This window comes from Bradyrhizobium sp. SRL28 (assembly GCF_018596315.1).
Lineage (GTDB): Bacteria > Pseudomonadota > Alphaproteobacteria > Rhizobiales > Xanthobacteraceae > Bradyrhizobium.
On record NZ_JAHEAG010000028.1, the window covers coordinates 1 to 57,158 of the forward strand.

The 57,158-nt window shown below is 62.6% G+C and carries 50 protein-coding genes, 1 tRNA gene and 2 pseudogenes (1 of these 53 running past the window's edge); 22 read left to right on the forward strand and 31 right to left on the reverse strand.

Annotated elements, in window-relative coordinates:
- Positions 1 to 181: 181 nt before the first annotated feature.
- Positions 182 to 448, reverse strand: a complete 267-nt coding sequence (locus KIP88_RS33785) for a hypothetical protein (RefSeq protein WP_214492471.1) — start codon at positions 446 to 448, stop codon at positions 182 to 184.
- A gap of 480 nt (positions 449 to 928) precedes the next feature.
- Between KIP88_RS33785 and KIP88_RS33790 the strand changes: the two genes are divergently transcribed.
- The 3 genes from KIP88_RS33790 to KIP88_RS33800 all read left to right on the forward strand — a co-directional run bounded on the left by KIP88_RS33790 (position 929) and on the right by KIP88_RS33800 (position 3,816).
- The gene (locus tag KIP88_RS33790; protein WP_249791213.1) at positions 929 to 2,665 is read left to right on the forward strand and encodes a PAS domain S-box protein; all 1,737 of its coding nucleotides are present in this window, start codon (positions 929 to 931) and stop codon (positions 2,663 to 2,665) included.
- A complete protein-coding gene (locus KIP88_RS33795; protein ID WP_214492472.1) occupies positions 2,662 to 3,333 on the forward strand; it encodes a response regulator transcription factor in 672 nt (223 codons plus the stop codon). Before KIP88_RS33790 ends, KIP88_RS33795 begins: the two co-directional genes overlap by 4 nt.
- A 93-nt stretch (positions 3,334 to 3,426) precedes the next feature.
- Positions 3,427 to 3,816, forward strand: coding sequence for a response regulator transcription factor (locus KIP88_RS33800; protein WP_214492546.1), 390 nt, complete (start codon positions 3,427 to 3,429; stop codon positions 3,814 to 3,816).
- Between the two features lie 676 nt (positions 3,817 to 4,492).
- On the opposite strand, the gene KIP88_RS33805 is transcribed toward KIP88_RS33800, so the two are convergent.
- Positions 4,493 to 5,059 (reverse strand): methylated-DNA--[protein]-cysteine S-methyltransferase, encoded by a 567-nt coding sequence (locus tag KIP88_RS33805; protein ID WP_374226542.1) that lies wholly within the window; start codon positions 5,057 to 5,059, stop codon positions 4,493 to 4,495.
- Between the two features lie 97 nt (positions 5,060 to 5,156).
- Here KIP88_RS33805 and KIP88_RS33810 point away from each other — a divergent pair, with 97 nt between their 5' ends.
- The 3 genes from KIP88_RS33810 to KIP88_RS33820 all read left to right on the forward strand — a co-directional run bounded on the left by KIP88_RS33810 (position 5,157) and on the right by KIP88_RS33820 (position 8,386).
- Positions 5,157 to 5,519, forward strand: coding sequence for a DUF1304 domain-containing protein (locus KIP88_RS33810; protein WP_214492474.1), 363 nt, complete (start codon positions 5,157 to 5,159; stop codon positions 5,517 to 5,519).
- 130 nt (positions 5,520 to 5,649) lie between these two features.
- The gene (locus tag KIP88_RS33815) at positions 5,650 to 6,876 is read left to right on the forward strand and encodes an ABC transporter substrate-binding protein (RefSeq protein ID WP_214492475.1); all 1,227 of its coding nucleotides are present in this window, start codon (positions 5,650 to 5,652) and stop codon (positions 6,874 to 6,876) included.
- A 283-nt stretch (positions 6,877 to 7,159) separates the two neighbouring features.
- Complete coding sequence (locus KIP88_RS33820) at positions 7,160 to 8,386, forward strand: ABC transporter substrate-binding protein (protein WP_214492476.1); 1,227 nt, start codon at positions 7,160 to 7,162, stop codon at positions 8,384 to 8,386.
- A gap of 162 nt (positions 8,387 to 8,548) precedes the next feature.
- On the opposite strand, the gene KIP88_RS33825 is transcribed toward KIP88_RS33820, so the two are convergent.
- Entirely contained in the window at positions 8,549 to 8,980 is a 432-nt protein-coding gene (locus KIP88_RS33825) for a DUF1330 domain-containing protein (RefSeq protein ID WP_214492477.1), read from the reverse strand.
- Positions 8,981 to 9,125: 145 nt separating this feature from the next.
- Here KIP88_RS33825 and KIP88_RS33830 point away from each other — a divergent pair, with 145 nt between their 5' ends.
- Positions 9,126 to 11,348 (forward strand): transglycosylase domain-containing protein, encoded by a 2,223-nt coding sequence (locus KIP88_RS33830; RefSeq protein WP_214492478.1) that lies wholly within the window; start codon positions 9,126 to 9,128, stop codon positions 11,346 to 11,348.
- A gap of 113 nt (positions 11,349 to 11,461) precedes the next feature.
- Here the strand turns inward: KIP88_RS33830 and KIP88_RS33835 are convergent, their stop codons facing one another.
- The 6 genes and pseudogenes from KIP88_RS33835 to KIP88_RS33860 all read right to left on the reverse strand — a co-directional run bounded on the left by KIP88_RS33835 (position 11,462) and on the right by KIP88_RS33860 (position 17,919).
- Positions 11,462 to 12,352 carry a L,D-transpeptidase gene (locus KIP88_RS33835; protein WP_214492479.1) on the reverse strand — a complete coding sequence of 297 codons (891 nt, stop codon included), beginning with the start codon at positions 12,350 to 12,352 and terminating at the stop codon, positions 11,462 to 11,464.
- An 18-nt stretch (positions 12,353 to 12,370) separates the two neighbouring features.
- Entirely contained in the window at positions 12,371 to 13,405 is a 1,035-nt protein-coding gene (locus tag KIP88_RS33840) for an amino acid ABC transporter substrate-binding protein (RefSeq protein WP_214492480.1), read from the reverse strand.
- Positions 13,406 to 13,760: 355 nt separating this feature from the next.
- Positions 13,761 to 14,611, reverse strand: a pseudogene (locus tag KIP88_RS33845) (M48 family metallopeptidase).
- Between the two features lie 197 nt (positions 14,612 to 14,808).
- Entirely contained in the window at positions 14,809 to 16,179 is a 1,371-nt protein-coding gene (locus KIP88_RS33850) for a polyhydroxyalkanoate depolymerase (protein WP_214492482.1), read from the reverse strand.
- A gap of 127 nt (positions 16,180 to 16,306) precedes the next feature.
- Positions 16,307 to 17,074 (reverse strand): ABC transporter permease, encoded by a 768-nt coding sequence (locus KIP88_RS33855; protein WP_249791216.1) that lies wholly within the window; start codon positions 17,072 to 17,074, stop codon positions 16,307 to 16,309.
- Between the two features lie 47 nt (positions 17,075 to 17,121).
- Entirely contained in the window at positions 17,122 to 17,919 is a 798-nt protein-coding gene (locus KIP88_RS33860; protein WP_214492484.1) for an ABC transporter ATP-binding protein, read from the reverse strand.
- Positions 17,920 to 18,182: 263 nt separating this feature from the next.
- Between KIP88_RS33860 and KIP88_RS33865 the strand changes: the two genes are divergently transcribed.
- Both KIP88_RS33865 and KIP88_RS33870 read left to right on the forward strand, forming a co-directional pair.
- Positions 18,183 to 19,508, forward strand: a complete 1,326-nt coding sequence (locus KIP88_RS33865) for an ActS/PrrB/RegB family redox-sensitive histidine kinase (protein WP_214492485.1) — start codon at positions 18,183 to 18,185, stop codon at positions 19,506 to 19,508.
- Between the two features lie 104 nt (positions 19,509 to 19,612).
- Positions 19,613 to 20,167 carry an ActR/PrrA/RegA family redox response regulator transcription factor gene (locus tag KIP88_RS33870; protein ID WP_214492486.1) on the forward strand — a complete coding sequence of 185 codons (555 nt, stop codon included), beginning with the start codon at positions 19,613 to 19,615 and terminating at the stop codon, positions 20,165 to 20,167.
- Positions 20,168 to 20,276: 109 nt separating this feature from the next.
- Here KIP88_RS33870 and KIP88_RS33875 read toward each other — a convergent pair whose 3' ends face one another.
- On the reverse strand, positions 20,277 to 20,765 hold the full coding sequence (locus KIP88_RS33875) for an MmcB family DNA repair protein (RefSeq protein ID WP_214492487.1): 489 nt from the start codon (positions 20,763 to 20,765) through the stop codon (positions 20,277 to 20,279).
- A 157-nt stretch (positions 20,766 to 20,922) separates the two neighbouring features.
- On the opposite strand from KIP88_RS33875, the gene KIP88_RS33880 reads away from it, so the two are divergent.
- Positions 20,923 to 22,044 carry a VWA domain-containing protein gene (locus tag KIP88_RS33880; RefSeq protein WP_214492488.1) on the forward strand — a complete coding sequence of 374 codons (1,122 nt, stop codon included), beginning with the start codon at positions 20,923 to 20,925 and terminating at the stop codon, positions 22,042 to 22,044.
- A gap of 174 nt (positions 22,045 to 22,218) precedes the next feature.
- Here the strand turns inward: KIP88_RS33880 and KIP88_RS33885 are convergent, their stop codons facing one another.
- The gene (locus KIP88_RS33885) at positions 22,219 to 23,034 is read right to left on the reverse strand and encodes an RMD1 family protein (RefSeq protein WP_214492489.1); all 816 of its coding nucleotides are present in this window, start codon (positions 23,032 to 23,034) and stop codon (positions 22,219 to 22,221) included.
- Between the two features lie 159 nt (positions 23,035 to 23,193).
- Here KIP88_RS33885 and KIP88_RS33890 point away from each other — a divergent pair, with 159 nt between their 5' ends.
- Positions 23,194 to 23,868, forward strand: coding sequence for an MBL fold metallo-hydrolase (locus tag KIP88_RS33890; RefSeq protein WP_214492490.1), 675 nt, complete (start codon positions 23,194 to 23,196; stop codon positions 23,866 to 23,868).
- 26 nt (positions 23,869 to 23,894) lie between these two features.
- Here the strand turns inward: KIP88_RS33890 and KIP88_RS33895 are convergent, their stop codons facing one another.
- Both KIP88_RS33895 and KIP88_RS33900 read right to left on the reverse strand, forming a co-directional pair.
- Positions 23,895 to 25,112: a PHB depolymerase family esterase gene (locus KIP88_RS33895; RefSeq protein ID WP_214492491.1), complete on the reverse strand. Its 1,218-nt coding sequence runs from the start codon at positions 25,110 to 25,112 to the stop codon at positions 23,895 to 23,897.
- Positions 25,113 to 25,250: 138 nt separating this feature from the next.
- Positions 25,251 to 26,656 (reverse strand): annotated as a pseudogene (locus KIP88_RS33900) (MFS transporter).
- Between the two features lie 283 nt (positions 26,657 to 26,939).
- On the opposite strand from KIP88_RS33900, the gene KIP88_RS33905 reads away from it, so the two are divergent.
- Together KIP88_RS33905 and KIP88_RS33910 are read left to right on the forward strand one after the other, a co-directional pair.
- Positions 26,940 to 28,181 (forward strand): LLM class flavin-dependent oxidoreductase, encoded by a 1,242-nt coding sequence (locus KIP88_RS33905; RefSeq protein ID WP_214492492.1) that lies wholly within the window; start codon positions 26,940 to 26,942, stop codon positions 28,179 to 28,181.
- A 376-nt stretch (positions 28,182 to 28,557) separates the two neighbouring features.
- On the forward strand, positions 28,558 to 29,934 hold the full coding sequence (locus KIP88_RS33910; protein ID WP_214492493.1) for a cytochrome P450: 1,377 nt from the start codon (positions 28,558 to 28,560) through the stop codon (positions 29,932 to 29,934).
- A gap of 129 nt (positions 29,935 to 30,063) precedes the next feature.
- Here the strand turns inward: KIP88_RS33910 and KIP88_RS33915 are convergent, their stop codons facing one another.
- A complete protein-coding gene (locus KIP88_RS33915; RefSeq protein ID WP_214492494.1) occupies positions 30,064 to 30,558 on the reverse strand; it encodes a cupin domain-containing protein in 495 nt (164 codons plus the stop codon).
- Positions 30,559 to 30,663: 105 nt separating this feature from the next.
- The gene (locus tag KIP88_RS33920) at positions 30,664 to 31,506 is read right to left on the reverse strand and encodes an SDR family NAD(P)-dependent oxidoreductase (protein ID WP_214492495.1); all 843 of its coding nucleotides are present in this window, start codon (positions 31,504 to 31,506) and stop codon (positions 30,664 to 30,666) included.
- Between the two features lie 191 nt (positions 31,507 to 31,697).
- Here KIP88_RS33920 and KIP88_RS33925 point away from each other — a divergent pair, with 191 nt between their 5' ends.
- From KIP88_RS33925 to KIP88_RS33935, 3 genes are all read left to right on the forward strand, one after another.
- Positions 31,698 to 32,660, forward strand: a complete 963-nt coding sequence (locus tag KIP88_RS33925) for a sensor histidine kinase (protein WP_214492496.1) — start codon at positions 31,698 to 31,700, stop codon at positions 32,658 to 32,660.
- 203 nt (positions 32,661 to 32,863) lie between these two features.
- Positions 32,864 to 34,639: a bifunctional diguanylate cyclase/phosphodiesterase gene (locus KIP88_RS33930; protein WP_214492497.1), complete on the forward strand. Its 1,776-nt coding sequence runs from the start codon at positions 32,864 to 32,866 to the stop codon at positions 34,637 to 34,639.
- Between the two features lie 180 nt (positions 34,640 to 34,819).
- A complete protein-coding gene (locus tag KIP88_RS33935; protein ID WP_374226543.1) occupies positions 34,820 to 37,927 on the forward strand; it encodes an EAL domain-containing protein in 3,108 nt (1,035 codons plus the stop codon).
- On the opposite strand, the gene KIP88_RS33940 is transcribed toward KIP88_RS33935, so the two are convergent.
- Both KIP88_RS33940 and KIP88_RS33945 read right to left on the reverse strand, forming a co-directional pair.
- Positions 37,843 to 39,777 carry a cyclic nucleotide-binding and patatin-like phospholipase domain-containing protein gene (locus KIP88_RS33940; protein WP_214492498.1) on the reverse strand — a complete coding sequence of 645 codons (1,935 nt, stop codon included), beginning with the start codon at positions 39,775 to 39,777 and terminating at the stop codon, positions 37,843 to 37,845. The genes KIP88_RS33935 and KIP88_RS33940 overlap by 85 nt on opposite strands.
- 150 nt (positions 39,778 to 39,927) lie before the next feature.
- Positions 39,928 to 41,007 (reverse strand): LLM class flavin-dependent oxidoreductase, encoded by a 1,080-nt coding sequence (locus KIP88_RS33945; protein WP_214492499.1) that lies wholly within the window; start codon positions 41,005 to 41,007, stop codon positions 39,928 to 39,930.
- Between the two features lie 140 nt (positions 41,008 to 41,147).
- Between KIP88_RS33945 and KIP88_RS33950 the strand changes: the two genes are divergently transcribed.
- Positions 41,148 to 41,555, forward strand: a complete 408-nt coding sequence (locus KIP88_RS33950) for a YccF domain-containing protein (protein WP_214492548.1) — start codon at positions 41,148 to 41,150, stop codon at positions 41,553 to 41,555.
- Positions 41,556 to 41,573: 18 nt separating this feature from the next.
- On the opposite strand, the gene KIP88_RS33955 is transcribed toward KIP88_RS33950, so the two are convergent.
- Complete coding sequence (locus KIP88_RS33955) at positions 41,574 to 42,050, reverse strand: universal stress protein (RefSeq protein ID WP_214492500.1); 477 nt, start codon at positions 42,048 to 42,050, stop codon at positions 41,574 to 41,576.
- A 173-nt stretch (positions 42,051 to 42,223) separates the two neighbouring features.
- Between KIP88_RS33955 and KIP88_RS33960 the strand changes: the two genes are divergently transcribed.
- Positions 42,224 to 42,300, forward strand: a tRNA-Arg gene (locus tag KIP88_RS33960).
- Between the two features lie 148 nt (positions 42,301 to 42,448).
- Here the strand turns inward: KIP88_RS33960 and KIP88_RS33965 are convergent.
- The 3 genes from KIP88_RS33965 to KIP88_RS33975 all read right to left on the reverse strand — a co-directional run bounded on the left by KIP88_RS33965 (position 42,449) and on the right by KIP88_RS33975 (position 44,947).
- Positions 42,449 to 43,381: a creatininase family protein gene (locus KIP88_RS33965; protein WP_308163696.1), complete on the reverse strand. Its 933-nt coding sequence runs from the start codon at positions 43,379 to 43,381 to the stop codon at positions 42,449 to 42,451.
- A gap of 206 nt (positions 43,382 to 43,587) precedes the next feature.
- Positions 43,588 to 43,809 (reverse strand): hypothetical protein, encoded by a 222-nt coding sequence (locus KIP88_RS33970; protein ID WP_214492501.1) that lies wholly within the window; start codon positions 43,807 to 43,809, stop codon positions 43,588 to 43,590.
- Positions 43,810 to 44,431: 622 nt separating this feature from the next.
- Positions 44,432 to 44,947 carry a copper chaperone PCu(A)C gene (locus KIP88_RS33975; protein ID WP_214492502.1) on the reverse strand — a complete coding sequence of 172 codons (516 nt, stop codon included), beginning with the start codon at positions 44,945 to 44,947 and terminating at the stop codon, positions 44,432 to 44,434.
- A gap of 387 nt (positions 44,948 to 45,334) precedes the next feature.
- Between KIP88_RS33975 and KIP88_RS33980 the strand changes: the two genes are divergently transcribed.
- Entirely contained in the window at positions 45,335 to 46,438 is a 1,104-nt protein-coding gene (locus KIP88_RS33980) for a transporter (RefSeq protein WP_214492503.1), read from the forward strand.
- Between the two features lie 106 nt (positions 46,439 to 46,544).
- On the opposite strand, the gene KIP88_RS33985 is transcribed toward KIP88_RS33980, so the two are convergent.
- Positions 46,545 to 48,242 carry a methyl-accepting chemotaxis protein gene (locus KIP88_RS33985; RefSeq protein WP_214492504.1) on the reverse strand — a complete coding sequence of 566 codons (1,698 nt, stop codon included), beginning with the start codon at positions 48,240 to 48,242 and terminating at the stop codon, positions 46,545 to 46,547.
- Positions 48,243 to 48,454: 212 nt separating this feature from the next.
- Between KIP88_RS33985 and KIP88_RS33990 the strand changes: the two genes are divergently transcribed.
- Complete coding sequence (locus KIP88_RS33990) at positions 48,455 to 48,766, forward strand: hypothetical protein (protein ID WP_214492505.1); 312 nt, start codon at positions 48,455 to 48,457, stop codon at positions 48,764 to 48,766.
- Positions 48,767 to 48,780: 14 nt separating this feature from the next.
- On the opposite strand, the gene KIP88_RS33995 is transcribed toward KIP88_RS33990, so the two are convergent.
- From KIP88_RS33995 to KIP88_RS34035, 9 genes are all read right to left on the reverse strand, one after another.
- A complete protein-coding gene (locus tag KIP88_RS33995; RefSeq protein ID WP_308163699.1) occupies positions 48,781 to 49,986 on the reverse strand; it encodes a serine hydrolase domain-containing protein in 1,206 nt (401 codons plus the stop codon).
- Positions 49,987 to 50,074: 88 nt separating this feature from the next.
- Positions 50,075 to 50,716 carry an arylsulfatase gene (locus KIP88_RS34000; RefSeq protein WP_214492507.1) on the reverse strand — a complete coding sequence of 214 codons (642 nt, stop codon included), beginning with the start codon at positions 50,714 to 50,716 and terminating at the stop codon, positions 50,075 to 50,077.
- A 32-nt stretch (positions 50,717 to 50,748) separates the two neighbouring features.
- Complete coding sequence (locus KIP88_RS34005) at positions 50,749 to 51,051, reverse strand: aminoacyl-tRNA deacylase (RefSeq protein ID WP_214492508.1); 303 nt, start codon at positions 51,049 to 51,051, stop codon at positions 50,749 to 50,751.
- Positions 51,052 to 51,384: 333 nt separating this feature from the next.
- Positions 51,385 to 51,747, reverse strand: coding sequence for a DUF1428 domain-containing protein (locus KIP88_RS34010; protein WP_214492509.1), 363 nt, complete (start codon positions 51,745 to 51,747; stop codon positions 51,385 to 51,387).
- A 108-nt stretch (positions 51,748 to 51,855) separates the two neighbouring features.
- Positions 51,856 to 52,590 (reverse strand): thioredoxin family protein, encoded by a 735-nt coding sequence (locus KIP88_RS34015; protein ID WP_214492510.1) that lies wholly within the window; start codon positions 52,588 to 52,590, stop codon positions 51,856 to 51,858.
- A gap of 15 nt (positions 52,591 to 52,605) precedes the next feature.
- On the reverse strand, positions 52,606 to 52,947 hold the full coding sequence (locus KIP88_RS34020; RefSeq protein ID WP_308163697.1) for an SRPBCC domain-containing protein: 342 nt from the start codon (positions 52,945 to 52,947) through the stop codon (positions 52,606 to 52,608).
- Entirely contained in the window at positions 52,947 to 53,414 is a 468-nt protein-coding gene (locus tag KIP88_RS34025) for a helix-turn-helix transcriptional regulator (protein ID WP_214492511.1), read from the reverse strand. The genes KIP88_RS34020 and KIP88_RS34025 overlap by 1 nt, the downstream gene beginning before the upstream one ends.
- A 157-nt stretch (positions 53,415 to 53,571) precedes the next feature.
- On the reverse strand, positions 53,572 to 53,826 hold the full coding sequence (locus KIP88_RS34030) for a DUF3551 domain-containing protein (protein ID WP_214492512.1): 255 nt from the start codon (positions 53,824 to 53,826) through the stop codon (positions 53,572 to 53,574).
- Positions 53,827 to 53,908: 82 nt separating this feature from the next.
- Positions 53,909 to 54,886, reverse strand: coding sequence for a tripartite tricarboxylate transporter substrate binding protein (locus KIP88_RS34035; RefSeq protein ID WP_214492513.1), 978 nt, complete (start codon positions 54,884 to 54,886; stop codon positions 53,909 to 53,911).
- Positions 54,887 to 55,037: 151 nt separating this feature from the next.
- Here KIP88_RS34035 and KIP88_RS34040 point away from each other — a divergent pair, with 151 nt between their 5' ends.
- Together KIP88_RS34040 and KIP88_RS34045 are read left to right on the forward strand one after the other, a co-directional pair.
- Positions 55,038 to 55,457 carry a VOC family protein gene (locus tag KIP88_RS34040; protein WP_214492514.1) on the forward strand — a complete coding sequence of 140 codons (420 nt, stop codon included), beginning with the start codon at positions 55,038 to 55,040 and terminating at the stop codon, positions 55,455 to 55,457.
- A gap of 235 nt (positions 55,458 to 55,692) precedes the next feature.
- On the forward strand, positions 55,693 to 57,158 hold the 5' portion of the coding sequence (locus tag KIP88_RS34045; protein ID WP_214492515.1) for an AMP-binding protein. Its footprint extends 115 nt past the window's final position; only the first 1,466 of its 1,581 coding nucleotides appear in the window; the start codon lies at positions 55,693 to 55,695; its stop codon lies off the right edge, out of view.

Sequence of the window (57,158 nt, forward strand, 5' to 3'; positions counted from 1 at the left end):
TGGAGTTAGCGACGCAACACACCATCGTCATCCCCGCGGATGCGGGGATCCAGTACACCGCGGCTTATCGGTTCGATCACTGCTGTCTCTGGAATACTGGATCACCCGCCCCAGTGTGCAATTGCGCACAAGGCGGGTGATGACAGCTGAATATGACTTCGCGATCCCGCGAAAGGCGCCGCTATTCTGATCGTTCTGCAGCCCAACGATGATGCTCGAGAGCCGCCAAGCTTGCCGCCGTGAAGGCGAGATAATTTGTCTGGGAAACCAGAAGACCCAGATCGAACAGTTCAAGCAACGCTTGCCACGGGTCCCCTGCCGGCACGGCGGTTGCCCGCTTGCCCCCATCGATCACGGAAGGCCGGAAGCTGCGGTCGGATCGCCGGCGCCTTGCTTCGGGTTCGACGTTATCGGAGCAAACGATCAAGTGCAGGCGTGCTTTCGGCATATCAATCCCCAAATTTGCGGTCGATGAGCGCCAGGTTACGGGTTTGACAACTGCAACGAGATGTTTGCGTTCGGCGAGACGTCCGGTTGAAGGCATCGCGTAAAGGCCGTTCCCGCAGGGCAATTCCAGAGAAACGCTGGTGCCATCGGGTTACCCGATAAGCTTCATCATTGAAACGAAACGGGCCATTAAACGGAGGTTGATCCACACGTTACATTCGGTTGGCACGATCATACCTAGGTTTGGGATCGCTATCCGGGCCGCGGCGGGCGATCGGCACTCCCGAGAGGTGCATCGGTGCACGGAAGGACCGCGCCGGATGTTTATGTCCTCCGGAATATCCTTCCGGACAAAAGCTGCTAGTATGCGGCCTGTTAGGAGGGCGACGTTGTCGCCGCTGATGATGGTGATCACCTAGCGACGCAGCGCCCCGCCCGCGATGGCCGAGCTTTTGTGCTGCCAATGATGCGTAATCAGACGATGAAATCCTGGCGCTCGGCCGAGCAATGGCTGCTGGGCGGCATGGTGCTGGCATTGGCTGCAGCGGCTTTCATCTGGCTTGTTCTCGGCCCCGCACCGGCGGCCCCGGCCTATTTGACCGCCGTCGTATTGCTCATCGCCTCGCTTCTCGCCTCCCTGATCATGATGCGCCGGGTGGGTACCACCCGCAGGCAGATGGAAGCCGTGCTCCACGGCCGGACGAGAGCCGAGCAACACGCGATAGAGGCGTTGCGTCACAGCGAAGCGCAATGGAAGGAGGTATTCGAGCACAACCCGGTAATGTATTTCATGGTCGACGCGGCCGGCACCGTGCTGTCCGTCAACACGTTCGGCGCCGCACAACTCGGCTACTCCGTCGGCGAATTGCTCGGGCAATCCGTGCTGAAAGTTTTTCCTGCCGAAGAGCAACGTGTGGCACAGAGCAATGTTGCCATATGCCTGGAAAATATCGGCCAAACCCACAGTTGGGAGATCTGCAAGGTTCGCAAGGACGGTTCGACGCTCTGGGTTCGCGAAAACGCCAAGGCCGTGCGGCGGCTGGATAATCAGCTGATCGTGCTGATCGCATGCGAGGACATCACCGAACGCAAGGAGGCTGAAAATGCCTTGCGGCAGAGTGAAATGTATCTGGCCGAAGCCCAGCGATTGAGCCGCACCGGCAGCTTCGGCTGGCGCGTGGACAGCGGCGAAATCATCTGGTCCGAAGAGACATTCCGAATGTTTGGCTACGACAAGGCCCCCTCCATCAAGCACGCCACGGTCTTTCAGCGCGTTCATCCGGACGATCGTGCGCGCGTGGAACAGACCATCGACCGCGCGTCCCACGACGGAAAGGACTTCGCGCACGGATATCGATTGCTGATGCCCGACGGCTCGGTCAAACATGTTCATGCCACCGCGCATGCCGTAACAGATGCGTCGGGCGAGATCGAATTTGTCGGAGCGGTGACTGATATCACCTCCCGCAAGCGAGCCGAGGCGGAATTGCATGAAGCGCTGGCGAACCTCGCGCATGTCACGCGCGTGACTGCGCTAGGCGAGCTCGCTGCGTCGATCGCCCATGAAGTGAATCAGCCGCTCGCCGCCGTCGTCACCAATGCCGCCGCATGCCTGCGCTGGCTCGACCGCGAACCTGCCAACCTGAAGGAAGCGCGCAGCACCCTGCAATCGATCGTCGCGGACGGTAATCGGGCGGGTGAAGTGATCCAGCGCGTCCGTGCGCTCGTGGACAAGACTGCCGATCAGAAGGCGCCGCTCCAGATCAATGACGTCGTCAACGAGGTCATCAGCCTCGTGCAGCATCAGCTGTTCAGCCACCGGGTGACGCTGCGGCTGGAACTTGCCCCCGCCCTCCCCCTGGTCCTCGCCGACCGGATCCAGCTGCAGCAAGTCATCCTCAACCTCGTCATGAACGGGATTGAAGCGATGCAGCCCGTCAAGAACCGGCCGCGCGAGCTGGTGATCAGGACGCGACAGGATGAGACTCGCCAAATTCTGGTTACGGTGAGCGACTGTGGTGTCGGAGTGGCCGCCGAGAATGCCGATCGGCTGTTCGATGCCTTCTTCACCACGAAATCCAGCGGCATGGGCATGGGCCTCTCGATCTGCCGCTCGATCGTCAGCGCACACGAAGGACGGTTATCGGTCTCCGACAATGCCGGCCCCGGCGCGACGTTTCAGTTCACCTTGCCATTGCACCAGGAGGACAGTACGTGACCGGCCGCCCAGCATCCCCTCAAACCCTCGCAGGCGCCGAGGAACCGGTCGTCTTCGTTATCGACGACGACGCATCGATGCGTGAAGCACTGAGCAACCTTTTCCGGTCGGTGGGCTTGCGGGTCGAAGTGTTCGGTTCGGCTCACGAGTTTCTGCAGAGCACGCTTCCGAACGTTGCCGGTTGCCTGATCCTCGATATCAGGCTGCCCCGGTTGAGCGGCCTCGACTTTCAAGCCGAGTTAGCGAAGGCCGACATCCGCATTCCGATCATCTTCATGACGGGTCACGGCGATATCCCGATGACGGTCAGGGCGATGAAGGCCGGAGCCGTCGACTTCCTGACCAAGCCATTCCGCGACCAGGACATGCTGGATGCCGTAACGACGGCAATCGAACGCGACCGGGTAAGCCGCGATGAAGCCAGGATGCTCTCGGGCTTGCATGCTCGTTTCGCGACCCTGACCCCGCGGGAACGGGAGGTGATGGCTCTGGTCACGTCCGGCCTCATGAATAAGCAGATTGCCGCCGAAATCGGCATTGCCGAGATCACCGTGAAGATACACCGCGGGCACATCATGCGAAAAATGACCGCGAAATCGCTGCCCGATCTGGTGAGAATGGCCGAGATGCTCGGGATCGGGCCCGCATCCGGCGGGCCGCAAACCTAAGTATGATTCTCCGACCGTGATTTGCGGCGCACTCTGCCGTTTCGCGGCGGCACGGCAACGGACAGCCTCTGGTCGTCTCCAGGAAAAACCTCCTTGTCCAACCCATCAGTCATATCGATCATCGATGACGATGACTCGGTTCGCGCCGCCACCCGGAATCTCGTCAGGTCGCTCGGCTACGTCGTCCATACATTTGCCTCGGCCGAGGATTTCCTGCGATCGCCCCACTTCAACGACACATCGTGCGTGATAACCGATGTCAGGATGCCGGCCATGAGCGGCCTCGACCTGCAAGCCCACTTGCTGGCCAAGGGCCGGACCTTTCCCTTCATCTTCGTCACGGCCTTTTCCGTCGAAAGCGATCGCGACCGGGCCCTGAGGGCGGGAGCAACCTGCTTCCTGAGCAAACCATTCGACGGGGAGACCCTGATCGAATGCCTCGAAACCGCGCTGGCTCAGAACGGCGCGGCAGCGAGCAAATGAGCCGATCCGGCGCTGCGCGAGCCGTCTATACGCATGGATGATCTCGCCAAACATCTAGACAAGTTGAAGAAAGACGGTGGCGGCGCGAGACTTCGCATCGTCGTTCCTCGAGAGAACGAGGCGACAGCAAAGCATCACATTTTGATCGGCAAGCGGCAATTCCTCGGGAGGAGGTCGCCATGCGTTTAGAACCGCGCTGCTCTCATTGCGACAGTGAAGACGCGAAAATCATCTGTCTGCGAAATCCTGCGTTTGAACGCTACTGCGGACGCTTCTGTCTCGATAAGGGTCACGAGAATTTCATTCGCTGGATACGGCGTACGAATGCGGAGGTCGCGTCATGACCAATTGTTGCGGAAATTCGGAATGCAGGCGCCCCTTCGGGCTGGTTCGGCGCAGCTGGTATTTCGAGCAGTTTTGCTCGATGAAGTGCCGCGAGATCTACAAGCGGCAGCAGGAGCGCAACCGGGCCTATTGGAAATGGCTCTATAAATGTCCCGAACCGTCGGTCGCGGAAAGAAACTGATCCAGACACGGGGTGGAGCGGACACCCAAGGAGCCATCATGACGACAGTGTATGCGATGCTTGTGGGAGCGATATTGGCCTGGGCACCCACGGTTCTTGTGTTCATCTATATCGTGCGGGACATGCGAAACACACGAGGCCTCGATTAAACTATGACGGGTCCTCAAGCGCAGCAGCTCCCAGCCGCTTGATTGACCCGTCTCCTTTTTTTATCCGAGCGCCCTCGTGCATCAACAGCCAGCGTTTGCGCTCCAGGCCGCCGCCGTACTTCACCAGTGAACCGTTGGCGCCGATCAGGCGGTGGCAGGGCAGCACCACGCTGAGCGGATTTGAGCCGTTGGCGTGGCCGACGGCGCGGACAGCTTTAGGCATCTTGAGCTTCGTCGCCAGCGCACCATAGCTCAGCGTCGTACCTGCGGGAATTTTGGGCAGCGCATTCCAGACCTTTTGCTGGAACGGCGTGCCGGCGACGCGCCATTCGATCGCAGCGAGGCGGTCGAGGTCGCCCTTGAAATAGCCGGTCAATGCGGCGCGCAGCTCGCGCGGCGCCCGCGCATCCTTCAAATCCACCGCGCCATAATGCAGGCGCAGTAGCTGCTTCATGCGCAGCTCATAATCTTCCCAGTCCAGCGCGCGGAGCAGGCCGTCCGCATCGCTGACCAACAGCGCCGTCCCGATGGGCGTTGGCAGGCGGTCGAGGTTGAAGCTCTCTGGCATCGTCATTCCCTGAAAAATACCGACAGGCGCCCCGCACTTTTCACCCGCCGCGTGTTAGCGTCCACCCGAATTCCGCTGCCGGTTGGGGGACCGCGACATGATCTTCATCGCCAATTTTCTGGTCGCGGTGGTTGCCGCGCTGCATGTTTTCTTTCTCGTGCTGGAGATGTTTCTCTGGGACAAGCCGCTGGGCCTGAAGATCTTCCGCAACCCCATCGAGAAGGCAAGGGACTCGAAGGTGCTGGCCGCCAACCAGGGCCTGTATAACGGCTTCCTGGCGGCGGGCCTCGTCTGGGGACTGTTCCATCCCAATCCAGCCTTCGCCTTCCAGATCAAGGTGTTCTTTCTGCTCTGCGTGATCGTGGCCGGCGCCTATGGCGCGGCGACCGTCAGCCGCCGGATCCTCTACGTGCAGGCCGCGCCCGCGGCGCTCGCCCTGGTCCTGCTCTGGCTGGCTTGAGAGGCTCACCTTTTCGTCACTGCCTTGCGTTGCCAAATCCGTTCCGCCACACTCCCCGGCAACGATGACGGCTGGCCATCCGAACCGATGACCGGACACGATCATCGGTCAACACAACGGAGGCAGCGACATGAGAAGTGGCATTCTTCACCTGCTTGCAGGCGCGGCGGCTGCGATCGCGCTATCGGCGACATCTGCAAGTGCGCAGAAGAAATACGATACCGGCGCGAGCGATACCGAAATCAAGATCGGTCAGACCGTTCCGTTCTCGGGACCGGCGTCGGCCTATGCCGGCATCGGCAAGACGCAAGCCGCCTATATGCGGATGATTAACGAACAAGGCGGCATCAACGGCCGCAAGATCAACCTCATTCAGTATGACGATGCCTACTCACCGCCGAAAGCCGTGGAGCAGGTGCGCAAGCTGGTCGAGAGCGACGAGGTTCTGCTCACCTTCCAGATCATCGGCACGCCGTCGAACGCCGCCGTCCAGAAATATCTCAACTCCAAGAAGGTGCCGCAGCTCCTCGCCGCCACCGGAGCCTCGAAATTCACCGATCCCAAGAACTTCCCGTGGACGATGGGTTTCAATCCCAATTACCAGTCCGAGGGGCGCATCTACGCAAAATACATTCTGCAAAATCATCCCAACGCCAAGATCGGCATTCTCTACCAGAACGACGACCTCGGCCGCGATTACATTACCGGCCTGAAGGAAGGCCTGGGCGCCAAGGCCGCGTCGATGATCGTCGCCGAAACCTCCTATGAGCTGACCGATCCGACCATCGACTCGCAGATCGTCAAATTGAAAGCAGCCGGCGCCGACCTGCTCTACGACGCCTCGACGCCGAAATTTGCGGCTCAAGCGATCAAGAAGGTCGCCGACCTCGGCTGGAAGCCGGTCCACATCCTCGACATCAATGCGAGCCCAGTGTCGGCGACGCTGAAGCCGGCAGGCCTCGATATTTCCAAGGACATCATCTCGACCAACTACGGCAAGGACCCGGGCGATCCGCAGTGGAAGGACGATGCCGGCATCAAGGCCTATTTCGCCTTCATGGATAAATATTACCCGGAGGGCGACAAGCTCAACACCGTCAACACATATGGTTATTCAACCGCGGAACTGCTGGTGAAGATCCTGCAGCAATGCGGCGACGATCTCACCCGCGAAAACATCATGAAGCAGGCGGCCAATCTGAAGAATGTCACCGGCAGCCTGTCGTTGCCCGGCATGGTCACCAACACCTCGCCGACCGACTACCGCATCAACAAGCAGATGCAGATGATGAAGTTCAACGGCGAACGCTGGGAACTGTTCGGCCCGATCATCGAGGATACCGGCCCGACCGGTTAATGCCTGCCTGAATCAAGACAGAGCCGTCGGCGTCACCCATGACGCCGGCGGTGTTGTTTTGAGACCCGTAACAATGCGCCTCGCGCGCTGCATCATTTTGCGGCTGACAGCAGGGATGGATTCATTTTGAGCAGACGGAACCCGATACCGAATCATCCACTTTTGGATGCCTTGCGTTGCAACATGCCTTCCGCCACTATTGTGGCAGCGACGACATGCACACGGCCGGACCGGCCCGCGGCACGATCAACGCCAATCAAAAACACATGAGGAACGCAGCATAATGAAGAAGAGTATTTTCCATTTGGTCACCGGGACGACGCTTGCACTTGCGCTGTCCGTCTCGACCGCGTCAGCGCAGAAAAAATACGATACCGGCGCGACCGACACCGAGATCAAGATCGGCCAGACCAATCCATTCTCGGGACCGGCCTCCGCCTATGCCACCATCGGCAAGACCCAGGCCGCCTATATGAAGATGATCAACGATCAGGGCGGCGTGAACGGCCGTAAGATCAATTTGATCCAGTATGACGATGCCTACTCGCCGCCCAAGGCCGTCGAGCAGGTGCGTAAGCTGGTCGAGAGCGATGAGGTGCTGCTCACCTTCCAGCTCCTCGGCACGCCCTCGAACGCCGCGGTGCAGAAATACCTCAACTCGAAGAAGGTGCCACAACTGTTCGCGGCGACCGGCGCATCGAAGTTCACCGATCCGAAGAACTTCCCCTGGACGATGGGTTTCAATCCCAACTATTTCGTCGAGGGACGCATCTACGGTCAGTACATCATCAAGGAATATCCGAACGCCAAGATCGGAATCCTCTATCAGAACGACGACCTCGGTAAGGACTATCTGAACGGCATCAAGGCCGGCCTCGGCGACAAGGCCGCGAAGATGGTCGTGGCGGAAGCTTCCTACGAAGTCGCCGATCCGACCATCGATTCGCAGATACTCAAGATCAAGGACGCCGGCGCGGACCTGTTCTTCTCGGCAACGACACCCAAGCAGGCGGCGCAGGCGATCAAGAAGATCCACGAGCTCAACTGGAAGCCGGTGCACATCCTCGACATCAACGCGACCTCCGTCGGCGCCGTGATGAAGCCGGCGGGCCTTGAAGCCTCCAAGGGCGTTATCAGCGTCAACTACGGCAAGGATCCGCTCGATCCGACCTGGAAGGACGATGCTGGCATGAAGAAGTATTTCGAGTTCATGGCGAAGTACTATCCCGACGGCGACAAGGACTCGAGCTTCAACTCCTATGCCTATTCGACCTCGCAGTTGATGATCTACGTGCTGGAAAAGTGTGGCGACAACCTCACCCGCGAGAACGTCATGAAGGTGGCAACCAGCCTGAAGGACGTGCCGCTCGATCTGAACCTGCCGGGCATCGTCGCCAACACCACGCCGACCGATTATCGCGTCAACAAGCAGCTGCAGATGATGCGGTTCAACGGCGAGCGCTGGGAACTGTTCGGCCCGATCCTCGAGGACGCAGGTCCTGCGGGCTAGGCCCGGCGACCCAATCGAAACGATCGGCGGAAAGAAGCGATCGGCGGCCCTTCGGGGCCGCCGATTTTTTTGAGGCGCCGTAGGGTGGGCAAAGCGCAGCGTGCCCACCATTCAGAATGATGCTCTTCGAGAGATGGTGGGCACGCTTTCGCTTTGCCCACCCTACAAATCGACCGGTATCTCGCCAAACGTCTTGCCGACGGGCAGCACCGCGTGCCGGATCAGGCGGGAATCCTCGACCGCAGCCTGGCGGTGCTTAACCGCTTCGCGATAGACCGGATCGCGGATCATCTCGGCGAACGCCGCGACACTTGGGTACTCGGCGATGAAGCAGTGATCCCAGCGTTCGTCCTGCGGCCCGATCAGCATCAGTTCGAACCTGCCCTGCCAGACGATGCGGCCGCCGAGACGTTCGAACACCGGGCCGCTTTCGCGCCCATAGGCCGCGTAGGCTTCGGCGCCCGTCGCCTTGCGGCCGTCGGGATAGGCGGCCAGCGCGCGTAAGCGGACCAGGTTGAGCATGTGGATGGGTCCCGGCCGGTCATTGGCCCTGAATTGCGCGAACACTTCTTTGGTTGGATCGATGTGGCCCATGCCAATTTCCCTCGAGATCGCTGCGGTTTGCAGCCATCCTAATATGGGCCCGCCGCACCTCCTAATCCCGCGTTAACCTTTCCGTAACCGAGCCTTAAACAGCCCCCGCTAGCGTAGCGCGGGACGGGTGTGAACGGCGTTTGTCATGGCGTGGGGACGGAAAAAGAGCGGCGGACGCAAGGAGCCGCTGTTCGGGCTTCCGGCAGCGCTCGCCGACTTGCGGCTTTCACCTGAGGATCGCATTCCAGCCGCCGTCGACGACGACAAACCGAAGAAATCAGTGGCCAAACGCAAGCCCGAAGAGGACGATGACGAGCCGCCGCCGCGCGAGCGCAAGCCGCGCGCGGCAAGAGGCGGCGCCAAGCGGCGCGCGAAATCGCGCGGCCGGTTCCGGTTCGGCCGGCTGATCTATTGGGGCGCGGTGCTCGGCCTGTGGGCGACGATCGCGATCATCGGCGTCGTGATCTGGGTCGGTGCGCACCTGCCGGCGATTCAGTCGTTGGAAATTCCAAAGCGCCCGCCGACCATCCAGATTACAGGCGTCGACGGCAGCGTGCTGGCATCGCGCGGCGAAATGGCCGGCACCAATGTCGCGCTGAAGGATCTGCCGCCTTACCTGCCGAAGGCGTTCATCGCGATCGAGGACCGCCGCTTCTATTCGCATTACGGCATCGACCCCGTCGGCATCGCGCGCGCGGCGGTCGCCAACGTCATGCATCGCGGCGTGTCGCAGGGCGGCTCGACGCTGACGCAGCAGCTCGCGAAAAACCTGTTCCTGACCCAGGAACGCACGATGGCGCGCAAGCTGCAGGAGGTCGAGCTCGCGCTGTGGCTGGAGCGCAAGCACTCCAAGAACGAAATTCTCGAGCTCTACCTCAACCGCGTCTATTTCGGTTCCGGCGCCTATGGCGTCGAGGCGGCTTCGCAGCGCTATTTCGGCAAGTCGGCGAAGAACGTCACGGTAGCGGAAGCCGCGATGCTGGCGGGCCTTGTCAAGTCGCCGTCGCGGCTGGCGCCGAACCGCAACCCCGAAGGCGCGGAAGCGCGCGCTCAAATCGTGCTCGCGGCGATGGCGGAGGGCAAATTCATCAGCGACGCACAGGCCAAGGCCTCGATCGGACATCCCTCGTACAAGGTGAAGCCGGCCGGCGCCGGCACGGTCAATTACGTCGCCGACTGGATCGGCGAGGTGCTCGACGATCTCGTCGGCCAGATCGACCAGAGCATCGTGGTCGAGACCACGATCGATCCGAAGCTGCAGAGTGTCGCGGAAGCCGCCATCATCGACGAGCTCGCCGCAAAGAGCGTGAAATTCAACGTCACGCAGGGCGCGCTGGTGGCAATGACGCCCGAGGGCGCGGTGCGCGCCTTGGTCGGCGGGCGGAACTATGCCGATAGCCAGTATAACCGCGCGGTGACGGCCAAGCGCCAGCCCGGCTCGGCGTTCAAGCCCTTCATCTATCTGACGGCGATCGAAGGCGGCCTGACGCCGGAAACGATCCGGCAGGATGCGCCGCTCGATCTCAAGGGCTGGCGGCCGGAGAACTACACCCATGAATATTTCGGCGCGGTGACGCTGACGCAGGCGCTGGCGATGTCGCTCAACACGGTCGCGGTACGGGTCGGCCTCGAAGTCGGGCCGAAGAACGTGGTGCGAACCGCGCACCGGCTCGGGATTTCATCAAAACTCGAAGCCAATCCCTCGATCGCGCTCGGCACGTCGGAAGTGTCCGTCATCGAACTGGTCGGCGCCTATGCGCCGTTCGCCAATGGCGGGCTCGGCGTCTCCCCGTATGTCGTGACCAAGATCCGCACCAATGAAGGCAAGCTGCTGTACATGCGGCAGCCTGATCAACTCGGCCAGGTGATCGAGCCGCGCCATGTCGCGATGATGAATACGATGATGCAGGAGACGCTGCTCTCCGGCACCGCGCGCAAGGCGGAGATTCCGGGCTGGATGGCCGCCGGCAAGACCGGCACCAGCCAGGATTTCCGCGACGCCTGGTTCATCGGCTATACGGCCAACCTCGTCACCGGCGTCTGGCTCGGCAACGACGACAATTCGCCGACCAAGAAGGCGACCGGCGGCGGTCTGCCGGTGGAAGTCTGGACCCGCTTCATGCGATCAGCGCATCAGGGCGTGGCGGTGGCGGGTTTGCCGAACTCGCAGCGCGGCGGCTTTATTTCGAACCTGTTCCAGACCGCGTCGCAGGTCAGCGCCGCGCCACAACCGGCGCCGGCCCCACAGGGCGGCGGATATCGGCCTCCGCCGGCAAGAACCTCGGCGCCGCCACCCAATCCATCGGCGCGTCCGGAAGCGGCGGCGGGACTCGATGGCTGGCTGGTGGACCGGCTGTTCGGAAGATAATCGAACGGTGCGTAGCCCGGGTGAAGCGCAGCGTAACCCGGGGGCAGTGAATCCGCATTCGACACCGTCCCGGGTTTCGCTTCGCTGCACCCGGGCTACAGTTGTGCGTCTAGCTAGCTGGCAAAGACGACGCGGGTTTCCACCGAAACGCGCCGGTACAAATCCTCGACGTCGTCGTTCACGAGCCGGATGCATCCGGAAGCGACCAGATGGCCGATGGTCTTGGGTGAGTTGGTGCCGTGGATGAGCAGCCCGGGCTTGTCCAGCAACAGCGCACGTGCGCCGAGGAGACTGCCGGGACGGCCGGTCGCCGCGAGTAACGCGTCAGCGTCCTTCGTGCTCGTGCCCGAAGGCCGCCAGTCAGGCCATTCAAGCTTGTTCATGACGCGAGAGAGGCTGCCTCCCTTCAGGCACTCCTGCGCGATACCGATCCCGTAACGGCGCGCGGAATTGTTGGCGTCGATCAGATAGAGAAAGCGGTTTTCCCGATCGACCACGATCGAACCGGGAACGACGGTGGTGCGGTAGAACACCACTTGCCGCTGCAGCGCAAACGGCAGGACCTCGCCCGAAGAGCCGCCATCAACGCCGGGCTTCAAATCCGCCATGACGACATCTTCGCGCCCGCTTTGCGCTTTCGGCGATGACGTCTTCACGCTGGCTGCGACGATAGCGGGGCCCTTGGTTGCGACAAAGCCGTAGACCAAAGCCGACAGGGCGATGACGGCAGCGACCGCGCCGGCGCCAAAGACGTACGGCTTCCAGTTCCTGCCTGTCGACAACACTTCGTTGATCGCCGCCGCGGAGTTCGCCTCCTCGGCGGCGATATCATCCTCGATCCGCCGGATGGCGTCTTCGAGCGCGGCAGCGTGCGATGAGGCGGCCTCGCGCGGGAGGTGGGATCGCGTGATGACGCTAAACGCGTCCTTGTAAATCTGGTCGCGGGCGACGGCGTCCTTGCCAGCAACCGCTTTCAGCAGCAGCGAGTAATAATCCACGGTCATGATCTGACCCCTGAAGATCTACCTCACGGGAGGCGCGTATTGAATTCCACCCTGGGTCCAGAGCGCATTCAATCCGCGCGGGATACTGAGCCTGGACTGCGTTCCAACGTTCCTTTCATAGATCTCTCCGTAGTTGCCGACCGCACGGACGGCGCGCGCGGCCCAGTCCTTGGCAAGACCCAACTGCTCGCCAAATTCACCTTCGGTTCCGACCAGCCGCCTTATATTGGGGTTGGGAGATTTCACCGCATCGTCGATCGTCGTCGACTTGACGCCCAGTTCCTCGGCATTGATCAATGAATAGAGCGTCCACTTGATCAGGTTGAACCACTGGTCGTCGCCTTGCCGCACCGCCGGCCCGAGCGGCTCCTTTGAAATGACTTCCGGCAGGATGATATGGCTGTCGGGTGCGGACAGCTTGAGACGCTCGGCGTAGAGCTGCGAAACGTCGCTTGTCAGCACGTCGCATTTGCGTTCGTCATAGGCCTTCAGGCTCTCTTCCGCCGTGCCGAGCGCCAGAACCTTCAACGCCATGTCGTTGGCGAGGAAATAATCCGACAAATTCAGTGCGCTGGTGGTGCCGGTCTGGGTGCAAACCGTCTTGCCGCCAAGCTGCAAGGCGGTGTCGATCCCGGCATCCCGGCGCAACAAAAAGCCCTGGCCGTCGTAATAGGCAATGCCGGTGAACATCAGGCCGAGCGAACTTTCCCGTGACATCGTCCATGTCGAGTTGCGCGACAATACATCGATCTGGTTCGACTTCAGCGCCGCGAAGCGCGCGGCCGCATCGAGCGGCATGAATGTCACCTTGGCGGGATCGCCGAAAATCGCCGCTGCCACGGCGCGGCAAATGTCGACGTCAAAGCCGGTCCAAATGTTCTTGTCGTCTACACTGGAAAAGCCCAGCAATCCCTGGCTGACGCCGCAATTGAGCGTGCCGCGCTCCTTGACAGCTTTCAGGGTCTGGGCGCCGGCTGGAAGGCCGCCCACAAGAACGAAGGCCAACAATGCGAGGAGCGGGAGGATCACGGGCCGTTTCTTGAAGTCAGGCATTTGGATCTCGCGATCGGTGGCGACGACGGCGTTCCTCAGTAGAAAGGACGTCCGCAGGCTAACACAACCGGGAGAGTTCCCAATGCATTCCTGAGTGGGCCGGTATGACTTCACCCATTTCGGAAGCTTTGCAGCTGCCTATCGGCGTCAGTTCGGTGAACTGCTTTCGGTCACTCTTCGCGCGGGCGCGCGGTGGATCAGGGCGGGCCAGATGGCGCCAGCCGAGTTCGCCGCGCGGCGGCTTCCTCGGAGCCAGTAGCCCGGATGGAGCGAAGCGCAATCCGGGAACAGAGTAGCTGCATTCGAGGCCGTTCCCGGGTTTCGCTTCGCTCCACCCGGGCTACAGTTGAATGCCCTAACCCTCGACCCCGTAACGATGCAAATCGTTGCCGTAGGTGTCGAGCCAGCGCTTGGCGCGCTCGACATGGTCGCAGATGCGGCCGACGACGCGCCAGAACCTGGGTGAGTGGTTCATCTCGACGAGATGCGCCACTTCATGGGCGGCGAGATAGTCCAGCACATAGGGTGGCGCGAGGATCAATCGCCAGGAATACGACAATGAGCCGGCCGAAGTGCACGAACCCCAGCGGCTCGACTGGTCGCGGATCGACACCCGCCTGACCCGTACACCCAGATCCGCCGCGTAAGCCAGCGATGCCTTGTGCAGATCTTTGCGCGCTTCGCGCTTGAGAAAGTCGTGGACGCGCCGGTCCATGTGGTCGACATCGCCGGCCACGCACAAGATCTTCTCGCCGCTGTCGCGGGTTTCGGTCCACACCGTGCCGCGCGCGCCTGCGCGATGCACGATCCGGTGCGGCACACCGCGCAGCGGTATGACAGTGCCGGCCTGAAACGGTGCGGCCTTCGGCAAACGGCCGAGACGAGCGGCGATCCACCCACCGTGAAGCTGCGCAAAGTCCTTGGCTTCCACCAAAGTGCCGCGCGGCGGCATGGTCAGGATCGCTTCGCGATCGGTTGGATGAATGCGCAACGTATATCGGCGCGCGCGGCGATGCCGGCGCAGTCGAATTGCGAAGAATTGCGAGCCGTGTTTGACGACGAGAGTCGCGGGTTCGGCGGGCCGCCGATAAAGGAGGGCGCGAGTAGCCATGTCTTGGAGTCCGGGGAGCAAGAGTTCGCCCGGATTCTGCCATATCCGCCGCCAAGGGAATCTCATCTAAATCGCTCGGCGCAAAAACAAATCATTTGCCCAATATACAGGGGCTTGAGGCCAATTGACCTCTACCGGCAGGGGCTGGAACCCAAAATTTTGGCTGGAACCGGGGTTCAAAAACGGCCTCAAGGAGTGAGTCTGAACTCACCCCTTGATTCGACCGAAAACTGGAATGTTTGAATCTATTCAGCAACTTATCGGCGACCTGGAATCGATGCCGCCATCGCTTCTATTCGGCTGCACGGACCAATGTTGGCTTGGTTTTGGCCGCTGACATCTTGGTATTGGCCGGTGACACCATGTTAGTGGCCGCCGACATCATGAAATCGGAGATGCGGGGCACGATTTCGGAACGGAATCGCGATCCGTTGAACACTCCGTAGTGTCCAACGCCCTTTTGCACGTAATGCACACGGCGATGATCGGGAATAGCGGGGCACAGCGCGTGCGTCGCTTCGGTCTGGCCGAGCCCGGAGATGTCGTCGTTCTCGCCTTCCACCGTCATCAGCGCCACGCGCCGGATTTGCGACGGATCGACCGGCTTGCCGCGATGGGTCATCTCGCCCTTGGGCAGCGCATGCTTGACGAAGACGACGTCGACGGTCTGCAGGTAATACTCCGCCGTCAGATCCATCACCGCGAGATACTCGTCATAGAATTCGCGGTGCTTGTCGACCATGTCGCCGTCGCCCTTCACCAGATTATTGAACAGGCGTTTGTGCGCGTCGGTATGGCGATCGAGGTTCATGGTGATGAAGCCCGAGAGCTGCAAAAAGCCCGGATAGACGTCGCGCATCACGCCGGGATGCGGGAACGGCACCTTGGTGATGACATGGTTGCGGAACCATTCGATGCCGCGCTCGGCGGCGAGGTTGTTGACCGAGGTCGGGTTGCGGCGGGTATCGATCGGGCCGCCCATCAGCGTCATCGACAGCGGCACGAAGGGATCGCGCGCGGCTTCCATCACGGACACCGCCGCCACCACCGGCACCGAAGGCTGGCACACCGCGATCACATGCATGTTGCCGCCGAGCACGTGCAGCATCTCGATGATGTAGTCGACATAGTCGTCGAGATCGAAACGGCCCTCAGTAAGAGGAACCATGCGCGCGTCGGACCAGTCGGTGATGTAGACTTCATGCGTCGGCAGGAACGCCTCGACCGTGCCGCGCAGCAGCGTAGCGTAATGGCCGGACATCGGCGCCACGATCAGCACGCGCGGATGGGGGCTGCGCAGCGGCCGGGTCAGCTTGCGATCGAAATGCAGCAGACGGCAGAACGGCTTTTCCCAGATCGAGCGGACTTCGACCGGCGTGCGGACGCCGTTAACTTCAGTGGTGTCGAGACCCCATTCGGGCTTGCCGTAACGGCGGGTGGTGCGTTCGAACAATTCGCAGGCCGCGGCGATCGATTTGCCGAACTGCGTGTGCGACCAGGGGTTAAGCGGGTTTTGAAACAGGATCTTGGTGGCGTCGGTCACGGCGCGTGCCGGGTTGAGCGACGCGTGGCCCAATTCGTACATCCAGTACATCGGCGTCGTAAGCGCCGGACTGCCTTCGGCCACTAGGGGCGGTGCGCCGCCAAACTCACCAATCGGCATTTTATTTCTGACCTCTGTTTGCGCCGCAGCATAGTGCAGAATGCGTAATATTGCGTCAATGGACCGGTTAGTTATGTCCACCTGCCAAAAAGCCTAAAACCCCCGGGAAACCACGGGAAACTGTGACTTATTCGCCACCCCCGAGCAAAGATCCGTGGTGTTTGGCGCTGCGCAAGAGGGCAAGGAAGATCGCAAAGGAGGCAACGAACAGCACCGCGTTGATGCCAAGCGACCAGACCATCAGGTCGGCCCTGAAGACGTGATCGATCAGGAGCGCGCGCATCCCCTCGAACACATAGGTCGGCGGCAGCGTCCAGGCGATATATTGCAGCCAGCCGGGTAGCACCGCGACCGGATAATAGATGCAGGCGAGCGGCATCAGGCCGAACATCAAGGTCCAGACGATGCTCTCCGCGCCGAGGCCGTTGCGCAGCACCAGGCCGGATACGAAAATTCCGACCGACCAGCTCGTGAAGATCAGATTGCAGAAGAACGCGATCAGCGGCAGGCCGATCGCGAAGAAATTGAAATCGAAGAAGAACAGCGCCAGCAGCGTCATCGGGATCACGCCGATCGCAAGCCGGATCAGGCTCATGATCATCAGCGAGATCAGAAATTCGATCGGCTTCAGCGGGCTCATCATCAGGTTGCCGAGGTTGCGCGCCCACATCTCCTCCAGGAACGAGATCGAGAAGCCGAGCTGGCCGCGGAACAGGATGTCCCACAGGATCACCGCACCGATCAGCGTGCCGCCGGCACGCGCAAAGAAACTGTCGTTCTGCGAAATGTAGTTCTGCAGAAAGCCCCAGGTGATGATCTGCAGCGCCGGCCAGTAGATCAGCTCCAGCAGCCGCGGCCAGGACGACATCAGCAGATACCAATAGCGCAGCACCATCGCCTGGATACGGTGCCAGGAAATGGCACGATGGACTGTGATCTCGCTCACGACGACGTCCCTTCCGCCACCCGGCCGCGTGCGACGTCGAGGAATACGTCTTCCAGCGTGGTGCGGTTGTAGCGCGCCATGATCTGGTCGGGACTGTCGTCATCCTCGATACGGCCGCGCTTCATGATGATGACGCGGTCGCACAGCCGCTCCACTTCCAGCATGTTGTGCGACGCCAGCAGGATGGTGGCGTCATGGGTCCTGCAGTAGTCCAGCAAATGCCGCCGCACCCAGTCGGCGGTATCGGGATCGAGCGAGGCCGTCGGCTCGTCGAGCAGCAACAGCTCCGGCTGGTTGATCAGCGCCTTCGCCAGTGCGACGCGGGTCTTCTGTCCGGCCGAGAGCTTGCCATTGGCGCGATCGAGAAAATCCTTCAGGTCGAGATCGGATGCGAGCTGGTCGATGCGCTCGGCGAGATCCTTCACCGCATAGAGCCGGCCGAAGATGGTGAGGTTCTGCCGCACTGTGAGCCGCATCGGCATGTCGACATAGGGGCTCTCGAAATTCATCCGGCCGAGCACCTCGGCGCTTTGCTCCGGCATCGCATGCCCGAGCACCTGAACGCGCCCCGAGGTCGGCAGCACCAGCCCCATGATCATCGCGATCGTCGTGGTCTTGCCGGCGCCATTGCCGCCGAGCAGGCCGGTGATGCTGCCGCGCTTGATCCGGAACGACACGTCATCCACCGCGCGGGTAGTCTTGTAGAGTTTTATGAGATGCGCGACGTCGATCGCGGCGGGACCTTGCGGCCCGGCCGCGGGCGACTGTGCTGGCGTGGCGTCGCTGTTGACCATTTCGGCCTGTTCATTGGGCCATCAGGGCTGATAGCGCAAGGGAAGCCGTCATGCCCGGGGAAAAGCGCGAAGCGCGTCTTCGCGCTGGACGTCCCCGGGCATCCACGCCTTGTCGGTGTCGCGGCAAGAAAGACGGATGGCAGGGCATAGGCGAGCGGTAGCGACGCCGTCCTTCCGGACGGCCATGCCCGGCCATGACGGAGAAAGCAGCGTTCAGACCACGCGAATTTGTGATCGCACGCCCGCGCGGCTAAACTCCCGAAATGTCCGACGTCGCCGCCTCTGATTTCCGCCTTCCGCACCGCTATGTCCGTCTCGATACGATCCTCCGGCTGCGCTGGCTGGCTGCGCTCGGCCAGCTCACCGCGATCTTCATCGTGGCGCATGGGCTGGAATTCGCCTTTCCCGTCATTGCCTGCGTCGCCGTTGTCGGCGTCTCGGCGCTGCTTAATCTCGCGCTGCAGGTTGCCTTCAACCCGATGCAGCGGCTGGAACCTGGCTATGCGACGGCGCTGCTCGCGCTCAACATCGTCGAATTGGCCGCGTTACTGTTCCTGACCGGGGGCTTGCAGAATCCGTTTTCGTTTCTGTTCCTCGCCCCGGTCCTGATCTCGGCGACGGTGCTGCCGATCGGCATGACGGCCGGGCTCGGCCTGCTCGCGGTCGCCTGCGCTTCGGCGCTGGTGTTCTTCCATCTGCCGCTGCCGTGGGACAGCGAAGATCCGCTGGTGCTGCCGCCGATCTACCTGTTCGGGGTCTGGCTCTCGATCGTGCTCGCGATCGGCGTCACCAGCCTCTATGCGTTCCAGGCGACCGAGGAAGCGCGGAAGCTTTCCGATGCGCTGGCCGCGACCGAGCTGGTGCTGACGCGCGAGCAGCATTTGACCCAGATCGATGGCCTCGCCGCCGCTGCCGCGCATGAACTGGGCACGCCGCTCTCGACGATCTTCCTGATTTCGCGGGAGATGGAAAAGACGGTCGACGGCAACGACCCATTGGCGTCCGATTTGAAAACCCTGCGCGAGCAGGCGCAGCGCTGCCGCGACATCCTGGCCAAGATCACCCAGCTTTCCTCCTCCGGCGCGCCATTCGACCTCATGCCGCTGTCGACGCTGATTGAGGAAGCAGTGGCGCCGCATCGAGATTTCGACGTCGCGATCAAGGTGCGGCTAGCTGTCGCAGCCACCCGGGAGCCGGTCGTCGCGCGGAACCCGGCCATCCTGTACGGCGTCGGCAACATCCTGGAAAATGCCGTCGATTTCGCACGGACGACGGTGGAGGTGAACGCCTGGTGGAACGCCGATACGGTCGTAATCGTCATTTCGGATGACGGCCCCGGCATCGCGCCCGATATGCTGAACCGGATCGGGGAACCCTATTTATCAAGGCGCCGCAGCGCCGATGAGGCCCACCGCGAACGCGCCGGCCTCGGTCTTGGCGTGTTTATCGCCCGCACGCTGCTGGAACGCACCGGCGCCAAGGTTTCCTTCTCCAACCGGACCTTTCCCGACCACGGTGCCGTGGTGCAGATCGCCTGGCCCCGCGCCCGCTTCGAAGCCGAGGAAAGTCCTGCCGGGCCAGCGGATTAGGAGAAAACGAACCGATCAACTTTGTGGGGCCTTGGCAGTGCAAAACTGCCGCGCCATATGCTCTATATATTGCTCTACACCCGCAACCCCGGGGGAACCCGACCTTGAACGCCATCGCCGAACTGAACGATCTCTCCGACCGCTCGCTGCTGATCGTCGAAGACGACAAGCCGTTTCTTGAGCGCTTGTCGCGCGCGATGGAAACCCGCGGCTTCGCGGTAACATCCTGCGACACCGTGTCCGACGGGCTGGCCCAGATCAACAAGTCCGCGCCGGCCTTCGCGGTGGTGGACCTGCGGCTCGGCGACGGCAACGGCCTCGACGTGGTGTCGGCGCTGAAGCGCAAGCGCCCCGACGCGCGCACCATCGTGCTGACCGGCTACGGCAACATCGCGACCGCCGTCACGGCGGTGAAGATGGGCGCGGTGGATTATCTCTCGAAACCTGCCGACGCCGACGACGTCGTCGCGGCGCTGCTCGCCAGCGGCACCGAGAAATCCGAGCTGCCGTCAAATCCGATGTCGGCGGATCGCGTGCGCTGGGAACACATCCAGCGCATCTACGAGATGTGCAACCGCAACGTCTCCGAAACCGCCCGCCGGCTGAACATGCACCGCCGCACCCTGCAGCGGATTCTGGCCAAGCGCGCGCCGCGGTAGCATCCCGTCGTAGCCCGGATGGAGCGGAGCGCAATCCGGGAATCTCTCAAGCGGATCGGCCGACCCGGATTTCGCTTCGCTGCATCCGGGCTACGAATCGAACTCTTTTCTAAAACTCCGCGTGGCCCTGCGGGTCGACCAGGCGGTTGATCCGCTGCGCCGCAGCCATCGCAAAACGCACCGTCATCGATTTGCGCGTGGCCGCCGGCAGGCGATGTTCGGGGGCCTCGCAATGCAGGTGCGCGCCATAGGCATCGGCGATGATCAGGCCGGTATCTTGCGGAAAAATCTCGCAAGGCAAATCCTGCGTGAAGGCGAAGAACAGCCGGTCGCAATGCATCCGGTAATCCTGCCACTTCTGGTCGGCGCGCAGGTCTTCCACCGATGATTTGATCTCGACGATCCAGATTTCGCCCTTTTCGTTCAGCGCCACCAGATCGGCACGCCGCCCGGACGGCAGCGGCAGCTCGCTGATGCATGAAAAACCCAGCGATCGTAACAGCCGCGCGGTGCCGCGCGCGATTGCGAGCGCCTTCTCCGACTGGCGACGGTCCGGCGCAGGCACGAGGCCGATCTGACGGGCGGGTGATGATTCCATGGCGTTCGAACCATAACCGATTTCGGACCGTCCAACAGGCGGACCAGCGCAACGTCAGCCGCAATTTCGGCCCCAACCCGCCTTGTTTTCGGCCATAGCCCACCGCGCAGCCGGTGAAACATGGGTTCCGAGGGGACGAAACATCTGGAGGAGATCCATGAAGTCACGCAACACGATTCGCTCGCTCGCATTCGCTCTCGCCGCTCTTCCCCTGTCCGCCGGACTGTCGCAGGCAAACGCAAAACCCGCCGTCGAAGTGGCGTTCGTGCTCGACACCACGGGCTCGATGGGCGGCCTGCTCGAAGGCGCCAAGCGCAAGATCTGGTCGATCGCGACCGCAATCGTCGACTCCAATCCCGACGCCGACATCCGCATGGGCCTCGTCGCCTATCGCGACATCGGCGACGACTACGTCACCAAGAAGGTCGAACTCACCACCGACATCCAGGATCTCTACGCCCACCTCTTGGAACTGAAGGCCCGCGGCGGCGGCGACTGGCCGGAGAGCGTCAACGAGGCGCTCGATGTGGCCGTCAATAAGCTGCAATGGACCAGCGGCGGCGAGACGAGAAGGATCGTGTTCCTGGTCGGCGACGCGCCGCCGCATATGGACTACGCGCAGGACACCAAATATCCGGTCACGCTGTCGGTCGCGAAGCAGAAGGACATCATCGTCAACGCGGTGCTGGCCGGCGATGCCCGCGATACCGAGCGGGTGTGGCGCGACATCGCCCAGAACGGCAACGGCCGCTTCATCCCGATCCCGCAGGACGGCGGCCAGGTCGTCCTCATCGAGACGCCGTTCGACGAGGAGATCATCATCCTGCAGCGGGAGATCAACGGCACCGTGATCCCCTACGGGCCGAAACACTTGCAGAAGCGCACCGAGGGCAAGACCAAGCAATTGTCCGAGGTCGCCGCCGCCGCGCCCGCGCAGGCCTCGGAGATGGCGAGCTATCTCAACAAGCGCTCCAAGGCGACATCTGAAGCCGTGACCGGTGATGGCGATCTCGTCTCCGATGTGACCGCTGGCCGCAAGAGCTTCTCCGGCATCAAGGAGGAAGAGCTGCCCGACAATCTGCGCGCGATGAAGCCCGAACAGCGCGTGGACGAGGTCAACAAGCAGATGGGCCAGCGCAAGGCGCTCAACGAAAAACTCGCAGCCCTGGTGGCGAAACGCGACAAATATGTCGCCGACCAGCGCGCCAAGGCGCCGCCGAAAGCGTCGTCGTTCGACCGTGTGGTCGAGGATACGCTGAAGGCGCAGATCAAGCGGTGAGTTGTTGACGTAGCGAGCTCCCTCAACGAGTCGTCCCCGCGAACGCGGGGACCCATAACCACGAATAAGAGTTGTTGCGACAGCTGTGGCTCCAGCCCGCCTCAACATCGGGCATTTGTGGTTATGGGTCCCGGCTCAGCGCTCGCTTTGCTCGCTTGGCCGGGACGACAGAGATCAGGGGTGCTTGCCGATGGCGAGCTGATAGATCGTCACAATCACCTCGAACAGGATCAGCAGCACGATAATCACTTCGAGCCGCAGCGAGCGCCGCGTGTCGATGATATCGGTCAACACCTGCGCGCTCTCGGCGATCACGGCGAGTTTGCGGTTCAGCGATTCCGCGCGCTCCTTGAGTTCGTACTCGTCCTCCAGCCGGGCATACAGCCGCTCCAGATGCGGCTTGTCCCAGAGCACGTCGGGTTTCTCTTCCACTTCGACCGGCCCCGACACCCGGTGCCGGACCAACAGCGCGTTGCCGATATTTTTCAGGATCGAGCGACGGCTGCCGCGCATACGCCCGCTCTGCGCCAGTTCCCGCGCGAACGGTTCGGTCGTGTCAAAGACGCTGGCAACCTCGCGTTCATGCCGCGCCAGAACGACGCTTTTCGCCAGCGCCTCGCCGATCAGGATCAGTCGCTCCGACGAAAGGCTTTGCATGCAGATCGGACCGCCGGGGGGAATCTGGTCCTCCCTTTCGGGGGCCAGCTCGATGATTGCGATTTCCTCGTCGCGCCGCGCAAACTTCCCCGTCATGCGGTGGTCCAGGCCGCGAAGGAATTCCTCCTCTTCCAGCGCATTCAGTCCGATCAGGACCACCACGCCATAACGGAAGAGTATAGCGACGCCGTTTTCATTGACGCGAAACGCCAGCGGCGTCGTTCCCAGCACGTCACCGCGCTCGAGGCCCGACGTATTGAGGCGATCGCTGACAAAAAACGCCCGCGCCGTCGTTCGGGTCCCGCCGAGCGGCGATTTGGAGGCCTGGTTCATGAACTGCACGTCCCGGCCGAAACCGCGACCTGACCGATGCGATTTCCGGCATTCGCCACTAAATATCCTGACGTGCAAACCCTATCACGGACTGGAACGGACCACATATCGGTTCCCGCCCGTGTTGACCCCTTTTCAAGGTAGAATATGGTGCCTGCCATGGATGACAAAACCGAGACACAGGCGAAGGCCGGCGCGATGATCGTGCCGGTGACGCTGTTCGAGCAGAACTGCACCATCATCTGGCACGAGCCTTCCAAGAAGGCCGTGGTGATCGATCCCGGCGGGGACGTTCCCAAGATTCTGGAGGCAATCAAGCAGACCGGAGTCACGGTCGAGAAGATCTGGCTCACGCACGGCCATATCGACCATGTAGGCGGCGCCGCCGATTTGCGCGACGCGCTGCAGGTGAAGATCGAAGGCCCGCATATCGCCGACAAATACCTGCTCGACAATGTCGTCTCGAGTGGCGAGCGCTTCGGCATGACCGGCGTGCGCAATTTCGGGCCCGACCGCTGGCTCGACGAAGGCGATCAGGTCTCGATCGGTGATCTCACCTTCGACATCCTGCACTGCCCCGGCCATTCACCTGGCAGCGTGGTATTCTTCAACAAGGAATTGCGCTTCGCCCACGTCGGTGACGTCCTGTTCAACGGCTCGGTCGGGCGCACGGATTTGCCCGGCGGCAGTCACGCCACGCTGATCAACTCGATCAAGGAAAAGCTGTTGCCGCTCGGCGACGATGTCGGCTTCATCTGCGGCCATGGCGCAGGCTCCAGCATCGGCCAGGAACGCCTGACCAATCCGTTCATCACCGGCGAGATCGGAATTTAGTTCCGCAGGTCTGAAGGCCGGCGCGGTTATTTCATCAGTCCCGCAGCCGTCAGGGCGCGGGTGATGACCGCGCCGACATCGATGCCGCGGCGCTTCGGTTCACGCGGCACCGGCTTGGTTTGGCGAACCGGCTTGTTGGCCCGAGACCAGAGCGTAGCGGCGACATCGGACGACTGCAGGGAAGCCGTGGCGGCAGAAGGAGCGATTGGCGCCGCGCGCTTCGCGCTATTGGCTGCGGCTTCATTCGGCTGGCTGACGCGCTCGGTCAGGCCGAAGAAGTTCGCGATGTGATAGGACGAGGAAATTCCCGCCTCGATCAGGAATGCGCCTTCCGCGCCATAGGGCTCGTCATTGCCGGCTAAGCCCAGCGGCGTGCCATGGGCCATGTCTGATATGGTGTAGGACTCGACGACGGTCTCGCCGTCGGCGCTCCACCAGACCTCGCGCGGATGGCCGTCGACATCTCCCGTCGACATCGGCGCTGACGGCAGGCCGTGAACGTCGAGCCATTGCTTTACGATTTCGTCGGCGTTGCCGGGGTTCACCGTGCGGTCGGCGCTGCCGTGCCACACCGACACTTTCGGCCACGGGCCCTTGTGCTTGGAGGCCTTGCGGACGAGATCGCCCAACTTGCCGGCGGGGCGCGACGTCGACTGCATCATGCCGCCGAGCGCTTCCCGGACATTGCTGGCGATGCCATAGGGGAGACCGGCGATGACGGCGCCGCCCGCGAACACTTCCGGGTAGGTCGAAAGCATCACCGACGTCATCGCGCCGCCGGCGGAAAGGCCGGTCACATAGATGCGGTGGGAATCGATTTTGTGATCGGTGACCATCCGCGCGACCATCTGCCGGATCGAAGCGGCTTCGCCGCGGCCGCGCGCGATGTCGCCCGGATTGAACCAGTTGAAACAGGTGTTGGCGTTGTTGGAGCCCTGCTGCTCGGGCATCAGCAATACAAAGCCGTAGCGCTTGGCGAGCGTCGACCAGCCGGTGCCGAAGTCGTAAGCGGCCGCGGTCTGGCCGCAGCCGTGCAGGACGACGACGAGCGCGGGCGCGCGCGGCAATTGCTCCGGCACATAGGCGAACATCTTGAGCGCGCCGGGATTGGTGCCAAATTCTGAGATTTCAACGAGCGGGCTCTGCCCCGCCGGCGAAGCGGTTCGGCCATAGATTCCCAAGCCATTGAACCCGTTCAGCTTCGGGAAATGGCGGAAGAATTCGACGTTCTTCGCGAGCGACAAGGTGGCTCCTGGGGCGATTGTGTTTGGGCGATTGTTCTTAACAACGGTACTTGGAACAGATAGTTGCTGCACTGCGAAATAAAAAGGCCGTGCACTGTCATTCCCCACAATCAAATTTTGGCAGATGACGTTAATTTGTCATCCCGTGACCCGACGCATCCATGTCAAGAATGCGGCGCAGGCGAGAATCGATAACGCAAACAGCGCGCACGCGGCAAGCAGCGCCAACCGACTCGACTGATTCGATTCGATCGCGAAGAACACCGCGCCGATCGCCGCGACGCCCGCGGCGTTCGCAATCTGCGCCGTCGTGCCGTAGATGCCGGAGGCTGCGCCGGCGCTCGCGGGCTTCACGGTCGAGAGCACGGCGCTCGACAATGGCGCCATGACCAGCCCCTGGCCATAGCCGAAGATCGTCAGCACCAGGGCAAGAATCATCGCGGACGGCGTATCGATCCATTCGACCGCTATCACCAGCGCCGCAAGGCCGGCAATCTGCACGGCGCAGCCCTCGATCAACACCAGCGTCCCGCGATGTTTGGCGCGCGCTCCACTATGGCGCGAAGCGATCACGAAGGTCAGCGCCAGCGGCAGAAAGACGAGCCCGGCCTGCAGCGGCGGAATCTGCAGCCCCTTCTGCATGTACATCGTCATGACGAGATAGAACGACAGATTGGCAAAGAAGAAAAAGAACACGGCGGCAAGGCCGCGCATGAACGCTTTGTCCGTCAGCAGCGAAAGATCGATCAACGGCTACCGCCGCGGCGGGCAATCGCGCGTTCGAGCCGCAGGAGGGCGGCGACGATGCCGACGCCTGCGGCCATCACCAGCCACGTCAGGGGCGACCAGTGCAGGTCGTGGCCGAACAGCAGCGGGCCGATCAGGCACAGCAGGCCGAGAAACAGCACGATCGCACCCGGAATATCCAGCCGCGTGCCGGCCCGGCGCTGAAAGCTCGGCATGATTTTCCAGGCCGCAGCAATGATGGCAACTCCGAAGGGCACATTGACGAAGAACACCGCACGCCAGCCAATCCCCGCCAGATCAAGCGTGACCAGAATGCCGCCGAGCAGGAAGCCTGCCGCACCGGCAAGGCCGAGCACGATGCCGTAGATGCCGAAGGCGCGCGCCCGCGAGGCATCCGCAAACAGCAAATGAAGGGTTGCAAGCACCTGCGGCACCATCAGCGCCGCCGTCGCACCCTGCGCCAGCCGCGCGGCGATCAGTTCAGGGCCGGATTGCGCCAGTCCGCACCACAGCGAGGTGACGGTGAAGCCCGCCACGCCCGCGATGAACACGTTTCGCGCGCCATAGATATCGCCGAGCCGGCCGCCGGTGACGACCAGCGTGGCATAAGCGATCAGGTAGATCGCGATGACAGCCTCGATCTGCGCCGCGCTCGCGTGCAGCTCAGTCGCGATGGTCGGGATCGCAACGTTGACGATGAAAGCGTCGACCCCGAACATGAATTGCGCCGCGACGACGGTCGCAAGCACCCACCAGCGGCGCGATGTATCGACGGGGGCTGAGACGATCTGATGCATGAGAAAGGGCCTTGTCCGCGACTCTTTGCCCGGGATGATCTCAAGCTTCGATCATGTCTGCGATTACCCCGGAGGTAAGCGGTCCTTCGCTGCGCCGCTCCGGCCGGATGGCGACCACGACATCGATTCCGCCCCGGCGGGGAATTCCGGGCAACGGTAAGTCGACGAACTTCGCGCGACCACCATGCGCTGGCCGCGGGGTACGAGGATTGCCTTGCCTCTGCCCACCCCGTAACTTGGTCCTGAGCATACAGAAGAACAATGAATCCGGAGAGAAAACCCCATGGCGCGTCTCAAGTTCGGAGCCTTTCTCGCCCCGCATCATCCGATCGGCGAAAATCCGCTGCTGCAGTTCCGCCGCGATCTCGATTTCGTCGAACAGATCGACACGCTCGGCTTCGACGAATTCTGGTGCGGCGAGCACCATTCCTCGGGCTGGGAAATGATCGCCTCGCCGGAAATGTTTTTGGCGGCCGCCGGCGAGCGCACCAAGCGCATCAAGCTCGGCACCGGCGTGATTTCGCTACCCTATCATCACCCCTACAACGTCGCGCAGCGCATGGTGCAGCTCGACTGGATGACCGGCGGCCGCGCGATCTTCGGCTCCGGCCCGGGCGCGCTGGCCTCCGATGCGCACACGCTCGGCATCGACCCGATGACGCAGCGCGACCGCCAGGACGAGGCGATCGCGATCATCCGCCGCCTGTTCAAAGGCGAGCGCGTCACCGCCAAGAGCGACTGGTTCACGATGAACGATGCCGCGCTGCAATTGCTGCCGTTGCAGGAAGACATGCCGTTCGTGGTCGCCTCGCAGATCTCGCCCTCAGGCATGACGCTCGCCGGCAAATACGGCATCGGAATCATCTCGCTCGGCTCGATGTCGACGCAGGGCCTGATGGCGCTGCCTACGCAATGGGGCTTTGCCGAAGACGCCGCCAAGAAGGCCGGCACCACCGTGAGCCGTTCCGACTGGCGTGTGCTCCTGAGCTGGCACATCGCCGAGACGCGCGAACAGGCGCAGCGCGAGGCCGGCCCGGGCCTGATGCGCTGGCACAATGAATATAATGTCCGCACGCTGCAGCGGCCGGGCCTGGAGCCGTTCACCTCGCCCGAAGACGCGCTCGAGAAGACCGCCGGCGGCGAGAATGCCGCCTCCACCATCGGCACGCCGGATGACCTGGTCAAAACCATCAAGAACCTGATGCAGGTCTCGGGCGGCGTCGGCACCATCATCGGCTTCGTGCACGACTGGGCCAACCCGGAAAATACCCGCCGAAGCTGGGACATGGTCGCGCGCTACGTGATTCCGGAAATCAACGGCTACGTTAAAGGACTCCGCGAGTCGCAAAAATTCCTGATCGAGAACCGCGCGGTGTTCGAGCGGGCGGGTCAGGCCGTGATGGCGAAAATCATGGAGAACGAAAAGGCCGCCGCCGCGCTGGCCCATACCGGCCCCGGCCGGGTCGCGATCCCGACCATCAACGCGCCCGATCTGCAGAAGGAAGCGGCGAAGCGCAAGGCGTGACCGCGCCTCTCACGTGAGGGTCGAAGCCTGTCACCCGTCATTGCGAGCGTCAGCGAAGCAATCCATTAACCCGCACTGGCGCCGAGTCGCTTGGGCTCCCTTGCGCAAACGCTTCGCGGTTGCGCAAGGGAATGACGGGGCTTGCAGGCTTGCCCGGTTATTGCGCCAATACGCCATACTTCGCGTAATATTTCCTGTATGGCCTCCTGCGCTGCGAATTCGATCGCGGCATTGTGAGCCATCGCACTTGTGGCGACGAAACAAAGGGGTATTTACCTAGGTGCATCACCGCCGCGCGCCAATATTCAGGCCGCGACAAAGCCGCCAAGAGGGTGGATAATATTTGCGATTCCGAGGCTCAACCGGAGCAACTGCCATGTCGATGCAGAGTGTGGCTTCCCCCGTCAATATCCCGGTGCCCCCGAATCCCAAGGCGTTACGGCACATTCCTGGTCACGAAGGTTGGCCGTTCATCGGCAACACGCTGGCGGTGCTGGCCGACCCCAAAGGACAGATTGAGAAGTCGGCCGCCAAATACGGTCTGATCTACCGCACCCATCTGTTCGGCGAGACCAGCGTGACGATGCTCGGGCCCGAGGCCAACGAGCTCGTGCTGTTCGACCAGGCGCGCCTGTTCTCCTCGACCCATGGCTGGGGACCGATCCTGGGCCTGTTGTTTCCGCGCGGGCTGATGCTGCTGGATTTTGAAGAGCACCGCCTGCACCGCCGCGCGCTGTCGGTCGCGTTCAAGTCAGGGCCGATGAGGTCCTATCTCGTCGATCTCGACCGCGGCATTGCCGCGCGGGTCAAGCAGTGGAAGGCGCGGCCGGGCGAGATGCTGGTGTATCCGGCGATGAAGCAGCTCACGCTCGATCTGGCTGCGAAGTCGTTCCTCGGCGCCGACATCGGACCTGAGGTCGACGAGATCACCCGCGCCTTCATCGACATGGTGGCCGCGGCCGTGGCGCCGATCCGGCGGCCGCTGCCATTCACGCAGATGGGCCGCGGCGTTGCAGGCCGCAAGCGGATCGTTGCCTACTTCTCCGAACAGATTCCGCTGCGCCGCGCGAAAGGCGGCGGCGACGATCTGTTCTCGCAATTGTGCCAGGCGACGCACGAGGACGGCGCGCTGCTGTCGACCCAAGACATCATCGACCACATGAGTTTTCTGATGATGGCGGCGCATGACACGCTGACATCGTCGCTGACCTCCTTTGTCGGCGAGCTTGCCGCCCACCCCGAATGGCAGCAACAGTTGCGCGAGGAAGTCAAAGGCCTCGGCATCGAGGCCAACGATCCTTCCAGCATCGACAATTTCGAAAAGATGCCGCTGTCGGAAATGGCGTTCAAGGAAGCGCTGCGACTGAAGCCGCCGGTGCCATCGATGCCGCGCCGCGCGGTTCGCAACTTTTCGTTCAGGGGGTACGACGTTCCCGCCGGCACGCTGGTCGGCGTCAACCCGCTGTTCACGCACCATATGCCGGAGTTCTGGCCCGAACCGGATAAGTTCGATCCAATGCGTTTCTCTGACGAAGCGCAGCGCAACCGCCACCGTTTTGCGTGGGTGCCGTATGGCGGCGGCGCGCATATGTGCCTCGGCCTGCACTTCGCCTACATGCAGGCGAAATGTTTTGCGCGGCATTTCCTGCAGAATCTCGAAGTCTCGCTGGATCCCGGCTACAAACCGGACTGGCAGATGTGGCCGATCCCGAAACCGCGGGATGGCTTGCGGGTGGTGTTGAAGCCGTTGTGAGATCCGTAGGGTGGGCAAAGCGCAGCGTGCCCACCATCTCTTAACACCACCGATGTGCATGGTGGGCACCCGGAGCCTGTCATCGGGCGCGCATTCGCGCGACCCGGTGGCTTTGCCCACCCTACGATCCTACTTCACGAGCGTCGTGAGTTGCGCACCCTCGTCGGCCACGAACACCGCGATCAATTCGGCGGGCTCGGTCATGCTGGCATTGGCCGAGACCAGATGCACGGCGCCCGGAGGCTCGAAGAAGGATTGCCCGACCCCAAACGTCTCGACCGGGCCGCCCGCCAACTGCGAGCGGATTTCGCCCTTGGTGACATAGGCGGTGACCGAACCGGAATGCCTGTGCGCGGGCGTGAACCCGCCGGGGCCGTAGAACACGCGCACGGTGGTCACGCGCTTGCCCGGCACGTTCGGTAACGCGTGCGATGAGATCGGCTCGACGACGTCCTGTGCAGACGAAACGCTGTTGGCGCAAAGCGGCTCGATGATCGCCGAGACAGCATCCATGGTCGACGGCAGCGCCTTGCCGATGACAAAGGCGCAGGCGAGGCCGGCGATGACGGCGAGGTAGAACGGACGGCCTTCTGATGTCGGTGACAGTCGGAATGTTGCAGACATTTGCGTCTCCCTTTCAGTATATCGCCGTCATTGCGAGCGAAGCGAAGCAATCCATAGTGCCGGACACCGCGTAGTGGATTGCTTCGCTTCGCTCGCAATGACGGGTTATCCCGCGCCCTGATCGAACGCCTTCTTCAGCGTGACATAGCCCTGCTGCTGCTGGCTCCAGTTGCGGCCGCCGGTCATGGCGCCGTCGACCACCAGGTCGTGGCCGTTGATGAAGGAGGATTCGTCGCTCGCCAGAAACACCGCGGCATGCGCGATATCCTCAGACAGGCCGGCGCGCGGTATAGGCTGGACCGATTTGTAGATCTCGCGCATGACAGAAGTGGTCTTTTCGGCGGCCTCCACCGGCAGGCCCAGCGCCTTGCCGATAATGCCCGTCGCGATCGCGCCGGGCGAGATCGAGTTCACGCGGACGTTGGCCTCGCCGAGTTCCATTGCCACGCATTTGGTGAGATGGATGACGGCGGCCTTCGCCGCGCTATAGACCATCGACGACGAAAAGCCGGCCAGGCGGCCGGCGATGCTGCCATTGTTGATGATGCTGCCGGCACCCTGCTTCCGCATATGGGGGGCCGCATGTTTCATGCCGAGCATCACGCTGCGCACCAGCGTCGCCATCGCGGCGTCGAAACGCTCGACCTCGAGCCCTTCGATGCCGCCGGTTTGCGCCGGGCCGCCGGCATTGTTGAACAGGCAATCGATGCGGCCGAATTTCTCCACCGAAAGCGCGATCAGCGCCTTCATCTGCTCTTCCACCGTGACATCGGTCTGGCGAAAGATGCAGTTGGCGCCGAGCTTCCTGGCCAGCGCCTCACCCTCCGGTGCGCGGCGCCCGGCGATCACGATTTTTGCGCCTTCGGCGACGAATATCTCGGCGGTGTGCAGTCCGATGCCGCTGGTCGCACCGGTGATCACCGCAACCTTGCCATCCAACCGTCCCATGTCGTCGCCCCCCTGTCGCCGCCGGTTACGCCAATATTCCCGCCTCTTGCCGACAAGGCAAGCGAGCTTTGTTCCACTGTGATCACCCGCACTGAGCCGGCTTTTGCAGCCGTCGGCGGCCCCGAAATCCCCTATTTTCGGTATGCTCGGCCATATTTTGGATTCGCTGATCACGTGAAGTGACAACTCCGATGAAGAAATTGATCGACGAATTCAGGCGCGGCTGGCAGGGAATTTCCCAGCCCTCGCTGCTTTTCAGCACGGCCTTCGCGGCTGGCTGCCTGGTCCTGTCGACGATCGCCCGGTGGGGCATAGCCCAGCTCCGTCCCGACGTATTCTTCACACCCTATTTCCCGGCCGTGTTCCTGGCCGCCGCCGTCGGCGGCGCCCGGATCGGAATCGCGACGGCAATCGCGGGAGGCGTGCTCGGCCTCACCGTCAATTTCGATAGCAGCGTTGCCGATTCCGCGCGGCTTGCGCTGCTCGTGATGTTCTGGGCGGTTTGCGGCTTCGCCATCTGGGGCGTCGAGCATTACCGAACGATCGTCGCGCAACAGCGGGAAGATTCGAAACGCCTGATCAGGGAAGAGGAATACCGCAAGCTCCTGGTCGAGGAATTGCAGCACCGGCTCAAGAACAAGACGTCGACGATCCACGCCGTGCTGCATCAGGTGCTGCAGAACCAGCCGCAGATCTGGGGTAGCATCGATAGCCGCCTCCGCGCGCTGTCGGCGACCGACGATTTGATCGCGCGGCTGGACGGCCGCGGCTGCGACATCAAGGATATGCTGCATTCCGAACTCGGTCCGTACGGTCACGTCCGATTCAATCTAAACGGCGATCCACTGTTCCTGCCGGCCAAGCTGGCGGTCAGCCTGGCGCTGATCTTTCATGAGCTGGCCACCAATGCGGGCAAGTACGGCGCGTTTTCTTCGGCCCGCGGGCTGTTGCAGGTGTCGTGGACGGTGTCGGAGAGCCGCCTCAACGTCACCTGGGATGAAACGGAAGGTCCCGCGGTCGAAAACGTCGGCCCGGCCGGCTTCGGCACCAAGCTGTTGCAATCGGCGCTTCGCGCGTTCGACGGCAAGACCGAGATCCGCTTCCTCAAGACCGGCGTGCATTGCACGATGCAATGCCGGCTTCCCGCGAATTAGCCCGTTTTCCAGCGAAGCGGGGATCGCCGGCGAAGCGCGCTAACCGACATTCGCTTCGCATGCGATCCTCTGCTTCGGCGTTGACACTCTGTTAATGACGATCGAGTCCAACGCCGTTGGAAATCGCTGACTTCTACGGTTGTTACGGTTTTTCGCAGTTCCGCTTAACCAATGCTACAAGGGACTTTGCCAAGCTCCTTGGCATGCATAGTCCCAACAAGCACGACTTTCAGACGGCGGCGACGCAAGCCAGTGATGAAAGCATATTTGAATCCGAACTGAACTTCCTGCGGGATGTCGTCAGGTTGCTTCCGGCCGGTGTGACGGTTCAGGATGAGCACGGCGAGTTCGTGCTGATGAACGATGCCGCGACCGCCCTGCTGGAGGCGGGCGCCGCGGCGCCGTCGGCCTCGCACCTGAGCGACCGCCGCGACACCTGCCTCGAATTGCTGCGCACCGGCCGCCCCGCCGTGCTGGAAGAAGCCATTGCCGGCGGTCCGGCCAAAAAGGTGTTTCTCACCTCGCATCGGCCCATCCAGGTCGCCGGGCGCAATTTGTTGATCTCGAGCTCGACCGACATCAGCGAACAGAAGGCGTTCGAGGATCACCTGTTCCGCTCCGCCTATTACGACGAGCTGACCGGCCTGCCGACGCGGCGCGTGATCGAGCATCGCGTCAACAGTCTGCTGAAGTACGACAACGGACAGGGCCGTTTCGCGCTGGCGTTTCTCGACATCGACAATTTCAAGCACATCAACGACTACTACGGACATCCGGTCGGCGACAAACTGCTGGTGGAGATGGCCAAGCGGCTGGGGCTGGACCTGCGCGACTCCGACATCCTGTCGCGGATCAGCGGCGACGAGTTCGTGCTGCTGCTCAACCCGATCCAGAACGACGCCGAGGTCGAAGAGTACATCGACTTCATCCTGCAGCGGCTGAAGGCGCCGTTCTTCATCGACCAGTCCGAGATATTCGCCTCGACCTCGATCGGCGTCAGCCTCTATCCCGAACACGGGCGCAGCTACGAGGTGCTGCGCCAGAACGCCGACATCGCGATGTACCGCGTCAAGAACGGCAGCAAAGGCGCCGCGGCGTTCTTCGATGCCAGCATGGAGCGCGAGGCGCTGGCGCGGATGAAGATCGAGCAATCGCTGCGGCTGGCTATCCTGGAAAAGCGCTTTTGCTGCGCCTTCCAGCCAAAGGTCGATATCCGGACCCAGGAGATCATCGGCGTCGAGGCGCTGGTGCGCCTGCGCGACGACGAGGGGGTGATTCAGGCCCCCAGCACCTTCATCAACCTTGCCACCGAACTGGGCCTGATCGACGAACTGACCCATCTGGTGCTGGCGGAGATCGTCAAGTCGATCGACCTGATCAACGAGACCTTCGGCCCCGACACCACGATCAGCATGAACGTAGCGGCCAAGCAGGCCGGCAATCCCGAATTCATGCGGCCGTTCGCCGAGGCGATCGAGGCCACCGGATTTCCAGCGCGCTTCATGATCGAGGTGACCGAGGACGCCTTCGTCACCAAGACGCATTTTCAGGACGAGATCCTGCCGATCTTCCGCAAGCTCGGCGTCAAGATCTCGATCGACGATTTCGGCATCGGCTATTCGTCGCTGTCGGCGTTGGCCGACATTACCGCCGACGAAATCAAGATCGACCGCTCCTTCATCACCGACATCCATAAGCGTCCCCGCAGCCAGGGCATCTTGCGGGCGATCGAGTCCCTGAGCGAAGCACTCGGCATGACCGTGATCGCCGAAGGGCTCGAAAGCTTCGAGGAACTGGCCTATCTGCAGGCCGCAACCAAGATCCGCTACGCCCAGGGCTTTTACTTCTCGAGGCCGACTTTCCTGGAAGACCTCAAGCTGGTAACGCCGCGCGCCAGCGAGGCGCGCGCCAGCCTGGCTAGCCGGCCGGCACAGGAAAACCGTCCCACCTATTCGCGCGCCGGCGGTTATCGCCGCTGAGGGGTGGGCCGCTTGCCGCGGACGGGCGCCTCGTCTCGCCGACAGAACAGCAGAAGCAGCAGAATACCGCTTCGGCGCGCGATCGCGCCGAAGGACACGCGATTAAGCCTTAGGTAACCGGATTTCCTAACGGCTTATGTCATCCGCCCATCGTATGCATGTTCCCGGGGAGAAGGGAGAATGCGCGGCCTGTTTCACCACCTGCACGGCATGAAGGCCCTAACCGCAGCCACGGGGCGGCACCTTGCCGCGACCATCCGGGGCCCGGTGTTGTGGCTGACCCTTTGCGGCGGTTTGCTGGTCGCGGCGATTTTCGTCGGCACCATCATGATGACCGGTGAGTTCCGCGAACGCGCGCTTCTCAACAGCGAACGCGAACTGGAGAACACCGTACTCCTGCTTGCCCGTCACTTCGACCAGCAGTTCGAAGACTCCGATACGCTCGCCGACGACGTGATCTCCCGGCTGCAAATTTCCGGCATCGCCTCGGAGAAGGAATTCCGGACACATGTCGGAAGCTCCGAAGCGCACGAGATCCTGAGATCCAAGGCGGGCGTCCTGTCCTATCTCGGCGACATCTCCATCTTCGACGCCAATGGCGACATGGTCAACTGGTCGCGGCCGCTGCCGACGCCGGGGCTCAACATTTCCGAGCGGGCCTACTTCAAGAGCTTCAAATTCGATTCGCGATCGCCATCCATTCTGACCGAGTCGGTTCGCAGCTATCTCACCGGCAATCTGAATTCCGTTATCGCCCATCGATTGCGAGGCGAAGACGGCGTCTTCCTCGGCGTGATGACGCGGCGCATCAACCCCGTCAACTACGAAAAATTCTTCGCTTCCGTAGCCCTCGGAACCGGCGCCGCCATCTCGATGTTTCATGCCGACGGCACCCTGCTGGCGCGCTATCCGCGGGTCGACGAACTGATCGGCCAGAATTTCGCGAAGGCGCCGCTGCTGCAGCGGGTCCGGGAGCGGGGAACCCAGCAGACGCTGCGCGTACAAAGCCCGATCGACCAGACGGACAGGCTGGGATCTGCAGCCCCGCTCGGGCATTACTCGGGCGTGGTGGTCGCGACCAACACGGTTACAGCCGCGCTCGCCGACTGGCGCGAACAAACCCGGTTCCTGGTCATCGCGGCAACACTGGCTGCGGCAGTAATCGCGCTGATTCTGCTCCTGATCATCAGGCAGATGACCCGGCAAAGCCGTGAAGCGCAGCAACGGCTGGAAGCGGAACGCAGCCGACTCGACACCGCGCTGAACAACATGATCCAGGGACTGGTGACGTTCGACGCCTCGGCGCGCCTCGTCACCTTCAACCGGCGCTATATCGAAATGCACGACCTGTCGACCGACATCGTGAAGCCAGGCTGCCGCTTCCGCGACCTGATGCAGCATCGCAAGGACAACGGATCGTTCGACGGCGACGTCGATGCGTTCTGCTCCCTTGTCATGCGAAACGTCGCGCGCGGTCAGGTCACCCACAGCGTCATGCAGTGCCAGGACGGACGCGCCTTCCTGGCCGTCAGCAGGCCGCTCGCGGACGGCGGCTGGGTCGCCACCATGGAAGACATCACCGAGCGGCTCAATCTCGAGCAGGAGCGCGACCGCAACTACGCCTTCCTGAGCCAGATCATCGATCACATCCCCTCGCAGATCACCGTGAAGGACGTGCACGACCGGCGCTATTTGCTGGTCAACCGCGTGGCGGAAGCCCAGTTCGGCATTTCGCGCGACCTGATCGTCGGCAAGACGGCCTTTGACCTTTTTCCAAAGGCCGCCGCCGAGCTCATCGCGGCCGACGAAGAGAAAACGCTGCAATCTCCCGACGGCCTGTTCAAGGACGAGCACGTCTGGGAAACCCAGGGGATGGGCCCGCGCTACATCACCTCCAAGCGACTAGGAATCCGCAATCCGGCGGGTCAGGCGCGCTACATCATCAACGTCGTCGACGACGTTACCGAGCGCCGGCTTGCCAACGAGAAGATCGCGCATCTGGCGCATTACGACGCGCTGACCGACCTTCCGAACCGCGTGCTGTTCCGCGACCAGATCGAGCGCGAGCTTCGCAAGGCCGTTCGCGGCCGGCAATTCGCGCTGCTCTATATCGACATCGATGAATTCAAGGGCATCAACGACTCGCTTGGGCACCATGTCGGCGATGAGCTTTTGAAGGCGGTCGCGACCAGCCTCAAGGATTGCACCAAGCCGGGCGATCTCATCGCCCGTCTCGGCGGCGACGAATTTGCGGTGATTCAGACCTCGGTCAGCGGCCGCGCCGACGTCGAGGAATTCGTGACCCGCATTTACGAGGCGATACGCCAGCCTTATCAGTGCCTCGGCCATCACCTTTCGACCGACGCCAGCATCGGCATCGCGCTCGCGCCGGAAGACGGCACCGAACTCGACCAGTTGATCAAGCACGCCGACCTCGCGATGTACGCCGCCAAGGCCGAGGGACGCCGCATCCATCGCTTCTTCGAGCCTGCCATGGATGCCCGCGCCAAGGCGCGGCTCACCATGGAGCAGGATCTGCGGCAGGCGCTGGCCGACGGCGCCTTCGAAATCCACTATCAGCCGTTGCTCGATCTCGCGAGCAACGAGGTGACGGGCTGCGAGGCGCTGCTGCGCTGGCGTCATCCCGAACGCGGCATGGTCTCGCCGGCGGAATTCATTCCGGTCGCCGAGGACACCGGCCTGATCAACGAACTCGGCGACTGGGTCATGCAGACCGCCTGCACCGAGGCGGCCGGCTGGCCGTCGCGGGTCAGGCTCGCCGTCAACGTTTCTCCGATCCAGTTGAAGTCGCCGACGCTGGCGCTGCGGATCACCGGCGCGCTCGCCTCCTCCGGCCTGCCGCCCGACCGGCTCGAGATCGAAATCACCGAGGCGGTGCTGATCCATGACGACGAAACCGCGCTGGCGATCCTGCATCAGCTCCGCGCCATCGGCGTACGCATCGCGCTCGACGATTTCGGCACCGGCTTCTCCTCGCTGAGCTACCTGAAGCGATTCCCGTTCGACAAGATCAAGATCGACCGCTGCTTCGTCAGCGACATCGAGGTCGACGGCTCGGCCGCGATCGTGCAGGCGGTGGTGAACATCGCCGCCGCCCGCAACATGACCACGACCGCCGAAGGCGTCGAGACCGAGCAGCAGCGCGAGATGCTGCGCCAGCTCGGCTGCACCCAGATGCAGGGCTATCTGTTCAGCGCGCCGAAGCCGGCGGCCGAGGCGAGGCGATTGCTGGGCGCGCGATTGGAAGCTGTGACCGCCGTCGCCTGACGCCGTTCCAGCGCGCCGGCGTCGAGCATGGCGGCGATGGCCAAACTGTCTCCTGCCTCCAGCGCCGCGATGGCCTCCTTGGCCCACAGGTAGGAAGCTTCAAAGATCTCCGTGTGGCGATCGAAATCCGTAACATCGATCCCGACCGGAAACGGCGGCCGCATCACCGTGTCGAACGGCCCGACCGGTAACGTATCGTAGCGCTGATGCGCGACGAGGCTTCGCCACAGCACGTTCACCGCGCTGGGTGCGGCGGGCAGCAGCTTCTTGCGGAACGGCGTCAGCATGGCGGCGATCAGCTCGAACCGTCCCGGCAGCGACGCATAGTCGACGTCGAACATCTCCGCCGCCGGCTCGCCGAAATGCACGACCAGGTTGGGACCGCTCTTGAGCTGGTGCATCGACGCCAGCGGCACGTTGTCGATGAGACATCCATCGACCAGCATCGCTCCCTCCGGCGTGTAGAACGGCGGCAGCAGCCCGGGGATCGCGCTCGACGCGCGCACCGCCTGCCAGAGCCGCCCCGTCCGGATCAGTTCGAGATTGTGGGTCGAAAGATTGGTCGCGACAGCGGCAAAAGGCCGCCAGCAATCCTCGATCCGGCAGTCGGGGCCGTACTGATGGGCAAGCGCGCGATCGAACGCCTTGTGATCCAGCAGCGCATAGCGCGGCCAGGTCGGTCGCCGAAAGCTCCTGCTCCTGACGAAGATCTCGTGCGTGCCGCGCTCGAGATGCTCGGCTTCGAGATTTTTGGCAAAGCCGGCCACCATGGCGGAGCCGACGCTGGTGCCGACAAAGATATCGAACATCACGCCGCGTTCGCGAAACGCCTTGTAGATTCCGACATGCGCGGTTCCAAAACTGCCGCCGCCGGCGGCCACGAAGCCTACCGCCCGGCCGCACAGGAAACGGATCAGGCTGTCGATATCGATCTGGTCTTCGAGGGCGACATGGTGATGCATGAAGGCCGGCAGCCGGGCCAGCCAGGCCGCGGTGCCAGAGACCTCGCCGCTTCGCCGGTCATGAACGCGGACGAGGCGCCGGGCCGAGACAGCATGAACCTCGCAGGCGAAGGCCTCGATATCAGTCAATGCTGCGGCAGCCGCATCCCCGCGGCACGCGAACACGACCATGTCGGCCTGACGGATGGCCTTGCGCGCCCATGGCGAGGCGTCGCGGCCGCCGAGATAAACCACCAGCGGTGCGGTGTGTTCGAGCCTGTTGAGCCATTCGGTGACTTCATGCGCATCGAGCGCGCGCCCGGGAAACATCGCTTGCAAGCGATCCGCGTCGATAATCTCGGCATGGATCGCGGCGAGCCCCTCGCGCATCCGGCGATCGAAAGCGGCCGGCAGCGGCTCCAATCCGCCGTCGATCAGCGCCACCGTTCGCGCCTTCGGCGAGGTGGGGAACGGCGCAATGCGCGCCGTCTCCTTGGCGAACCGCCGCGCCAGCGCCGCCAGCAGCGCCTCGACGATGGCGGGGGCTTCGTCGACGAGCTTCTGATAGGCCGGGCGCGTCAACGCCAGCACGCTGGTGTCGCGGATGGCGATCACATCGGCCGTGCGCGGGACATCGGCGAAAAAGCCGATCTCGCCCACCAGCTCGCCGGCCCGAAGCTCGGCGATCGGCTCGCTATAGCCGGTCTTGCGCACCGCGAGCGCGCCATGCAGCACCAGAAAAAGCGAATCCGAGGGCCCACCTTGCGCTACCAGCATCTGCCCGCGCACCAGATCCTGACGGACCATGGCATTGAGCGTCTTCAGCCGCTGCTCGGAACTGAGCGTTCGAAACAGCGCGAACTCCTCCAGGGCGGAGCTCCACGCAAGTACCGAGCTCGATCCACTCATTTGGCGGTACCCAGTTGAACGGCCCAACTTTAGCGCCGGGCACAAATCACCGCGAGTGATATAAAGGCTTGCAAGTTAGCGCACCGCAGCAGCAGTCCCGTGTCAGGCGGCCTTACGAATGCACTGCAGCATGACCGCCGCGCCTCTGCCTTACGCCGCCCACCGGCCGCGATTATTCTCGGCGAGAATGGGCCGGATCAGGCGACCAAAACGCTCGGCCTCCTCGTCGTGCAGATAGCCGGACAGGCAAAAGGAATGGCAGCCGGCATCGATGAATTGCTGCAGCGTGTCGGCGCACTGGACGGGATTGCCGACGACGGCAATGCCGGCGCCGGGACGGACCTTGGTGATGCCGGTCCACAGATGCGGCAGCAACAGATCGCCATGCTCGCGGGCAAGCTGCTGCACCCGCAGGTTCGCCTCCGACTTGTTGTAGAGCGTCTTGATTTCCTGCTTCTGCCGCTCGGTGGCGTGCCGCACCAGTTGATCGGCGGCCTCCCAGGCGTCCGCCTCGTTCTCGCGGCAGATCACCTGCAGCCGCATGCCGAAGCCGATGTCGCTTTCGCGGCCATGTGCGCGCGCCATCTCCCTGATCTCGGCAATGTTCGCGGCGACCTTTTCCGGCAGGTCGCCCCAGAACAGATGCACGTCGGAATGTTTGGCCGATAATTCCCAAGCCTGGCGCGAGCCGCCGCCGAGATAGAATTTTGGAAACGGCTGCTGGTGCGGACGGGGGCGGATGTGCGCGCCCGAAAGTTTATGAAATTTTCCTTCGAAGCTTACCGGTCCGCGCGTCGTCCACAGCGCTTTCAGGATCGAGACTTCCTCCTCCATCAGTTCGTAACGCTGTTCCTTGGGGTAGCGCACGCCCTCGCCTTCGACCTCTCTCTCGTTCTGCCCGGCAATCAGATTGATACAGATGCGCCCGCCCGACATCTGGTCGAAGGTCGAGATCATCTTCGCCAGCAGCACCGGATTGATGTAGCCCGGCCTTGCTGCAATCAGCGGCTTGATGGACGACGAACGCGCTGCCATGAACGCACCGGTGATCCATGCTTCCCAGCACACCGAGCCGACCGGAATCAGGAGATATTCGAAGCCGGCCGCTTCCGCCGCCTGCACCACGCGGTCGCACAGTTCGGGCGAGCCCGGAATCTGTGCATCCATCAGGCCGTAGGCCGTGGTGTCGCCATGCGTGGGCAGATACCAGCCGAATTCGAGCGGACGCATGAACGTTTCTCCCTGTCGACACTTGTTGCTCGGTCGTTAGGCAGATGAGTTTAACGGTTGCGAAGGCCGGGGCAATCGGGTTCCGATTGCAGGGCGGTTTTCGATTTCAATCGCGCCCACGCCAAGATAGAGTCTTGGCCATGTCACCAGTCTCGCTGCTTCTCAATATCATCTGGATCGTTCTCGGCGGCGCATGGATGGCGTTCGGCTGGCTGGTTGCCGCCATCGTCATGGCGATCACGATCATCGGGATCCCCTGGGCGCGGGCCGCATTCAATATCGCCGCCTACACCCTGTTCCCGTTCGGCTTCACGGCGATCTCCCGCGACGCCTATACCGGGCAGGAAGATATCGGCACCGGGCCGCTCGGGGTGATCGGCAACATCATCTGGCTGGTGCTGGCGGGATGGTGGCTGGCGCTCGGGCATCTCGTCACGGCCGTGCTGCTGGCCGTGACCATCATCGGCATTCCTTTTGCCTGGGCGCATCTGAAGCTTGCCGGAATCGCGCTGTGGCCGATCGGCAAGGTCATCGTTCCCACGACTTAAGTTCGGATCGGCCTCGACCTATCCCGAGGCCACCGTTTCCGCCGGTTTCAGCCGCTCGAACTCGGCGTCGCTGATCTCGGTCTGGGCCACCAGCACGCTGCAGCGCAGGCGCTTGACCAGATAGCTGCCGATCGAGCCGAACCAGCGCGCCAGCGCCCCCTGCGGGCGATGGCCGACGACGACGAGATGCGCACCGATTTCTTCGGCGACCTCGGCGATTTTCTGGCCGGCATCGCCGACCTCGAGCCGCGCGGTCGGGTTAAATCCCAACGCCTTCAGCCGCTCGGTGCCTTCGTTCAGGATGGCCTTGTAATCCTCGGTCTGCAGTTCGATCGGGATTGTGAGCCCAGCCTCGGGCGTCATGATCGAGGAAACCTCGACGACGGCGAGCAAAAAGACCTCGGAACGGCAGAGTTGTGCGAGCTTTGCGCCCTCCCGCAACGCGCGCCGCCCCTCGACCGAACCGTCATAGGCGAGAAGAACCTTCTTATACATAGGACGTCCCCATCCATGGCGAGAAGATCAGTGCGGCAAGACTAGCACCAATTGGCGGGAACGGATCGGAATTTTGCATGAGGAACGCGGTTCGCGTCGTGCCACCTTCGTCTCCCCACCCCCGAGAAGAGCCGTTGCCCCTGCCCGGCCAATCGGCTAAATGAACCCACGAAGCACCCGTAGCTCAGCTGGATAGAGCGTTGCCCTCCGAAGGCAAAGGTCACACGTTCGAATCGTGTCGGGTGCGCCACTTCGGTACAGAACTCGGCGCGCCAACCCCCGTCATTTTTGTGCTTGAAGCCGCGACGAGCGTACGCAGGAGTGCGCTTTTCGACCCCGCGATGCGTAGTTCTTTCTGATCGACTTCGGCCCGTTGGGCGAGCGAGTGAGCAGTGTTGTCACTCTGCCTTGCCGGCCGTGGTCTCCTGCCCACGGCCCGACCGCCAGACCGGATCTGGGCGAGACCATAGCACCGTGTCGCGGATCGCTTCTGCCAATGCTTCCGCCTGCACTGCAAGGAAACGCGCGCCCTTTTCGGCCGTGGCGGTCCGCGGGTCTCCCCAAGTGCCCGTGATCGGCGCGCGTTCGGAGAATGAGTAGAACCGGGAGAAGCCCGGCGGCGCATGGACCGGGGCGGGAGCCTGCTGCATCGCCTCGTCCAACTTATGCGCCTTCACAATATCTTTCGCTATCGCCATCATGACCGAGGTTTCACCCTCGCAAGCATGTTTCGGCGCGGTGTCGGACTCGAAGATTGCCGCGATCTTTGCAGGCGCCAGGAACCACGGTGTCGTGGCTACGATCGGAAAATCATATGCCACCGACAGTTCGCGCGATGCCACGGCAAGAGGATCGATATTGCCGCCGTGGCCGTTTACGATCAGCAAGCGGGCAAAGCCCAACGCGCGAAGCGATCGCACGATACTTTCAAGGATCGCGCGATAAGCGGCATAGTCAACGCTGATCGTGCCGCCAAAAGGCAAATGATGCTCGCTCAAACCCAACCATAGGCCGGGCAGCACAGCGACCGGCACCGGATCTGGACCCTGGACCACCAACCGCGCGGCCGCAATCGACGCAGCACTGGCGCTGGCGGTATCGGTGATGACCGGCAGATGCGGGCCATGCTGTTCCAGCGAGCCAGCGGGCAGGATCGCCAGAGCCCCTTTGCGTGCGGCTATCTCGCGCAGATCCGGAGCGGTCATGCGTGCCCATTCGACTTCAATGCTCATAACGATCTCCCGAAAGGATTGGATCGAGAGAGTATCATGTGGTCCGAAACGGTACAGCGCAGGGGCCGGGCACAAAATTACGAAAACAACCCCATGCAAAGTAGAATGGGCCCCGGCTCGCAGTACTCGCGCCGCTTGTGCCCGGGGCACGCGATGGTCCGTTGTCGCGGCCCAACCCAATCGCGTCCGGCTCTAATCAGTCGCGCTGGCTGCAAGGCTCGCGAATGGTTGGTTAACCACTCTCCACGCGGCTGATATTCTTAACGAACTCGCACGCGCCCCTCACCGGACGCGACGTTATCGGTTCACGCGGCGCAGCTTGCCGAATAGGTCGGCGCATTGCCGGAGGCCGCGGAGCAGAAAGCCTCATAGTAGGCTTCCAGTTCGGAGACAGCGCGATGTTCCCATTCCCTGGCTTGCGCCAGGAGGGAGCCGCTATGAAGCGGCCGGAAGGCCGCGGTTTGGCGGTACAACGACGCGATGGTGCGGTATCGGCGAACGTTTTCCATGATGGCCAGGCTGTTCATGTTCGGATCTCCCCATTCCTTTTCCCGGGCACGAATTTGCGGCACAACGATTTTCGATTCGTTAGCGGGACGGGAAGAGAATTCGTGTGGTTTCCGAACGGTTGACGGCGGGCGCTCAACTTCGATCGCCGGCAAGTTGGCCAAGCTCGGCCGCTTCACTCATCCGCGCGGGCTGTCTGCGGCGAGGTCGAAGAATTATCGTTCGAACAGATGACACCCTGTGAACGATCGTCAGCCGAAAGAAGGGACGCACTGCTCCCCTCACGTCCTACTGCCGGGATCAGCATGGTGCAGGCACAGTAAGCCAGCCCAAGGCCGAGAAGCGAGGCGGACAAGATTGTGCCAGCCGACAGCAACGTCGTCCGCCCTCGCGGCGATGGTTGCGGTGTGCTGGCAGTGATGACTGACATTCGCTCGACCTGAAAATGATGGGTTCGGACTGCGCCATCGCTGATGGCGATGACACTTCAGTCAGTCTTGTTGCCGGTCCGGCGAAGGACGCTGGGCGCGCGACGAAGCCGCAGCTTTTCGGATATCGCGCGCCCCTTGCGCACTTGTTCGGGAGTGAAGGACGGGACGTGAAGTCCTAACGACTCACCCGATCGAGATGCGAAGCCGTGTCCTAATGATGCTTGTGCTGCTGCGCCACTCCGCTGACCGCAGCTCCGGGATTTTCCTCGACGTTGTAGACGATCTCGATAGGCCCGGCCTTTTCGAACACCAGCGTGCCCTTGATCTTCTGGCCGAGCTGTAATGGCTCCTTGAGGCCGAGCAGCACGATACGAAGCGCGCCAGGCTTGAGCTCTACGGTCTTGCCGGGCTTGATCTCGATGCCGTTCGCGAGCGGACGCGTCTTCGCCATGCCGTCGACATCGACTACCTCGTGCACCTCGATCTGGCTTGCCGCGGGCGAGGCGCCTCCGATCAGGCGATCCACGGTCTTTCCCTTGTTGGTGATGGTGAGATAGCCGCCCGCAATGTTGGCGTCCTTCGGGGTCGGGCGCGACCAGGGATGACCGATGTCGATGGCTCCGACCTTGAACTCGTGCGCGCCGGCCCCGGTCGTAATGAGCACAGCGGCTGCGACAAAAATGGCCGCGGTGACAAACACAAAGAGATCTCTGACGATGGTTGTCATCACTGTCCTACTCCGATACGCGCGCTGGACCGTTAAGGCGTGTAGAGAAACAATCAGACGCGATTACGGCCGGTGCTCGCCGTGATTGCGGCTACTGCCGGACGTGATTACGGCTACCGCTACGCAGGCCGCGAAAAAATCTGAAGCACAACCAACAACTGCGCTGCGTCCCTTTCGCCATTCGCTCAACACGCGACAGCCACACCGATGCCGCGCTCGCGATGACGCCTTCGCTTTTCCGCTTCCCTTCCGTCGCGAGCAGGCCGCGCTTCTCGCACGATCCAGTCAATCTCGCGCCCGATTGCGATGGCTAATCGTCGGACATCAGTAAAGGGGGCGTATGTGTGTGCGTATCTAGTAAGGCCGGTGGCCGGCGTCTTTTCATCCATGTTGCTTTTTCTCGCGCTACCTGCAGAAGCGCATCATCCCGGCGGCGGCGGCAATACCGGTAGCGGCGGCCCCATCAACACCATCTCGGCCGACACGCTTTCCGAAGGATTGATCGCCGCGTCCGTCCGCTACGAATTCATCCGGCTGGGCCAGCTCAGCGACGCTGATCTGCTCGCCGCCGCAGCCAAGGGCACGCACGCGCATTCGCTCCGATCGATCGACAGCGTCTCGCTTTCGGTCGCCTACGGCGTCACCAATGACTTCACCGTTGGCGTTCGCGCCGCCGGCATCCGCCGCACGGGTATCAGCGAACCCGCGGAGGACATGCTGAGCGGCGGCCATATGGGCATGATGAACACGAGCGACATGAGCAGCCTGATGAGCCCCGACGGCATCAACCGGCGCGGCAACTCGGCCGGCTTCGGCGACGTGACCATGCTCGGGCAATACCGCTTCCACAACAACGCGCAGACCGGCACGTCGGCCGCCGTGCTGTTCGGCTTCAAGGCGCCGACCGGTAGCACCAACCAACGCGACGCCGCCGGCCAGCTCTTTCAGGCTGAATTTCAGCCGGGCTCGGGCTCGTTGGACGGCTTGTTCGGCGCCGCCTTCACCAAGCGCACAGGCCGCTGGTCGTTCGACGTGAGCGGCCTCTATTATCTGATCACCACGGGTACGCAGAACACCAATCTCGGCGACCGCTTCCTGTTCGGCACCGCCGTGTCCTATCGCCTGGTCGGCGCCACCGGCTCGTCGAAAGAGGTGGAGTTGCACGAATACTGCATGCAGCCCCGCAACCAGCTGCAGGAGCATTGCCTCTATCACGCCAATCACGACCACAGCGACATGAAGAAGACGCCCTACACGCTCGACCTCGTTCTCGAACTCAATGGCGAGTGGCACGACAAGCAGCGGATCGCCGGCATTCCGGATCCCAATTCGGGCGGCACCACGGTCTATCTCTCACCCGGCGTGCGCGTGGGCTTCGATCGCTTCTCGGGCTTCGTCTCCGTCGGCGTGCCGGTCATCAACCAGCACAACGGCGTTCAGTCCAAGCCGGATTTTCGCGTGCTTACCGGAATCGGCGCGCGGCTGAACTAAACGCTGAAGTCGGCCACCACTGTTTGTTCGTCATGGCCGGGCAAAAGCGCGAAGCGCGTCTTCGCGCAGATGTCCCCGGGCATGACGAGGAAACTTGAGCTGCCCGTTAAGCGGCGCGGATGTTGCCGAGGAATTTTCCGGTTTCGGTCTCGAGCTGCTCGGATTGCGAGGTAAGCTGGGCTGCTGCGTTCAAGACGAGGGTCGCGGCAGCGTTGACCTTGCTCGACGCTTCGCGAACGCCCGTGATGTTTTGCATCACCTCCTGGGCGCCCTGCGCCGCCTGCTGCACGCTGCGGGCAATCTCGTTGGTCGCAGCGCCCTGCTCCTCGACCGCCGCGGCAATGGAGCCGGTGATTTCATTCATCTGCCCGATGGTGGTGCCGATTTCGCGGATGGCGTTGACCGTCGAGCCGGTCGCATCACGAATTTCTTGGATCTGGCTGGTGATTTCGTCGGTAGCCTTGGCGGTTTGCGACGACAGCGCCTTGACCTCGTTGGCGACGACGGCAAACCCCCGGCCGGCTTCGCCGGCCCGGGCGGCCTCGATGGTCGCGTTCAGGGCCAAAAGGTTGGTCTGACCCGCGATGGTCTGGATCAGCGCCATGACCTCGCCGATCTTTTGGGAGGCCTCGACCAGGCGTCCGACCATGGCCTCGGTTCGGTTTGCCTGCCCGACCGCGTTCTGGGCAATTGACGAAGACTGGGTGACCTGCCGCGAGATCTCCTGGATCGAGGACGACAACTCCTCCGCCGAAGCCGCAACGGTCTGAACGTTCGATGCGGTCTGCTCGGCGGCAGCCGCGACCTTGGCGCTCTGATCCGTCGTCCCCACCGCGATCGTGGACATCGACGAAGCCGAATCCTGCAGCTCGTCGGCGGCGGTGGCGGTGCCCCTGATCACCCCGCCGATGCTGCGCTCGAATTCGTCGGCGATACGGGCGAGATCCGTCCGCCGCTCCCCGGCGGAACGGACCTTCATCTCTTCCTGCTCGGTGCGGAGCCGCGTCGTTTCGACCAGATGATCCTTGAAGACCTGCAGGCTTCGCGCAATCCGGCCGACCTCGTTGGTCTGGCCGACGAACGGAATGTCGACCGCAAGATTGCCCTTGGCCAGTTCGTCCATCGCCGAGCAGGTTCGGTTGAGGGGGCCGACCAGGCTGCGGCCAAGCCAGAACGCCGCGAATGCCGCGATGGCCAGCCCGGCGAGCCCCGCGATCCCGGCCCAGATCATCCGCCGAAAGACCACGGCGTCGATATCGTCGACATAGGCGCCCGCCTGAAGCGCCAGAAGCTTGTCGCCTGCGCCAAAGGCCCCGACATAGGAGACCTTGCGAAGTTCGGCGCCACCCGCCGACCGGGGTGACAGATATTCGACAAAGCCGCCGCCGGCGCGCGCGGTCCGCACAATGTCCTGGATCAGCAGCTTGCCGCTCTTGTCCTTGAAGTCCCAGCGGTTGACGTTGATGTATTTGGGATTGGCATGCACATAGGTGACGCCGGCATCGGCGCTTCCGGTGCCGTAGACGCCGATATAGTCGGAGTATTCGCCCCAGCGCATGGAACTGATCGCGGCGAAGGCCATCTGGCGCGCCTTGTCCGGCTCGATCCTGCCGGCCTTGGCCTCGCCCTCATAGTGGGCGAGAACCTTTGTCGCGGCCTCGACGAGATCGCGGACCGTGGTGCGCCGCTCGTCCAGCACCGCATCGCGCAACACCAGGATCTGCAGGGCGGAGACGGCAAACAGCACCATCGTGAGCGCCGCAATGATCATCGCAAAACGCTGATAGACGGTAAGATTGCGCATGCCGCTGGCCTTCCTGTTGGTTGAAGATTCGTACCAATACAACGTTAATCGATTGTTATCGGGTTGCGCGGATGGTCCGCAGCGTCCGATCGCGAGAATCGGCGCTTGAAATGACCGCGCCGCGGCGACACAATGGCGCACATCCTTCAAACGTGACGCGCCAATGACCCCGCACCCTGCGGAATCGCACGGTGCGCTAAGAGTGACCCATAATGGCTGAAGCCGACCTCGACATTTTCATCCGGCAAATCGCAAAAGCGCAGAACAAGAGTCTGATGGCCGCCGTCAAGAAACGGCGCGACCAGATCATGGCCCGCGCGGCCAAGGCCAAGGACAAGGAGACCCGGGACCAGTTCCGGCTGATCGCCAAGAGCACGATGCTGCTCGGCACCGCCGCAGCCAAGCGGCTGCAAAATTCGGCGGAAAACACCGCTGATAGCTACGCACGGGCGATCCGGAACGCGGCCGAGGAAGCGGCGGCTGCGAAGGCGGCGAAAAAGCCCGCCAAGAAGAAAGACGATTGAAGCGGCACCTGAGCTCAGGCTGCCCTGTGGGCGCGGTAAATACCGCGCTCGAACAGACGATAGACGTTAAGCGCGCGCTGGTCGGCGAACGGCAATATCTGCATCATGATCACCCCCGCGATACGCGACGCCGGGTCGATCCAATAGTAGGTATTGTAAAGCCCGGCCCATGTCAGGCTGCCTGCCCTGCGGCCATCAGGCACAGGATCGATGTTGATCATATCGCCGAGCCCCCACCGCAGCCGGACTCCCGGGAAGAAATCGACGTTCTCAGACAATGCCGGATTTGTTGTCTTGAGAATTCCCGCGTCAAGGTTGCCGATTTGATTGGTAGACATCAGCGCAACCGTCTGCGGCCGCAGGATGCCCTTCCCGGCAAGTGCTCCGCCATTCAACAGCGCCTGGAGCAAAGTCAGATAATCCGGCGCTGTGGAATAGATGCCGCCGCCACCAGAAATCACTTTCAGCTCGGTTCGTCTCACCAAAGGCTGCGGCACAAGCGTCCCATCCGCCTTGCGCAAATGCAGACTTGCCTGGCGCGCGCGCTGCTTCTCGTTAAGCGAGAAAGCGGTGTCGTTCATCCCGAGTGGACGGAGGATGTGATCGCGGAAATAGCGATCCAGACTTTGTCCACTGACGATTTCAACGAGCCGGCCGACCCGGTCGAGACTGGCGCCATAGGCCCACCTGGTACCCGGATCTGATATCAGCGGCGTACGCGGCAGCGCTGGATCGTTGCGAGAAGCCTTGCCGTAGCGAACGACATTCGTGTCCCAAAGCTGATAGCTAAGCCCGGATGTGTGCGTCAGCAGATTGCGTAGCGTGACAGGCTTTCGCGCGGCGCGCAGTTGCGGGGCCCCTTGGGCATCGAAACCATCGAGAACTTGAGGCGACCCGAGCGTCGGATCAATTCTTGCCGCCGGTTCGTCCAGTTTGAGTTTGTCCCGCTCGACGAGCTGCAGCGCTGCGACGGATGTCAGCAATTTGGTCATTGACGCGATACTGAAGATTGTATCGGCCGACATCCTGGCAGCCGCGCCCATGCTTTTCGCGCCGAATGCGCCCTGATAGATCACCGAATGCTCGGTTGCGGCCATGGCGACAACGCCTGGCACGTCTGCCGCGTCGACCCGAGCCTGCAGAATGGCGTCGATTTCCCCGCTACGGGACGGCGTGCGCAGCGGAGCTGCAAGGCCGGGAATGGCCGCGCCGGGGATCAGGCCTGCCGCCGCAACGGCTGCCGTTCGCAACAACGTATCGCGTCGACTGAGCCGCACTGTCATCGCGCTCCCCTCAACGTCTCGGAACCTAGGTACGGCTGGCGGTCAGCATTCCCTTCAATTTCAGTACCGCGCTGTCGGGCGTCGTCAGCACTGGCCGCCCGGTTACCTCGGCGACCCGTTCTGCCGCAGGCGCCATGCTGTATTGCGCCAGCGCGATCAGGTCGCAGTCCCCCAGGCTGCTTGACGCCTCCACCACAAGGCGATCATGGGTCACGCGGTCCCCGCGATCGAGCGCGGCCATCGCGCCTTCCACCAGTTTCGGCACCAGCTCGATCGACGACGGAAACTCCGGCGGCATCGAGGCCAGCGTCGGCGGAAACGTCGACAGCAGGCCGATCTTGCGGCCGCGCGCGGCGGCCTGCTCGATCATCGCCTCATTGGGCTTGAGCACCGGCATCGGGGCATGCGCGCGTGCGACCGCTTCGATGCAGGGGCCGAAGGCGGAGCAGGTGAACAGGATCGCGTCCGATCCGGTGCCGGCCGCGTAGCGCCCCAACTTGAGGAAACGCTCGGTCATGGCGTCGGTGAGCCCGCCGTCGCGCGCCAGATCGGCCGACAGGCTGTCGTCGAGCAGGTTCATCAGGCGGGCATCCGGCCAAAGCCTGGCAAAGGAGGCCTCGATCGGCACAATCGAATGTTTCAGGGCGTGGATCAGCGTGATGCGCATGCGCGCACTGTCTCGCTGACGCGCAGGTGGTGTCAACCCGCGGCGTCGGGCTTCGCGCGAGAACGCAGGCGCTCCGCAGACGCCGGAGCAGCGCGCTGGCGGTTCCTGAACCGGTGACCGACGACGATCAGCGCCGCACGCGGACGCTCGTCGCCTTCGCTGTCAGCCAATGCTGGCCGTTCGACCTCGAACGGCCGGTTGTCCTGCGTCACCGCCTCGAGCGCACGCAGGAAATCCCGTCCCTCGGCGGTGATTTGCCAGCCATCGCGATCGCAAAGCACATGGCCGCTGGCGAGAATATCGATGGATCGAACCCGTCCGGCAAGACGCCTCATCCGGGCGCTCCACTCGGGGCCGCTGGTGGCGAGAATGGCAATGTCTCTCTTGAGTGAAGCTGTTGTCGCCCTGCCGCTGTCGTGACTGGCCAAAACTTTTAGAATAGCAACCTGAATACTCACACCCTGCGCCTCGGACCGCCACACGTTTCTTGTTGTTCTGGCAGTCGGTGAATCAGGCATATTTCGTTGTGGGGGCAGACGTCCACTGTCCGCGGCCAGTTATCCGCAGGCTTGATGCATGCGTATCTCGTCCTGGCCGGTACGAGACTGCGAGACGCGACCAGCAATTCCACCGCGCGGCATACAGCTGACGGGGGATGCCCTTACGAGCTACACTTTCACCAGGCTTTCGAACCCGCCAAAGATCATCCGCTTGCCGTCGAACGGCGGCTTCGATTTCGGATCCATCATCTCGCCGAGCCTCGGGTCCGCCATCACCTTGGCGTTGATCTTGTCGCGCTGGGCGCGCGACTTGTAGGTGATCCAGGCAAACACGACGGTCTCGCCCGGCTTGAGCTTGACGCTGCGCGGGAAGGACGTGAGCTTGCCGACCTTGACGTCCTCGGCGACCCATTCGCGATAATCCAGCGCGCCGTATTCGCGCCAGATCTTGCCGCACTTCTTCGACAGGGCGGCGTAGGCCGCGAGGTTTTTCTTCGGGACGGCGACGATGAAGCCATCAACGTAGGGCATGGGAAATTTTCCTCTTATTATCCGGCGTCATTGCGAGCGCAGCGAAGCAATCCACCTTTCTTGCGACCCTATGGATTGCTTCGCTGCGCTCGCAATGACGGTGAGCGATCAGCTATGACAACAGGATGCCTGAATTGGCGCCGGCTGGTACTGGTCACGTAGCCGCACCCAGTCCATCGGATATGGCAGGCCTTCCTCATGACGCCCGAGCGGAGTCAGGTCGAGGTAATGATAGGCGGCGTTCATCATGTCGAGGCCGCGCGCGAAGCAGGAATAGGTGTGGAAGATGCCCCCGGCCTCATCGCGATAGAACACGCTGATTCCCGGTGCTTCCTCGCTTCCGAAGGGAGTAGTTCCGAAATTGTAGTTGCCGCCCCTCTCGATTTGCTCCGGCGTGAACGAAACGCCGTAGTCGTAATTGAACGCGTTTCCGCCTGACGACAGCCAATCAAACGTCCAGCCCATCCGCCGCTTGAACGCGGCGAGCTTTGGCAGCGGCGCGCGCGAGATCGCGACCATCGTGGTGTCGCGCGCGGCAAGATGCGGGATCATGCGCTCGAAGCCATCGGCCCAGAACGAGCAGCTCTTGCAGGCCTCGTTCCAGTCGGGCGCGAACATCAGGTGCTGCACCAAGAGCTGGCTGCGCCCCTTGAACAGGTCGGCCAGCGAGGCTTTTCCATCGGGCCCGTCGAACAGATAATCCTTGTCGACCCTGACCCATGGCAGCGCGCGGCGCTCTTCGGCCAAATGCTCGCGCGCTTTGGTGTATTCCTTCTCATGCGCAAGGTGCGCCTTGCGGGCGGCGATCCATTCCTCGCGGGAGACGATGGTGTGCGGCTGCATGGGAGGCTCCTGTGTTCAGGCCAGGTAGCTTTCGAGTTTGGCGAAGAGCTCCGTCCATCCGCGCTCGTGATTGTCGCGCGCTGTCGCATCGGCGAACTGTTCGTGGAGGAAAGTGAGCAGCGTACCGCTGCCTTCCGGTTTCATCGAAATCGTCACCAGCGATTCCCGCTCCGGCGTCGAATGCCACGCCCAGCTGAAAACCAGCCGCTGGTTCGGAACGACCTCGCGATAGACGCCGCCGACCTCGTTGTATTCACCCTTGGCGTTGAAGCTGATGCGATAGCGGCCGCCGACGCGCAGATCGATATCGGCTTTGACCGAGCCTTCCTCGACCGATCCGGGCCCGAACCATTGCACTAGCTTTTGCGGGTCGGCCCACGCGGCGTAGACTTTTTCGGGCGCCGCGTTGAACCGGCGCTTGAGCGTGAGGCTGGGGCGCTCGACGGGCTCGGCATCGCGGGCGCTTGACCTGATAGGGCTTGACTGGGTGGCCATGGATCTTCCTCCACAAAAGCGGCAAGGCGGTCGAGAGCGTCGGACCAGAAGCGCTGGTAGCGATTGAGCCAGTCCATCGCCTGCTCCATCGGCTGGGCGGTCAACCGGCACGCGACCGTGCGGCCGGTCTTTTCGCGCGCGATCAGGCCGGCGTCCGACAGCACATCGAGATGCTTCATGATCGCGGGCAGCGACATCGAGAACGGCTGCGCCAGCTCGCTGACCGAAAGGCTTTCGCGATCGCCGAGCCGCGCCAGCAGCGCGCGCCGGGTCGGATCGGCAAGCGCGGCAAAGGTACGGTCCAGAACTTCCTCTTGATACTTAACCATATGGTTTAGTATATGCGCAAGCCAAAAGAAGTCAAGCCTGCGCCTGCCTCACGTCTTTGAGAGTTGTGACAACGGGAGTTCGGATGGCCGGGTCATTCGGCGCAAATAGCTTTCGCGCGTCAGTCCGGCCATCCCGAGAAGAGCTCGCGAGCCCCGATCAATAATCCCGATACACCCGCATCCGCTGCTGCTGTCCGAAGGCAACGCGCGGATTGACATTGCAGTAAAGCGCCCGTCCGGACGCCGACGCCATGCACTGGCCATAGCTGGTGTACGAGCAGTCACCGGGGATGCCGATGCCCCGGCCCTGAAGGCAATAGGGATAATCGTACGCCGCCGCCGGCGAACTGCCCGCCACCGTGCCGACTGTCGCCGCCGACAGTGCCAATATCGCTAACATTGCATTGCGCATCTTCGATCTCCTTCACGTGACGCAAAAGCCGTGCCCCTTTGCCATAAAACACCGCGGCAGGGCCAATGTTCCGTGAGGTAGATCACTGCACTTTCTCTACCTTGGCTTCCTCGATCACCTTCTTCCACTTGTCGGTTTCGGCCACAATCATGGCGCCGAACGCTTCCGGCGTGCCGATCAGTGGTTCGCCACCGAGGTCGACCAGGCGCGCCTTGATCGCGGGTTCGGCGAGCACCTCGTTGATCTCCTTATTCAGCTTGGCGATGATTTCCTTCGGGGTGTTCTTCGGCGCACCCATGCCGAACAGCGCGCTCGCCTCGTAGCCCGGAATGGTATCAGCGAGCACCGGAACGTCGGGCAGCAGCGACGACTTCGTGGTGCTGGTGACGGCCAGCGCCCGCGCGGAACCGGCGCGGACGTGCTGGAGGATGGAAGGCATGTTGTCGAAGATTACCTGAACCTGGCCACCGAGCAGATCGGTGATCGCGGGCGCGGCGCCGCGATAGGGAACGTGCTGCATCTTGGCGCCCGACATCGCCATGAACATTTCGCCGGACAGATGCACGGACGTGCCGTTGCCGGACGACGCCAGGTTCACCTTGCCCGGATTGGCCTTCACATAGGCGATGAACTCGGCGACCGTCTTGGCCGGCACGTCCTTGTTGACCGTCATCACGTTCGGCACGCGATTGAACGCCGCGACCGGCGCGATATCGCGAACGACGTTGAATTTCAGGTTGGCGTAGAGCGAAGCGTTGATGTAGTTCGCGGGATTGACCAGCAGCAGCGTATAGCCGTCCGGCTCGGCGTTGATGACGGATTCGGTGGCGATGTTGTTGCCGGCGCCGGGCTTGTTCTCGATCACGAATTGCTGGCCGAGGCGTTCGGAAAGCCGCTGGCCGATCAGCCGCGCGATGATGTCGGTCGCACCGCCCGGAGGATATCCGACGACCCATCTCACCGGCCGGGTCGGATAATCCGCCGCCGAAACGCTGCCGATCGAAGCGGCCGTGGAAAGGCCGATCACGGCCATGCAAATCGCGGTGCGACGTGAAATCATAAAACTTCTCCTTGGAGGCCGGGCTTCAGAACCCAGTCCGTTTCTATTGAGGCGCGGTTCTATTGAACCGAACGCGGCCTGCGTTGTAACAAACAAAGTCAGGTGCGGCCAGTGCGACCGGGCGCCGCCGACCGCGACGAAAGGATAAGGCATGTCTGTCAGGGTTAACGCGCTCGACCATCTCGTTATCAATGTGTCCGACGTGGCGCGTTCCACCGAGTGGTACCGGAAGATTCTCGGCATGGAGGTCAGGGTATTCGATCCCGGACCGGGCAAAACGCCGCGGACCTCGCTGGTGTTCGGCAACCAGAAGATCAACGTGCGGCCGCGCGATGCCGACAAGGTCGAGTGGTTCACGGCCGACCACGAAGCGGCCGGGAGCGACGACCTGTGCTTCCTGACGTCAAGCACGCCGGACGAAGTGGTGGCGCATCTGAAAGCCAACGGGATTGCGATAGAGGAAGGCCCGGTCGCCAAACAGGGCGCCCGCGGCACGCTGCGTTCGGTCTATTGCCGGGATCCCGATGGCAGCTTGATCGAGATTTCCTCGTATGAGGATGGGTCGAAGTAACGCGCCGCTCCCTCGCCGTCATTGCGAGCGAAGCGAAGCAATCCATCGCGCGGCATAACGGACAGATGGATTGCTTCGTCGCTGCGCTCCCTTGCGCAAACGCTTCGCGTTTGTCGCAGGCAATGACGCGGAGACAGCACGGCGTCCAACTTCCGATTTGCCCATCGCGTCGTCCAATGGCAGAACTACTCCCAAGCAAAATCAAGGCAGCCGATGAAGCTGCACGGGAGGACCAATGACCAATTCACAGGCAGCGCCGGGCATTGTCGGGCCATTCGCAGGCCTCGACGTGCCGTGGCTGCTGCGGATGCGCGCCGGGAGCCGCCGCAACCATCCGTTCCTGATCTGGGCGCCGTTCGAGGGCCTCGCACGGAGCTGGTCCTACGGCGAATTTCACGAACGCGTCGGCGCGCTTTCTGCCGGCCTCGTCAAACGAGGCGTCAAGCCGGGCGAATATGTGCTGATCCATCTCGACAATTGCATCGAGGCTGTACTGGCCTGGTTTGCCTGCGTTGAACTCGGCGCGATCGCGGTCACCACCAACACCCGTTCGGCGGCAGCCGAGATGGAGTATTTCGCCGGCCATTGCGGTGCGGTCGCCGCCATCACCCAGCCGGCCTATGCCGAATTGATCTCGGCCAATTGCCGCGGCCTGCGCTGGATCGCCGTGATCTCCCATGATGCCGGCAGCACGCCGGCGCAAGGCGCGCCGCGCGGCGACAGTTTTGAATCATTATTGGCCGACAGCGCCGACCGGCCGCGCCGCGCCGCCGACCCGTTCGCGCCGTGCAGCGTTCAATACACCTCGGGCACCACGTCGCGGCCGAAGGCGGTGCTGTGGACGCATGCCAATGCGCTGTGGGGCGCCAAGATCAACGCCGCGCATGAGGACCTGCACGCAAGCGACGTGCACCAGACCTATCTGCCGCTGTTCCACACCAACGCGCTGGCCTATTCGATGCTGGCGACGCTTTGGGTGGGTGCTTCTTGCGTGATCCAGCCGCGATTTTCGGCGAGCCGCTTCTGGAGCGTGGCGCTGGAACACAACTGCACCTGGACCTCGACGATCCCCTTCTGCATGAAGGCGCTGCTGGAGCACGAAATTCCAAAGAGCCACAAGTTCCGGCTCTGGGGCACCGCCGTATCCGAGCCGCCGCCCTTTGCCGCGTTCGGCGTCAAGACGATCGGCTGGTGGGGCATGACCGAAACCATCACGCACGGGATCGTCGGCGAGGTCGACCAGCCCAATATTCCGATGTCGATCGGGCGCGCCGCACCGGAATATCAGATCCGCATCGTCGAGGATGACGGCACGCCGACGGATGTCGGCGGCACCGGCAATCTCCTGATCAAGGGCATCCCCGGCCTGTCGCTGTTTTCGGAATATCTCCACAACGAAAAGGCCACGCGCGAGAGCTTTGACGAGCACGGCTATTTCATCACCGGCGACCGCGTCACGCTGCTGGAGAACGGCTTCATAAAATTCGGCGACCGCACCAAGGACATGCTCAAGGTCGGTGGCGAGAATGTCGCGGCGTCCGAGATCGAGCAGGTGATTGCGGTTTTACCCGGCGTTCGCGAGGCCGCCGTGGTGGCGAAGAAGCATGCGATGCTGGATGAAGTGCCGGTCGTGTTCATCATTCCGCAGGCCGGAATCAAGGGCGCACCAGCCGACCTGCATGATACGGTCATGGCCGCCTG

Coding starts and splice junctions, on each gene's coding strand:
- KIP88_RS33785 (WP_214492471.1), bottom strand. CDS start 448: ATGCCGAAAGCACGCCTGCACTTGATCGTTTGCTCCGATAACGTCGAA.
- KIP88_RS33790 (WP_249791213.1), top strand. CDS start 929: ATGAAATCCTGGCGCTCGGCCGAGCAATGGCTGCTGGGCGGCATGGTG.
- KIP88_RS33805 (WP_374226542.1), bottom strand. CDS start 5,059: ATGCCAGAGAGCTTCAACCTCGACCGCCTGCCAACGCCCATCGGGACG.
- KIP88_RS33810 (WP_214492474.1), top strand. CDS start 5,157: ATGATCTTCATCGCCAATTTTCTGGTCGCGGTGGTTGCCGCGCTGCAT.
- KIP88_RS33815 (WP_214492475.1), top strand. CDS start 5,650: ATGAGAAGTGGCATTCTTCACCTGCTTGCAGGCGCGGCGGCTGCGATC.
- KIP88_RS33820 (WP_214492476.1), top strand. CDS start 7,160: ATGAAGAAGAGTATTTTCCATTTGGTCACCGGGACGACGCTTGCACTT.
- KIP88_RS33825 (WP_214492477.1), bottom strand. CDS start 8,980: ATGGGCCACATCGATCCAACCAAAGAAGTGTTCGCGCAATTCAGGGCC.
- KIP88_RS33830 (WP_214492478.1), top strand. CDS start 9,126: ATGGCGTGGGGACGGAAAAAGAGCGGCGGACGCAAGGAGCCGCTGTTC.
- KIP88_RS33835 (WP_214492479.1), bottom strand. CDS start 12,352: ATGACCGTGGATTATTACTCGCTGCTGCTGAAAGCGGTTGCTGGCAAG.
- KIP88_RS33840 (WP_214492480.1), bottom strand. CDS start 13,405: ATGCCTGACTTCAAGAAACGGCCCGTGATCCTCCCGCTCCTCGCATTG.
- KIP88_RS33850 (WP_214492482.1), bottom strand. CDS start 16,179: ATGCCGATTGGTGAGTTTGGCGGCGCACCGCCCCTAGTGGCCGAAGGC.
- KIP88_RS33855 (WP_249791216.1), bottom strand. CDS start 17,074: ATGGTGCTGCGCTATTGGTATCTGCTGATGTCGTCCTGGCCGCGGCTG.
- KIP88_RS33860 (WP_214492484.1), bottom strand. CDS start 17,919: ATGGTCAACAGCGACGCCACGCCAGCACAGTCGCCCGCGGCCGGGCCG.
- KIP88_RS33865 (WP_214492485.1), top strand. CDS start 18,183: ATGTCCGACGTCGCCGCCTCTGATTTCCGCCTTCCGCACCGCTATGTC.
- KIP88_RS33875 (WP_214492487.1), bottom strand. CDS start 20,765: ATGGAATCATCACCCGCCCGTCAGATCGGCCTCGTGCCTGCGCCGGAC.
- KIP88_RS33880 (WP_214492488.1), top strand. CDS start 20,923: ATGAAGTCACGCAACACGATTCGCTCGCTCGCATTCGCTCTCGCCGCT.
- KIP88_RS33885 (WP_214492489.1), bottom strand. CDS start 23,034: ATGAACCAGGCCTCCAAATCGCCGCTCGGCGGGACCCGAACGACGGCG.
- KIP88_RS33890 (WP_214492490.1), top strand. CDS start 23,194: ATGGATGACAAAACCGAGACACAGGCGAAGGCCGGCGCGATGATCGTG.
- KIP88_RS33905 (WP_214492492.1), top strand. CDS start 26,940: ATGGCGCGTCTCAAGTTCGGAGCCTTTCTCGCCCCGCATCATCCGATC.
- KIP88_RS33910 (WP_214492493.1), top strand. CDS start 28,558: ATGTCGATGCAGAGTGTGGCTTCCCCCGTCAATATCCCGGTGCCCCCG.
- KIP88_RS33915 (WP_214492494.1), bottom strand. CDS start 30,558: ATGTCTGCAACATTCCGACTGTCACCGACATCAGAAGGCCGTCCGTTC.
- KIP88_RS33920 (WP_214492495.1), bottom strand. CDS start 31,506: ATGGGACGGTTGGATGGCAAGGTTGCGGTGATCACCGGTGCGACCAGC.
- KIP88_RS33925 (WP_214492496.1), top strand. CDS start 31,698: ATGAAGAAATTGATCGACGAATTCAGGCGCGGCTGGCAGGGAATTTCC.
- KIP88_RS33930 (WP_214492497.1), top strand. CDS start 32,864: ATGCATAGTCCCAACAAGCACGACTTTCAGACGGCGGCGACGCAAGCC.
- KIP88_RS33935 (WP_374226543.1), top strand. CDS start 34,820: ATGCGCGGCCTGTTTCACCACCTGCACGGCATGAAGGCCCTAACCGCA.
- KIP88_RS33940 (WP_214492498.1), bottom strand. CDS start 39,777: ATGAGTGGATCGAGCTCGGTACTTGCGTGGAGCTCCGCCCTGGAGGAG.
- KIP88_RS33945 (WP_214492499.1), bottom strand. CDS start 41,007: ATGCGTCCGCTCGAATTCGGCTGGTATCTGCCCACGCATGGCGACACC.
- KIP88_RS33950 (WP_214492548.1), top strand. CDS start 41,148: ATGTCACCAGTCTCGCTGCTTCTCAATATCATCTGGATCGTTCTCGGC.
- KIP88_RS33955 (WP_214492500.1), bottom strand. CDS start 42,050: ATGTATAAGAAGGTTCTTCTCGCCTATGACGGTTCGGTCGAGGGGCGG.
- KIP88_RS33970 (WP_214492501.1), bottom strand. CDS start 43,809: ATGAACAGCCTGGCCATCATGGAAAACGTTCGCCGATACCGCACCATC.
- KIP88_RS33975 (WP_214492502.1), bottom strand. CDS start 44,947: ATGACAACCATCGTCAGAGATCTCTTTGTGTTTGTCACCGCGGCCATT.
- KIP88_RS33980 (WP_214492503.1), top strand. CDS start 45,335: ATGTTGCTTTTTCTCGCGCTACCTGCAGAAGCGCATCATCCCGGCGGC.
- KIP88_RS33985 (WP_214492504.1), bottom strand. CDS start 48,242: ATGCGCAATCTTACCGTCTATCAGCGTTTTGCGATGATCATTGCGGCG.
- KIP88_RS33990 (WP_214492505.1), top strand. CDS start 48,455: ATGGCTGAAGCCGACCTCGACATTTTCATCCGGCAAATCGCAAAAGCG.
- KIP88_RS34000 (WP_214492507.1), bottom strand. CDS start 50,716: ATGCGCATCACGCTGATCCACGCCCTGAAACATTCGATTGTGCCGATC.
- KIP88_RS34005 (WP_214492508.1), bottom strand. CDS start 51,051: ATGAGGCGTCTTGCCGGACGGGTTCGATCCATCGATATTCTCGCCAGC.
- KIP88_RS34010 (WP_214492509.1), bottom strand. CDS start 51,747: ATGCCCTACGTTGATGGCTTCATCGTCGCCGTCCCGAAGAAAAACCTC.
- KIP88_RS34015 (WP_214492510.1), bottom strand. CDS start 52,590: ATGCAGCCGCACACCATCGTCTCCCGCGAGGAATGGATCGCCGCCCGC.
- KIP88_RS34025 (WP_214492511.1), bottom strand. CDS start 53,414: ATGGTTAAGTATCAAGAGGAAGTTCTGGACCGTACCTTTGCCGCGCTT.
- KIP88_RS34030 (WP_214492512.1), bottom strand. CDS start 53,826: ATGCGCAATGCAATGTTAGCGATATTGGCACTGTCGGCGGCGACAGTC.
- KIP88_RS34035 (WP_214492513.1), bottom strand. CDS start 54,886: ATGATTTCACGTCGCACCGCGATTTGCATGGCCGTGATCGGCCTTTCC.
- KIP88_RS34040 (WP_214492514.1), top strand. CDS start 55,038: ATGTCTGTCAGGGTTAACGCGCTCGACCATCTCGTTATCAATGTGTCC.